General features: G+C 68.9%; 54 protein-coding genes and 1 tRNA gene (2 of these 55 cut by a window edge). 41 read left to right on the forward strand and 14 right to left on the reverse strand.

All coding sequences use genetic code 11. The features are described from left to right. The 13 genes from AAY78_RS08285 to AAY78_RS08345 all read left to right on the forward strand — a co-directional run. Positions 1-977 carry the 3' portion of a Bug family tripartite tricarboxylate transporter substrate binding protein gene (locus AAY78_RS08285; protein WP_046747827.1) on the forward strand. 43 nt of this gene lie to the left of the window's left edge, so only the last 977 of its 1,020 coding nucleotides appear in the window; the start codon falls outside the window, past its left edge; it ends in the stop codon at positions 975-977. Between the two features lies 1 nt (position 978). After that, positions 979-1,548, forward strand: coding sequence for a tripartite tricarboxylate transporter TctB family protein (locus tag AAY78_RS08290; protein WP_218867297.1), 570 nt, complete (start codon positions 979-981; stop codon positions 1,546-1,548). Next, positions 1,548-3,095, forward strand: coding sequence for a tripartite tricarboxylate transporter permease (locus AAY78_RS08295; protein WP_046747828.1), 1,548 nt, complete (start codon positions 1,548-1,550; stop codon positions 3,093-3,095). Before AAY78_RS08290 ends, AAY78_RS08295 begins: the two co-directional genes overlap by 1 nt. A 48-nt stretch (positions 3,096-3,143) precedes the next feature. Then, on the forward strand, positions 3,144-3,941 hold the full coding sequence (locus AAY78_RS08300) for a sulfite exporter TauE/SafE family protein (protein ID WP_046747829.1): 798 nt from the start codon (positions 3,144-3,146) through the stop codon (positions 3,939-3,941). 72 nt (positions 3,942-4,013) lie between these two features. Further along, a complete protein-coding gene (locus tag AAY78_RS08305) occupies positions 4,014-4,310 on the forward strand; it encodes a hypothetical protein (RefSeq protein WP_046747830.1) in 297 nt (98 codons plus the stop codon). Next, positions 4,303-5,877 carry a sensor histidine kinase gene (locus AAY78_RS08310; protein ID WP_082108629.1) on the forward strand — a complete coding sequence of 525 codons (1,575 nt, stop codon included), beginning with the start codon at positions 4,303-4,305 and terminating at the stop codon, positions 5,875-5,877. The genes AAY78_RS08305 and AAY78_RS08310 overlap by 8 nt, the downstream gene beginning before the upstream one ends. Position 5,878: 1 nt before the next feature. Then, positions 5,879-6,538, forward strand: a complete 660-nt coding sequence (locus AAY78_RS08315) for a response regulator transcription factor (protein ID WP_046747831.1) — start codon at positions 5,879-5,881, stop codon at positions 6,536-6,538. Beyond that, positions 6,535-8,112: an SLC13 family permease gene (locus tag AAY78_RS08320; RefSeq protein WP_197077680.1), complete on the forward strand. Its 1,578-nt coding sequence runs from the start codon at positions 6,535-6,537 to the stop codon at positions 8,110-8,112. The genes AAY78_RS08315 and AAY78_RS08320 overlap by 4 nt, the downstream gene beginning before the upstream one ends. A 116-nt stretch (positions 8,113-8,228) precedes the next feature. Beyond that, a complete protein-coding gene (locus tag AAY78_RS08325) occupies positions 8,229-9,431 on the forward strand; it encodes a glycerate kinase family protein (protein ID WP_046747832.1) in 1,203 nt (400 codons plus the stop codon). 60 nt (positions 9,432-9,491) lie between these two features. Further along, positions 9,492-9,962: an FAS1-like dehydratase domain-containing protein gene (locus tag AAY78_RS08330; protein WP_046747833.1), complete on the forward strand. Its 471-nt coding sequence runs from the start codon at positions 9,492-9,494 to the stop codon at positions 9,960-9,962. Further along, positions 9,962-10,360 (forward strand): MaoC/PaaZ C-terminal domain-containing protein, encoded by a 399-nt coding sequence (locus tag AAY78_RS08335; protein WP_046747834.1) that lies wholly within the window; start codon positions 9,962-9,964, stop codon positions 10,358-10,360. Before AAY78_RS08330 ends, AAY78_RS08335 begins: the two co-directional genes overlap by 1 nt. A gap of 13 nt (positions 10,361-10,373) precedes the next feature. Beyond that, a complete protein-coding gene (locus AAY78_RS08340; RefSeq protein ID WP_046747835.1) occupies positions 10,374-11,507 on the forward strand; it encodes a UDP-N-acetylmuramate dehydrogenase in 1,134 nt (377 codons plus the stop codon). Positions 11,508-11,554: 47 nt separating this feature from the next. After that, the gene (locus tag AAY78_RS08345) at positions 11,555-11,956 is read left to right on the forward strand and encodes a VOC family protein (RefSeq protein ID WP_046747836.1); all 402 of its coding nucleotides are present in this window, start codon (positions 11,555-11,557) and stop codon (positions 11,954-11,956) included. Here the strand turns inward: AAY78_RS08345 and AAY78_RS08350 are convergent. The 3 genes from AAY78_RS08350 to ald all read right to left on the reverse strand — a co-directional run bounded on the left by AAY78_RS08350 (position 11,914) and on the right by ald (position 14,893). Further along, a complete protein-coding gene (locus AAY78_RS08350) occupies positions 11,914-12,321 on the reverse strand; it encodes a hypothetical protein (RefSeq protein ID WP_156172631.1) in 408 nt (135 codons plus the stop codon). The two genes, AAY78_RS08345 and AAY78_RS08350, sit on opposite strands and share 43 nt — an antisense overlap. 196 nt (positions 12,322-12,517) lie before the next feature. Continuing rightward, positions 12,518-13,717: a pyridoxal phosphate-dependent aminotransferase gene (locus AAY78_RS08355; protein WP_046747838.1), complete on the reverse strand. Its 1,200-nt coding sequence runs from the start codon at positions 13,715-13,717 to the stop codon at positions 12,518-12,520. 81 nt (positions 13,718-13,798) lie between these two features. After that, the gene (gene ald, locus AAY78_RS08360) at positions 13,799-14,893 is read right to left on the reverse strand and encodes an alanine dehydrogenase (RefSeq protein WP_046747839.1); all 1,095 of its coding nucleotides are present in this window, start codon (positions 14,891-14,893) and stop codon (positions 13,799-13,801) included. A 104-nt stretch (positions 14,894-14,997) separates the two neighbouring features. Between ald and AAY78_RS08365 the strand changes: the two genes are divergently transcribed. After that, on the forward strand, positions 14,998-15,516 hold the full coding sequence (locus AAY78_RS08365) for an Lrp/AsnC family transcriptional regulator (RefSeq protein ID WP_082108623.1): 519 nt from the start codon (positions 14,998-15,000) through the stop codon (positions 15,514-15,516). 18 nt (positions 15,517-15,534) lie between these two features. On the opposite strand, the gene AAY78_RS08370 is transcribed toward AAY78_RS08365, so the two are convergent. From AAY78_RS08370 to aceA, 3 genes are all read right to left on the reverse strand, one after another. After that, entirely contained in the window at positions 15,535-15,966 is a 432-nt protein-coding gene (locus tag AAY78_RS08370; protein ID WP_046747841.1) for a hypothetical protein, read from the reverse strand. Positions 15,967-16,056: 90 nt separating this feature from the next. After that, positions 16,057-17,721, reverse strand: coding sequence for a malate synthase A (aceB, locus tag AAY78_RS08375; RefSeq protein ID WP_046747842.1), 1,665 nt, complete (start codon positions 17,719-17,721; stop codon positions 16,057-16,059). 134 nt (positions 17,722-17,855) lie between these two features. Then, positions 17,856-19,181 (reverse strand): isocitrate lyase, encoded by a 1,326-nt coding sequence (gene aceA / locus AAY78_RS08380; protein WP_046747843.1) that lies wholly within the window; start codon positions 19,179-19,181, stop codon positions 17,856-17,858. 133 nt (positions 19,182-19,314) lie between these two features. Here aceA and AAY78_RS08385 point away from each other — a divergent pair, with 133 nt between their 5' ends. From AAY78_RS08385 to AAY78_RS08415, 7 genes are all read left to right on the forward strand, one after another. Then, positions 19,315-20,766: a helix-turn-helix domain-containing protein gene (locus AAY78_RS08385; RefSeq protein WP_046747844.1), complete on the forward strand. Its 1,452-nt coding sequence runs from the start codon at positions 19,315-19,317 to the stop codon at positions 20,764-20,766. A 24-nt stretch (positions 20,767-20,790) separates the two neighbouring features. Beyond that, positions 20,791-21,915 (forward strand): DUF6226 family protein, encoded by a 1,125-nt coding sequence (locus AAY78_RS08390; RefSeq protein ID WP_046747845.1) that lies wholly within the window; start codon positions 20,791-20,793, stop codon positions 21,913-21,915. 145 nt (positions 21,916-22,060) lie between these two features. Further along, positions 22,061-23,164, forward strand: a complete 1,104-nt coding sequence (locus AAY78_RS08395; RefSeq protein WP_046747846.1) for an ABC transporter substrate-binding protein — start codon at positions 22,061-22,063, stop codon at positions 23,162-23,164. After that, a complete protein-coding gene (locus AAY78_RS08400) occupies positions 23,164-23,961 on the forward strand; it encodes an ABC transporter ATP-binding protein (RefSeq protein WP_017201539.1) in 798 nt (265 codons plus the stop codon). The genes AAY78_RS08395 and AAY78_RS08400 overlap by 1 nt, the downstream gene beginning before the upstream one ends. After that, entirely contained in the window at positions 23,954-24,802 is an 849-nt protein-coding gene (locus tag AAY78_RS08405) for an ABC transporter permease (RefSeq protein ID WP_046747847.1), read from the forward strand. Before AAY78_RS08400 ends, AAY78_RS08405 begins: the two co-directional genes overlap by 8 nt. Positions 24,803-24,913: 111 nt before the next feature. Continuing rightward, on the forward strand, positions 24,914-26,293 hold the full coding sequence (locus tag AAY78_RS08410) for an NtaA/DmoA family FMN-dependent monooxygenase (protein ID WP_046747848.1): 1,380 nt from the start codon (positions 24,914-24,916) through the stop codon (positions 26,291-26,293). Then, complete coding sequence (locus tag AAY78_RS08415; RefSeq protein ID WP_046747849.1) at positions 26,286-27,170, forward strand: PfkB family carbohydrate kinase; 885 nt, start codon at positions 26,286-26,288, stop codon at positions 27,168-27,170. The genes AAY78_RS08410 and AAY78_RS08415 overlap by 8 nt, the downstream gene beginning before the upstream one ends. A 2-nt stretch (positions 27,171-27,172) precedes the next feature. Here AAY78_RS08415 and AAY78_RS08420 read toward each other — a convergent pair whose 3' ends face one another. Then, on the reverse strand, positions 27,173-27,778 hold the full coding sequence (locus AAY78_RS08420; RefSeq protein ID WP_046747850.1) for a PadR family transcriptional regulator: 606 nt from the start codon (positions 27,776-27,778) through the stop codon (positions 27,173-27,175). Between the two features lie 103 nt (positions 27,779-27,881). Between AAY78_RS08420 and AAY78_RS08425 the strand changes: the two genes are divergently transcribed. Further along, positions 27,882-28,406 carry a flavin reductase family protein gene (locus tag AAY78_RS08425; protein ID WP_046747851.1) on the forward strand — a complete coding sequence of 175 codons (525 nt, stop codon included), beginning with the start codon at positions 27,882-27,884 and terminating at the stop codon, positions 28,404-28,406. Continuing rightward, positions 28,403-28,792: a riboflavin kinase gene (locus AAY78_RS08430; RefSeq protein ID WP_046747852.1), complete on the forward strand. Its 390-nt coding sequence runs from the start codon at positions 28,403-28,405 to the stop codon at positions 28,790-28,792. Before AAY78_RS08425 ends, AAY78_RS08430 begins: the two co-directional genes overlap by 4 nt. Positions 28,793-28,842: 50 nt before the next feature. Here the strand turns inward: AAY78_RS08430 and AAY78_RS08435 are convergent, their stop codons facing one another. Further along, entirely contained in the window at positions 28,843-30,351 is a 1,509-nt protein-coding gene (locus AAY78_RS08435) for a PucR family transcriptional regulator (RefSeq protein ID WP_046747853.1), read from the reverse strand. A gap of 98 nt (positions 30,352-30,449) precedes the next feature. On the opposite strand from AAY78_RS08435, the gene gabT reads away from it, so the two are divergent. The 7 genes from gabT (at position 30,450) to AAY78_RS08470 (ending at position 39,240) form a co-directional block, all read left to right on the forward strand. After that, the gene (gene gabT, locus AAY78_RS08440) at positions 30,450-31,817 is read left to right on the forward strand and encodes a 4-aminobutyrate--2-oxoglutarate transaminase (RefSeq protein WP_046747854.1); all 1,368 of its coding nucleotides are present in this window, start codon (positions 30,450-30,452) and stop codon (positions 31,815-31,817) included. 107 nt (positions 31,818-31,924) lie between these two features. Next, positions 31,925-33,307 (forward strand): flavin monoamine oxidase family protein, encoded by a 1,383-nt coding sequence (locus tag AAY78_RS08445; RefSeq protein ID WP_046747855.1) that lies wholly within the window; start codon positions 31,925-31,927, stop codon positions 33,305-33,307. Further along, the gene (locus AAY78_RS08450) at positions 33,307-34,191 is read left to right on the forward strand and encodes a universal stress protein (RefSeq protein ID WP_045264684.1); all 885 of its coding nucleotides are present in this window, start codon (positions 33,307-33,309) and stop codon (positions 34,189-34,191) included. The genes AAY78_RS08445 and AAY78_RS08450 overlap by 1 nt, the downstream gene beginning before the upstream one ends. After that, the gene (locus tag AAY78_RS08455) at positions 34,191-35,738 is read left to right on the forward strand and encodes an APC family permease (protein ID WP_046747856.1); all 1,548 of its coding nucleotides are present in this window, start codon (positions 34,191-34,193) and stop codon (positions 35,736-35,738) included. The genes AAY78_RS08450 and AAY78_RS08455 overlap by 1 nt, the downstream gene beginning before the upstream one ends. Positions 35,739-35,760: 22 nt before the next feature. Further along, entirely contained in the window at positions 35,761-37,227 is a 1,467-nt protein-coding gene (locus AAY78_RS08460) for an NAD-dependent succinate-semialdehyde dehydrogenase (protein WP_046747857.1), read from the forward strand. 99 nt (positions 37,228-37,326) lie between these two features. Further along, positions 37,327-38,691, forward strand: coding sequence for an NAD-dependent succinate-semialdehyde dehydrogenase (locus AAY78_RS08465; protein WP_046747858.1), 1,365 nt, complete (start codon positions 37,327-37,329; stop codon positions 38,689-38,691). A 111-nt stretch (positions 38,692-38,802) separates the two neighbouring features. After that, positions 38,803-39,240, forward strand: coding sequence for a pyridoxamine 5'-phosphate oxidase family protein (locus AAY78_RS08470; RefSeq protein ID WP_046747859.1), 438 nt, complete (start codon positions 38,803-38,805; stop codon positions 39,238-39,240). 22 nt (positions 39,241-39,262) lie between these two features. Here the strand turns inward: AAY78_RS08470 and AAY78_RS19905 are convergent, their stop codons facing one another. Then, complete coding sequence (locus AAY78_RS19905) at positions 39,263-39,433, reverse strand: hypothetical protein (protein WP_164734110.1); 171 nt, start codon at positions 39,431-39,433, stop codon at positions 39,263-39,265. Positions 39,434-39,608: 175 nt separating this feature from the next. On the opposite strand from AAY78_RS19905, the gene poxB reads away from it, so the two are divergent. Further along, a complete protein-coding gene (gene poxB / locus AAY78_RS08475) occupies positions 39,609-41,333 on the forward strand; it encodes a ubiquinone-dependent pyruvate dehydrogenase (protein ID WP_046747860.1) in 1,725 nt (574 codons plus the stop codon). Between the two features lie 26 nt (positions 41,334-41,359). On the opposite strand, the gene AAY78_RS08480 is transcribed toward poxB, so the two are convergent. Beyond that, positions 41,360-44,158 carry a hypothetical protein gene (locus AAY78_RS08480; protein ID WP_046747861.1) on the reverse strand — a complete coding sequence of 933 codons (2,799 nt, stop codon included), beginning with the start codon at positions 44,156-44,158 and terminating at the stop codon, positions 41,360-41,362. Between the two features lie 21 nt (positions 44,159-44,179). Beyond that, the gene (locus tag AAY78_RS08485; protein WP_197077681.1) at positions 44,180-46,003 is read right to left on the reverse strand and encodes an HSP90 family protein; all 1,824 of its coding nucleotides are present in this window, start codon (positions 46,001-46,003) and stop codon (positions 44,180-44,182) included. A 195-nt stretch (positions 46,004-46,198) separates the two neighbouring features. On the opposite strand from AAY78_RS08485, the gene AAY78_RS08490 reads away from it, so the two are divergent. The 9 genes from AAY78_RS08490 (at position 46,199) to AAY78_RS08530 (ending at position 51,977) form a co-directional block, all read left to right on the forward strand. Next, a tRNA-Trp gene (locus tag AAY78_RS08490) sits at positions 46,199-46,271 on the forward strand. A gap of 40 nt (positions 46,272-46,311) precedes the next feature. Continuing rightward, a complete protein-coding gene (gene secE, locus AAY78_RS08495) occupies positions 46,312-46,584 on the forward strand; it encodes a preprotein translocase subunit SecE (RefSeq protein WP_021201065.1) in 273 nt (90 codons plus the stop codon). 40 nt (positions 46,585-46,624) lie between these two features. Continuing rightward, positions 46,625-47,662, forward strand: a complete 1,038-nt coding sequence (gene nusG / locus AAY78_RS08500; protein WP_046747863.1) for a transcription termination/antitermination protein NusG — start codon at positions 46,625-46,627, stop codon at positions 47,660-47,662. A gap of 247 nt (positions 47,663-47,909) precedes the next feature. Continuing rightward, positions 47,910-48,341 carry a 50S ribosomal protein L11 gene (rplK, locus tag AAY78_RS08505; RefSeq protein WP_046747864.1) on the forward strand — a complete coding sequence of 144 codons (432 nt, stop codon included), beginning with the start codon at positions 47,910-47,912 and terminating at the stop codon, positions 48,339-48,341. A gap of 11 nt (positions 48,342-48,352) precedes the next feature. Then, positions 48,353-49,042, forward strand: a complete 690-nt coding sequence (rplA, locus tag AAY78_RS08510) for a 50S ribosomal protein L1 (RefSeq protein WP_046747865.1) — start codon at positions 48,353-48,355, stop codon at positions 49,040-49,042. Between the two features lie 172 nt (positions 49,043-49,214). Further along, positions 49,215-50,036: an amino acid ABC transporter substrate-binding protein gene (locus AAY78_RS08515; RefSeq protein ID WP_046747866.1), complete on the forward strand. Its 822-nt coding sequence runs from the start codon at positions 49,215-49,217 to the stop codon at positions 50,034-50,036. A gap of 3 nt (positions 50,037-50,039) precedes the next feature. Beyond that, positions 50,040-50,705 carry an amino acid ABC transporter permease gene (locus AAY78_RS08520; RefSeq protein ID WP_046747867.1) on the forward strand — a complete coding sequence of 222 codons (666 nt, stop codon included), beginning with the start codon at positions 50,040-50,042 and terminating at the stop codon, positions 50,703-50,705. Further along, complete coding sequence (locus AAY78_RS08525) at positions 50,692-51,495, forward strand: amino acid ABC transporter ATP-binding protein (RefSeq protein WP_046747868.1); 804 nt, start codon at positions 50,692-50,694, stop codon at positions 51,493-51,495. The genes AAY78_RS08520 and AAY78_RS08525 overlap by 14 nt, the downstream gene beginning before the upstream one ends. A 125-nt stretch (positions 51,496-51,620) precedes the next feature. Continuing rightward, positions 51,621-51,977 (forward strand): iron chaperone, encoded by a 357-nt coding sequence (locus tag AAY78_RS08530; protein ID WP_046747869.1) that lies wholly within the window; start codon positions 51,621-51,623, stop codon positions 51,975-51,977. Between the two features lie 4 nt (positions 51,978-51,981). Here the strand turns inward: AAY78_RS08530 and AAY78_RS08535 are convergent, their stop codons facing one another. Next, a complete protein-coding gene (locus tag AAY78_RS08535; RefSeq protein ID WP_046747870.1) occupies positions 51,982-52,644 on the reverse strand; it encodes a LysE/ArgO family amino acid transporter in 663 nt (220 codons plus the stop codon). Between the two features lie 70 nt (positions 52,645-52,714). Here AAY78_RS08535 and AAY78_RS08540 point away from each other — a divergent pair, with 70 nt between their 5' ends. Continuing rightward, on the forward strand, positions 52,715-53,659 hold the full coding sequence (locus AAY78_RS08540; protein ID WP_052748702.1) for a LysR family transcriptional regulator ArgP: 945 nt from the start codon (positions 52,715-52,717) through the stop codon (positions 53,657-53,659). Here the strand turns inward: AAY78_RS08540 and AAY78_RS08545 are convergent. After that, the gene (locus tag AAY78_RS08545) at positions 53,598-54,113 is read right to left on the reverse strand and encodes a MarR family winged helix-turn-helix transcriptional regulator (RefSeq protein ID WP_046747872.1); all 516 of its coding nucleotides are present in this window, start codon (positions 54,111-54,113) and stop codon (positions 53,598-53,600) included. The genes AAY78_RS08540 and AAY78_RS08545 overlap by 62 nt on opposite strands. After that, on the reverse strand, positions 54,100-55,661 hold the 3' portion of the coding sequence (locus tag AAY78_RS08550; RefSeq protein WP_046747873.1) for an MDR family MFS transporter. The gene runs 154 nt beyond the window's last position; 1,562 of the gene's 1,716 nt are visible here — the last part of the coding sequence; the start codon falls outside the window, past its right edge; its stop codon occupies positions 54,100-54,102. The genes AAY78_RS08545 and AAY78_RS08550 overlap by 14 nt, the downstream gene beginning before the upstream one ends.

Raw genomic sequence — 55,661 nt, forward strand, 5'->3', positions numbered from 1 at the left:
TGGCCGCACTCACACTCACCTCGTGCGCCGGAGGCAGCGCAGCGACCGACGACGCGGGAGGGGAAGCCGAGGTCGCCGCGATCACCGACGTGTCGATCGTCGTGCCGGCGGACCCCGGTGGTGGATGGGATCAGACCGGACGTGCCCTCTCGCAGGTGCTCACCCAGGACGACCTCGTGACCTCAGCTCCCGTGACCAACGTCGGCGGCGCAGGCGGCACCGTCGGCCTCGCACAGCTCGCGAACGAGAAGGACCCGAACACGCTGATGGTGATGGGGCTGGTCATGGTCGGCGCGGTCGAGACCAACGCCTCGGCGGTGCGGATCGAGGACACCACCCCGATCGCCCGGCTCACCGACGAGCCGCTCGTCGTGGTGGTGCCGGCCGACTCGAAGTACGACACCCTGGAAGACCTCGTGGACGACATCGTCGACAACGGCCAGTCCGTCACGATCACGGGCGGCTCCGCGGGCGGCGCCGACCACATCCTCGCCGGACTCATGCTCGAGGAGGCAGGGCTCGACGGCGCCGAGATCGCGGAGAAGCTCAACTACACTCCGAACTCCGGCGGCGGGGAGGCCGTTCCGCTCCTCATCGGCGGCAAGGTCGCTGCGGGCATCTCGGGGGTGGGCGAGTTCGCCCAGCACGTCGAGAGCGGCGCGCTCAAGGCCCTGGCGGTGTCCAGCGACGAGCCGGTGTCGCAGCTTCCCGATGTGCCGACCATCACAGAAGAGGGCTACGACGTGGTGCTCACCAACTGGCGCGGGGTGATCGCTCCCGGCGGCATCTCCGACGGCGAGAAGGACGAGCTCGTGCGGGTGATCACCGAACTGCACGAGTCCGAAGCCTGGACGGAGCAGCTCGAGACCAAGGGCTGGACCGACGCGTTCCTGGTGGGCGAGGAGTTCGACGAGTTCCTCACGGGGAACATCGAAGAGGTCACCGCGACGCTGAAGAACATCGGTCTGGTGCAGTGACATGACGGTCCCCGCATCGTCGGGGACAGGGGAGCAGGGGGTGCGGGTCGACCACGGCGGTCGGCCCGCACGCCGCTCTCCCTCCGTCCCCGTCGGCGAACTCGTGTTCGCCGGAATCATGGTCGCGCTCGGTGTCTTCGCCGTCGTCGGCATCTTCCTGATCCATGTCCCCGTCGGCATGAAGGCCGGCCCCACGGTCTTCCCGATCTTCGTCTCCGTGATCCTGCTCGCCTCCGCGGTCGCTGTGCTCGTCGGCGTGCTGCGCGGGGAGCGCGGCGGTGCCGAGGAGGCGGAAGACATCGATGAGAGTCTGCCCACCGACTGGGTCACCCTCGCCAAGCTGGCCGGCCTCGTCGTCGCGCACCTGCTCCTGATCGAACCCCTCGGCTGGGCACCCGCTGCAGCCCTGCTGTTCGGCGGGGTGGCGTGGTCGCTCGCCGCCAAGCGGTGGTGGATGGCGTTCCTCGTCGGCATCGTTGTGGCGCTCGTGATCCAGGTCGTCTTCGGCGGTCTGCTCGGTCTGTCGCTGCCGTGGGGACCGGCCCTCGGCTGGCTCGGAAGGATGTTCTGATGGACAGCTGGACTCTGCTCCTGGAGGGCTTCGCGACCGCGCTGCAGCCCGAATACCTCGCGTTCGCCTTCCTCGGAGTCTTCGTGGGCACCGCGGTCGGCGTGCTCCCCGGTATCGGCCCCGCCATGACGGTGGCGCTGCTGCTGCCCCTCACCTACACGCTCGACCCCGCCGCCGCGTTGATCACCTTCGCGGGCATCTACTACGGCGGCATGTACGGCGGCTCGACCACGAGCATCCTCCTGAACACCCCGGGGGAGTCGGCCTCAATCGTCACGGCCATCGAGGGCAACAAGATGGCCAGGATGGGACGCGGTGCCGCCGCCCTCGCCACCGCCGCCATCGGATCGTTCATCGCCGGCACGCTGGCGACCCTCGGGCTGACCCTCCTCGCTCCGCTGCTCGCGCAGTTCGCGGTGAACCTCGGACCCGCCGACTACGTCGCCCTCATCGTGATCGCGTTCATCACGGTCGGTGCGCTGATCGGCAGCTCGATCTCGCGCGGCATGCTCTCGCTCGGCGTCGGCCTGTTCCTCGGGCTCGTCGGCACCGACTGGCTCTCCGGTCAGCAGCGCTACACGCTGGGCCTGCCCGCGCTCTCCGACGGCGTCGACATCGTGTTGGTCGCGGTCGGTCTGTTCGCGGTCGGTGAGACGTTCTACATCGCGGCCCGACTGCGACACGGCGGCATCGACGTGATCCCGGTCACCCGTGGGTGGCGGTCCTGGATGACGAAGTCCGATTGGCGCAGGTCCTGGAGGCCCTGGCTGCGGGGCACCGCGATCGGGTTCCCGATCGGGACGATCCCCGCCGGTGGCGCGGACGTGGCCACGTTCCTGTCCTACGCGACGGAGCGGAAGCTGTCGAAGCACAAGGACGAGTTCGGGCGCGGCGCGATCGAGGGGGTCGCCGGGCCCGAGTCGGCCAACAACGCCGCCGCGGCCGGTGTGCTGGTGCCTCTGCTCACCCTGGGCCTGCCGACCACGGCGACCGCGGCGATCATCCTCACCGCGTTCCAGTCCTACGGCATCCAGCCGGGGCCGCTGCTGTTCGAGAGCCAGTCGAATCTGGTGTGGGCGCTCATCGCGAGCCTCTACATCGGCAATGTCATCCTGATCGTGCTCAACCTTCCGCTCGTGGGAATGTGGGTGAAGCTGCTGCAGATCCCGCGGCCGTACCTGTACGCGGGCATCCTGCTGTTCGCGGTGTTCGGTGCGTATGCGCTGCACAGCTCGCCGTCGGACATCGTGATCCTGCTGATCGTCGGCATCCTCGGTTACTTCATGCGCAGATACGGATACCCCGTCGCGCCGCTCGTGGTCGGGATGATCCTCGGACCGATGGCGGAGGAGCAGCTGCGCAAGGCACTGCAGCTGAGCCAGGGCGACCTGAGCACGCTGGTCATGCAGCCGTTCGCCGCCATCGCCTACGGGGTGCTCGCACTGCTGATCGTCGGAGGCCTGTGGCTGCGACGCCGTCAGCGCCGGTACGAGCAGGCTCTCACCGAGTCGGTCGCCGTGCCGATCAAGGCCGACTCCGAGGTCTGATCCGGGAGCGGATTCGAGCGGACAGGAGGCCGCGAGTAGGCTGATCCGGTGAATGATGCCCAGGCTCCCGCACGAGGGCCTCGTGCCTACACGGCGTTCATCGGGATCGGCCTTCTCGCAGGCCTCCTCTCCGGTCTCTTCGGCGTGGGAGGCGGCACGGTCATCGTCCCGCTGCTGGTGCTCCTGCTGCACTTCGATCAGCGCCTTGCAGCCGGCACCTCGCTCGCTGCGATCGTGCCGACCGCAGGCGTGGGAGTGATCTCGTACGCGACGACCGGATCGGTGGCCTGGATCCCTGCGATCATCCTCGCCGCAGGTGCCGTGGTGGGGGCGCAGATCGGCACACGACTGCTGCCGCGCATCTCGCAGACCGCCCTGCGCTGGGGCTTCGTCGGCTTCCTCGTCGTCGTGATCGTCAGCCTCTTCCTCGTGATCCCGTCGCGCGATGCCGTGTTCGAACTCTCCTGGCTGAGCGGCCTCGCCCTCGTCGGAGTCGGCGTCGGCACCGGTATCCTCGCCGGGCTGATCGGCGTCGGCGGCGGAGTGATCGTCGTCCCCGTGCTGATGCTGGCCTTCGGCACGAGCGACCTGGTCGCCAAGGGCACCTCGCTGCTCATGATGATCCCGACGGCGATCTCGGGCACCGTGGGGAACTTCCGCAACCGCAACGTCGATCTGCTCGCGGCGCTGCTCATCGGCGTCTCCGCCTGCACGACGACAGCTCTCGGCGCGTGGCTGGCCACCATCGTCGACCCCACCCTGGGCAACATGCTGTTCGCGGCATATCTGGTCGTGATCGCGGTGCAGATGGCCATCAAGGCGATCAAGGGTCGTAAGCGCGCCTGAGCCCCGCGTGGATGAAAGGATCTTCATCCACGGCTCATCTGCGCATCATCATCGACGGGCATCATTGGGGACATGACCACCCCACGACGCTTTCTCGCCACCGGCGCGCTGATCGCAATCCCGGTCGCCTTCGCGGTCGGAAGCGTCGTGCTGGCGCAGATGCCGCCGTCACCGCAGATCCCCTCCGAGCCCGTCACGGTGCAGCTGGCACCGCCGGCGCCGAGCGAGGAACCGGCACCCGCACCAGCTCCGGTCGTACCGGCTCCCGCACCTGCCCCACCCCCTGCTCCGGCCCCTGCGCCCGCGCCACCAGCGCCGCCCGCAGGTGACGACGACGATGACGACGACGACGGCGGCGACGATGACTGATGCGCCCACACTGCCCCTCGACCTCGAGGGCGCCGGCTCCGCGGCGCCGCGGAATGCGCGAGCGATCCCCCACGTCTCCGCATCGACCGGTGCGCCGCTGCGCACGCTGCGCCGCCGCACCCTGCCCGCGCGCTGGCGGATCACCCTGTGGATCATCCTCAGCACCGCGATCACGCTGCTCGCGGTCGGCATGATCGGTCGGAGCATCTTCCTCGCGGGTGTCGAGCAGTCGGCCAATGCGGAGATCGAGCAGGAGGCCGCGGAGTTCGCCCGTTTCGCGGAGGACGCCGCGGTCAGCGGCCACACCACCCCGGAGGAACTGGTCAGCGAGTACGTCGCCCGGCAGTCCGTGCACGAGAACGAGGTCGTCGTCGCGTCGGTCGGCGGCGAGGTGATCGCCGTCGCGAACGGACGGGTGGAGGCGACGGATCCTGCCGCGCTCTCCGCCGTGCCAGGGGGAGAAGCGCTCGTGACCGGTCTGCTCGGCCAGTCGGCGTCCTCCGGTGCGATGGAGGCGCCGGATGCGGGGCCCCTGCGCTGGGGGAGGCTGGAATTCACCGCAGGCGACCGCGCCGGTGCCGTCCTGATCGTGCAGTACACGCAGGAAGCGCGATCCCAGGTCGATGCCGGGTTCACCACGATCGCGTGGGTCGCGTTGATCGGCATCGTGCTCAGCTCAGGCGTCGCCTGGCTCGTGGCCGGCCAGATCCTCGCCCCTGTGCGTGAGGTCTACCGCGTCGCCCGCGACATCGGCGAGCACGATCTCTCCGCGCGGGTGCCGGTCGACGGGACGGATGACATCGCCGCCGTGGCCACCACCTTCAACCAGATGCTCGACCGCCTCGAAGCCGTGCACGCCACGCAGCAGCGGTTCGTCGACGACGCCGGGCACGAGCTGCGCACGCCGATCACGATCGTCCGCGGGCAGCTGGAGCTCTTGAGCGAGGAGCCGGAGGAGCGGGCGGCGACCCTGCGACTCGTGAGCGACGAGCTCGATCGGATGAGCCGCATCGTCACCGACCTGCTCGTCCTCGCCCGTGCCGAGCAGCCCGACTTCGTGCGCGTCGCCGACTGCGACGTCGCCGCTCTCACCCTCGACATCGAGGCCAAGGCCCAGAACCTCGGTGATCGCCGCTGGCAGCTCATGGAAGTGGCGGAAGGCACAGCGCCTCTCGACCCGCAGCGGGTCACCCAGGCCGTGCTGCAACTCGCGGCGAACGCGGTGCAGGTCACGGAGCCGGGTGACCGCATCCTGATCGGCTCGCGCTTCGACGGCGAGGGCGGCGAACGCCGACTGCGGCTGTGGGTGCGCGACAGCGGCCCCGGGGTCGCAGCGGCTGACGCCGAGCGCATCTTCGAGCGTTTCGCCCGCGGAGACAGCTCCGGCGCACGCCGCGGTTCGGGCCTCGGACTCGCGATCGTGCGGGCGATCACCGACGGGCACGACGGCTCAGCCTGGGTCGACAGCGTCTTCGGGGAGGGGGCCACTTTCGGCATCGACCTCCCCGCCCCGACCACCGCCCCGACCACCGTGCGGCCACAGTCCGCGTCAGAGAGGAGCGAGTGAGATGCGCAGCATCCTGATCGCCGAAGACGACCCGCACATCACCTCGTTCGTGCGGCGGGGTCTGCGTGCAGCCGGCTACGAGACAGCCGAGGCCGCTGACGGTCACACCGCCCTGCTGATGGCGCGCAGCGGTACGTTCGACCTGGTGCTGCTGGACATCGGGCTCGGGGGCATGGACGGATTCGACGTGCTCGCCAACCTTCGTGGCGAGGGCGTCGCGACGCCGGTGATCATCCTCACCGCCCGCGATTCTGTCATCGACACCGTGCGCGGCCTGGAGAGCGGGGCCAACGACTACGTCACCAAGCCGTTCCAGTTCGCTGAACTCATCGCACGTGTGCGGTTGCGGATCGGCGACGGCGAGGGGAGGACTGCCGGTCCGGTGCTCACTCACGGCGATGTGCGGGTCGATGTGCGGGCCCGTACCGTCACGGTCGACGGAGACATGCGCGAACTCACCTCGCGTGAGTTCGCGCTGCTCGAGGTGTTCCTGCAGAACGCCGGTCAGGTGCTGTCGCGCGACCAGCTGATCGGTCACGTCTGGGGGATGGACTTCGATCCGGCCTCCAATGTGGTCGACGTGTACGTGCGGGCGCTGCGCGGCAAGATCGGCGTCGACCGCATCGAGACCGTGCGCGGGGCGGGATACCGGTTCCGATGAACACTCGTTCCGAGAACTCGTCACCCGTGGGGGAGGCGGTGGTCGAGCGGGCACGCTTTGCGACCATGCCGCCCGAGCGCCGACCGCTGCCCGTCGAACGCCGATCCGTGCGCCGGCGGCTCGGGCGCGCGGGTGCGCTCCGCGTGGTCGCGCTCGGGCTCGTGCTGACGGCCGGGGGCGCGATGCTCCTGGCCGCGCTGACCCGATCGCCGGGGAGCGGCGCGCCCACCCTGCCGATCGCGGTGACGCTCGCGGTCTTCCTGCTCGCCGTATGGGCATGGACCTCGACGCGTCTGGACGACACACTCGTCGCCTTCCTCGCCGCGATCGCCCTCATCGTCACCGGGGTACTGCCGGCACGCGACTTCTTCGCCTCGCTCGGCGACGAGACGATCTGGCTGCTCATCGGGGCGTTCGTGATCGCCTCCGCGGTGGCCACCTCGGGGCTGGCCCTGCGTGGCGCCGCCCACCTGCTGCGATTCGCGCGGGGTCCACGGAGCCTGTTCCACCTCATGACGGTCGCGCTCACGCTCACCGCTTTCGCCGTGCCGGCGACGTCAGGGCGGGCGGCGCTCGCCGTCCCCGTGCATACCGCGGTCGCCACCGCGCTTCCCGAACGCGACAGGGTGATCCGTGCGCTGGCGCTCCTGATGCCGACCGTGGTGCTGCTGTCGGCTGTCGGCTCGCTGCTCGGGGCCGGAGCACACATCGTCACGGACCAGCTGCTGCGCGCCGCAGGGGAGGAGGGCTTCACGTTCTCGAGCTGGCTCTGGCTCGGACTGCCGCTCGCCGTGGTGTCGTCGCACCTGGCGTGCGAGATCATCCTCTGGCGCTTCACTCGGAGCGAAGACCGCACCACACGTCTTCGACTGAGCACTGCGGAGATCGGCCGCTCCGCGTCGACGGCCGTGACCGGGCCGCTCAGCACCCTGGAGCGACGAGCCGCCCTGCTGCTGGGGGCGGTGATCCTGCTCTGGGCCACCGAGCCGCTGCACCGTCAGTCGCCGGCCCTGGTCGCGCTCCTCGGGGCCGTCGCCGCCGTGACGCCGGGGATCGGCTGCCTGACGTTCCCCGCCGCGATCAAGCGCGTGCCGTGGTCGCTGTTGCTGTTCCTCGCGGCCACCCTCGCGCTGGCGTCCGCGCTCACCACCACCGGCGCTGCCGCATGGCTGAGTTCGTCCGCGCTCGCACCGCTGCGTGGACTCGGCGCTGCCGGGGCCGTGGCCTTCGTGCTCGTCGTCATCGCGATCTCGACGGCGGCGCATCTGCTGATCCCCTCGCGGTCGGCCCGTTCCGCGGCGATCATCCCCGTCGTGGTCGCGCTCGCTCCCGCCCTCGGCGTCTCACCGACGGCTGCAGCCTTCGCCTCGACAGCGGCTGCCGGCTTCTGCCACACGCTTCCCAGTTCGGCGAAACCCGTCGCGATGTTCGCTGACCCCGACATCGTCAGCGGTGGTTTCAGTCCGCCGGATCTGCGTCGACTCTCGGTGGTACTGGCTCCCGCGATGTTCGTGCTCGTCGCGGTGTTCGCCCTCTGGGTATGGCCGTCGATGGGGCTGCCTCTGTTGCTCTGACCCGCAGCGTCCCGTTCACCCACCCGCTTCACTCCGCGTGCGCCGCCGGTGCACCGGTGCTCGTCGTGCCCGTACACCGGGCGCTCGTCGCCCGTTCGGGCGCAGAAGGAGGAATCATGTCCATCCACATCCCGCAGCGCATCCTGGTCGCACCCAGCGGATTCAAGGAGAGCCTCAGCGCCGAGGCCGTCGCCGAGGCGATCGCCGCCGGTGTGCGTCGGGTCATCCCCGGCGTGCAGGTGGACGAGTATCCGGTGCCGGACGGCGGGGAGGGCACGGCAGCCGCGCTCGCCGCGGCGACGGGCGGCGAACTCGTCGCCGCCCGGGTTACGGGGCCCGTCGGCGACGCGGTCGACGCGCAGTGGGCGCGGCTCGGAGGGCGCGGCTCGGGAACCGCCGTGGTGGAGATGGCATCCGCCGCGGGGCTGCGACTCGTGCCGCGCGACCGCCGCGACCCCGGTGCGACCACGACCCACGGTGTCGGCGAGCTGATCGCGGCCGCGTTGGACTCGGGTGCCGAGCGGATCGTGGTCGGCTGTGGCGACTCGGGGACGAGCGATGGGGGCGCGGGCGCACTCGAAGCCCTCGGGGCCCGCATCCTCGATCGCGATGGCGCGCCTGTGGCTGCGGGCGGTCGGCACCTCCGGGACGCGGTGCACCTCGATCTGTCGGGCCTCCATCCGCGCATCGGCGAAGTCGAGATCGTGCTGGCGTGCAACATCCACAACGTGCTGTGCGGTCCGCGCGGCGTCGCCAGGGTGTTCGGACCACAGAAGGGGGCGACACCGGAGCAGGTGGAGCAGTTGGCCGAGGCGCTCGACATCTGGGCTGCTCTCCTCGAAGAGCAGAGCCCGTTCGGTGCCGCGATGGATGTGCGCACCGGCGGAGGCACTGGCGCATCGGGCGGTCTCGGGGCCGGGCTGGCCGCAGTGCTCGGCGCCCGCCTCGCTCCGCGCTTCGAGGTGCTGCTGGACAGCGACCTGCTGCCGGAGCCGATCGACGGATTGATGGCCATGGCCGACCTGGTCATCACGGCGGAAGGCGCCATCGACTTCCAGACTCCGCGCGGAAAGGTGCCGGCCGAGATCGCCATGCGCGCCCGCGTCGCCGGCGTCCCCGTGCTCGGAATCGCCGGGTCTCTGGGCGTCGGTGCTCCGGCCGTGCACGACATCGGCATCGACGCGATCGCCTCGATCCTCACCGTGCCGATGCCCCTCGAGCAGGCGGTGGAGCAGGGCGAGGCGCTGCTGCGAGACGCCGCGGAGCGCAGCATGCGGATGGTCCTGCTCGGATCGGCGATGTCGGCACGGGCCGCCTGAAGCGTGGCGGAGCGCCGGCTGCGGGCCTGACGCACAGCGCGGCCTCGGTAGGATCGAGGGGTGGCAGTGAACCAAGATCTGGTCGGCCGGGAGTTCCCGCCGACGGCCCCGTACCTCGTCGGCCGGGAGAAGGTGCGCGAGTTCGCTCGTACCGTCTTCGCCGACGCCCCGCAGCACACCGACGTCGAGGCGGCCCGCGCAGCCGGCTTCTCCGACGTCGTGGCGCCGCCGACGTTCGCGATGGTCATCCAAGACCTCACGCTTCAGCAGCTGCTGGGTCAGGAGGACTCCGGCATCGCGCTCGAGCGCACCATCCACGCAGAGCAGCGCTTCACCTACACGCGCCCGATCGTCGCAGGAGATGAGCTCACCGCCCAGCTGCGTGTCACCGGCATCCGCATGATGGGCGGGAACGCGATGATCACCAGCGAGGCCGAGATCACCGACCCGGCGGGAGCCCACGTCGTGACCGCCACCAGCGTGCTGCTCGTCGGCGCCGAGCCGAGCGCCGAGGAAGAGGGGGCCGCCTGATGGGCTACACCGTCGGAGACGTGGTCGCCGAGCGCACCGTGCACCTCACCCGCGAATCGCTCGTCCGCTACGCGGGAGCATCCGGGGACTTCAACCCCATCCACTACCGCGACGACGTGGCGGCCTCTGTCGGGCTCCCCGGCGTGCTCGCGCACGGCATGCTCACGATGGGCATCGCCTCGTCGGTGGTCGTCGCCGCACTCGCACCGGAGACGCGCATCCTCGATTACGGGGTGCGCTTCACCAAGCCCGTCGTGGTCGACCCGGTCGAGGGCGCCGATGTCACCGTCGTGGCCACCGTCGGCGCTGTCGACGACGAGGTCGCCCGCATCGACCTCAAGGTCACGTTCGGCGACACCACCGTGCTCGTCAAGGCGCAGCTGCGCGTCGCCGTCTGATGAGGACGGTCTGATGCGGGAGATCGAGGCGGTCCGGCTCGCGGAGCTGACCACACTGCGCACGGGCGCGGCGCCGGAGCGGATGTTCGAGGCGACGACGACTTCCGGACTGGTCGACGCTCTGCGCGAGACCTGGGCGCGGGGCGACGAGTGGTTCGTCCTCGGTGGCGGATCCAATCTCTTCGTGGGCGACGAGCCGTTCGAGGGCACGGTCATCCGCGTGCGCACCGAGGGCATCGACGAGCTGCCGTCCCCCCACGCGGGTCGCATCCGTCTGCGTGCGCACGCCGGACACGGCTGGGACGACTTCGTCGCGTACGCCGTCGCGCACGGCTACGCGGGTCTCGAGGCGATGAGCGGGATCCCCGGTACCGTCGGCGCGGCCCCCGTGCAGAACATCGGCGCGTACGGCCAGGAGATCCAGGAGACGCTGGTCGAGGTCGAGCTGATCGACGAAGCGACCGGCGAGGTCTCGACCGTTCCCGCCGCGGAACTCGGGCTGGGCTTCCGCACCTCGGTGCTCAAGCATCACCACGGCAGCGTGCCGCTGCGCCGTGCCGTGATCCTCTCGGTGACCGTCGACCTGCTGGTCGCCGGTGAGCGCGTGGTGCGCGGCGAGCAGCTGCGTCGGGCGCTCGGCCTCACGGACGACACCCCGGTTCCGCTGGGCTGGGTGCGGGAGCGCATCCTGGCGACTCGGGCGTCGAAGGGCATGCTGCTCGATGCGGACGACCCGGACACCCACGGCGTCGGCTCGTTCTTCCAGAACGCGATCGTGACGGCGACCGTGGCCGCAGCGCTGCCGCCGGAATGCCCGCGCTGGCCGGTCGCCCCCGACCTCGACGCCGTGACGGTCATCCCGCTCGCGTCCTACGACGGGCAGGTGCCGCTGTCGAAGCCGGCCGCCGTCTCCGACGTCAAGGTGAGCGCGGCGTGGCTCATCGAGCAGGCAGGCATCCGCAAGGGGTTCAAGCTGCCGCACTCCCGCGCATCCGTGTCGACGAAGCACGCGCTCGCTCTGACCAACCGAGGTGGCGCGACCGCTGGTGAGGTCGCCGAGCTCGCGCGGTTCATCCAGAGCAGGGTGCACGCCGAGTTCGGTCTCGTGCTGCAGCCGGAGCCCGTTCTCGTCGGCGTCGAGCTCTAGAGCGTCGAGGGGTAGGGCACGTCGTCGGTCGCGGCTACACTCGCGGCATGAGCGGACTGATCCCGTACCCGTTGTTCCCCGGCAACGCCGCAGAGGCGCTCGGTCACTATCGATCGGTGTTCGGCGGTGAGCTCCAGCTGCTCGACTATGCCACGGCAGGACGCCACGACGGTCCGGGCGACGCGGTCGCGCACGGACAGCTGAGCGGGCCGGTCGAGGTCGCCGGGGCGGATGCGGGTGCGGATGACGACGCGGTGCAGATGAGCGGCATGTTCCTCTCGCTCCTCGGCACAGCGGATGCCCTGACCCTCACCGACTGGTACGACAAGCTGGCGGCAGACGGACGAGTCATCGACGCGCTGCAGAAGCGTCCGTGGGGAGACTTCGACGGCACGCTCGTCGACCGCTACGGCGTCCGCTGGCTGATCGGCTTCCACCCCGAGGACTGAGGTGTGTCCCTGCCGAAGTAGGGACGAGACGACGGCAGGAAGATCAACACGACCGCCGTGGTGGTGAGGACGAGGGCCGCGAGGCCGACCGGGAACTCCCAGGTCGTGCCCGTTGCCGCAGGGACGTAGAGCGCGAGGGGGAGCGGGAACAGCACGGTCGCGTATCGGGCCCACGACTTTCCTCTTGTGACGAGCACGGTGACGGTCGCGTAGACGACCACCGGTACGAAGGGGAGCACACTGAGCAACGCTCGCCACTCTCCTCCCCAGTACCAGAGGAAGGGGGCGACCAGGAGCGAGGCGAAGAAGATCAGCACGGTCACCGTGATCAGGATGGCGAAGGCCACCCGCAGACTCACAGGCATCCCCTCACCCTCCACTTCGTCGGCCTCCATCCCCATACCTCCAGTATCCCCCCTCACCCCTCGCCCCTCCCCCCTCGCCCCTCACACGCGTCGAGACCCATCGTCGGCGCCGAGACCCACTCCCGCAAGCGACTGCAGGAGTGGGTCTCGGCGAGTGCAATGGGTCTCGACGGGGGTGCCGGGGGCGTGGCGCGACTCAGGCGAACAGACGCTGCAGGCGCTGGACACCCTCGAGCAGCTGGTCGTCGCCGAGTGCGTATGACATGCGGATGTAGCCGGACGGGCCGAAGGCCTCACCGGGCACGACGGCCACCTCGGCCTGGTCGAGGATGAGGTCGGCGAGCTCGAGCGAGGTGGTCGGCGTCACACCGCCCCAGGTGCGACCGAGCAGACCCTGCACGTCGGGGTACACGTAGAACGCGCCCAGCGGGTTCGGCACCACGAGGCCGTCGATCTTCGACAGCTCGGAGACGATGAGCTGGCGGCGGCGGTCGAAGGCCTGTCGCATCTGCTCGGCCGCGTCCTGCGGACCGGTGAGGGCGGCGATCGCAGCCTTCTGGGCGACGTTGTTCACGTTGCTGGTGAGGTGCGACTGCAGGTTACCCGCGACCTTGATGGCGTCGGCCGGACCGACCATCCAGCCCACGCGCCAGCCGGTCATGGCGTAGGTCTTCGCGACGCCGTTGACCAGGATCGTCTGGCCGGCGACCTCGGGGACGGCTTCGACGATCGAGGTGGCCTTGACGCCCTCGTAGGTGAGGTTCTGGTAGATCTCGTCGCTGATGATCCAGATGCCGTGCTCGAGCGCCCACTCGCCGATGGCTCTGGTCTCCTCGGCGGTGTAGACGGAGCCGGTGGGGTTCGACGGTGAGACGAACACGAGTGCGGTGGTGCGGGCGGTACGAGCGGCCTCGAGCTGCTCGACCGTGACCTTGTACTCCTGGTCGGCGCCGGCGAAGACCTCGACGGGGGTGCCGTCGGCGAGGCGGATGGCCTCGGGGTACGTGGTCCAGTACGGCGCGGGCAGCAGCACCTCGTCGCCCGGGTTCACCACGGCCTGGAAGGCCTGGTAGACCGACTGCTTGCCGCCGTTGGTGACGATGACCTGGCTCGGAGACACCTCGAGGCCCGAGTCGCGGAGGGTCTTCGCCGCGATCGCCTCGCGCAACGCCGGGAGGCCGGGAGCGGGCGTGTACCGGTAGCTCGCCGGGTCGGCCAGAGCTTCGGCCGCCGCATCGACGATGAACTGCGGCGTCGCGAAGTCGGGCTCGCCGGCAGCGTATGAGATGACGTCCTTGCCTTCGGCCTTGAGGGCCTTGGCCTTGGCGTCGACCTTGAGGGTCGCGGACTCGGCGATGGCGGACAGCTTGCGAGAGAGAGGAGCGCGTTCGGTCACGATTACGAGCGTACTCGGGTCGGTGCGGCAGGAGAGGTGTGGGATGCCGCCAAGATCCGGAGTTCTTTCGGGTTCGGAAGGTCAGTCGGTCGTGAGTCCGTGGGCCTGCGCGACGGCCGGGAGCGTGATGCGTCCGCCCTGCACGTTCAGCCCCTTCGCGAGCGCCGCGTCCTCAGCCGCCGCACGCTCCCAGCCCTTGCCTGCGATCGCCGAGACGTAGGGGAGGGTCGCGTTGGTCAGCGCACGGGTCGCCGTCTCCGGCACCGCGCCCGGCATGTTCGCGACGCAGTAGTAGATCGAGTCGTGCACGGCGAACGTGGGGTCGTCGTGGGTGGTCGGGCGCGACCCCTCGAAGCATCCGCCCTGGTCGATCGCGATGTCGACGAGCACCGAGCCCGGCTTCATCGCGGCGACCATGTCGTCGGTCACCAGCTTGGGAGCGGCGGCACCCGGGATCAGCACGGACCCGATCACGAGGTCGGCGCTCTTCAACTCCTCGGCGATGTCGTAGCGGCTCGATGCGCGGGTCTCGAGAGCGCCGCCGTAGCGGTGCTCGAGCTCACGCAGGCGCGGCAGGGAGACGTCGATCACGGTGACCTTCGAGCCGAGTCCGAGTGCGTTCGCCGCGGCGTGCTCGCCCGCGACGCCGCCACCGATGACGACGGTCTTGGCACGCGGCGTGCCGGCGATGCCACCGAGCAGCATTCCGCGTCCGCCCTGCGACCGCAGCAGTGAGTACGAGCCCATGGTGACGGAGAGGCGTCCCGCGATCTCGCTCATCGGCACCAGAAGGGGCAGGCTGCGGTCGGGAAGCTGCACGGTCTCATAGGCCACGGCCGTGGTTCCCGCGTCGACGAGGGCGGTCGTCAGAGCGCGGTCGGCGGCGAGGTGAAGGTAGGTGAAGAGGGTGAGGTCGTCGCGCAGGAAGCCGTACTCCTGAGGGATCGGCTCCTTCACCTTGATGACCAGATCGGCCTCGCCCCACGCGTCGGCTGCGATCGCCACGATGTCGGCACCGGCCGCGCGGTAGTCGTCGTCGGTGATGCGCGAGCCGAGCCCTGCGCCGGACTGCACGAGCACCTGGTGGCCCTCGCGCACCAGGCGGTCGGCGCCGGCGGGGGTGAGGGAGACGCGGTTCTCGTTGTTCTTGACCTCGGTGGGGACGCCGATCTTCATTGATCCTCCAGGGTTCGATGCGGTGCGGCACTCAGGATCGCAGAAACATCGACAGAACAACAGAATCCGTGAAGATGATTCGCTCTGCGCACGGATCCTGAATAATGCTTCGTATGGAGACGACATCGGAGGCCTCGGAGCCGAATACCGTTCGGGCGCCGGCGCTCGATGCGGTCGACGCGAAGATCGTGCAGCTGCTCACGGCGGACGGCCGCATGACCAACGCCGAACTCGCCGGACGACTCGGCGTCGCCCCTTCGACGGCGCACACCCGCCTGCGCGCCCTGGTGGACCGCGGGGTGATCACGGGGTTCCACGCGAGTGTGGACGAGCGGATGCTGGGTGCCGGGCTGCAGGCTGTGATCGGTGTGACCCTGCGGCCGAGCGGACGGAGGGAGAGCATCGTCGAGTTCGCGGATCGCGTGCGGGTGCTGCCCCAGGTCATCCAGGTGTTTTTCCTGGGTGGAGACGACGACTTCCTCTTGCACATCGCCGTCGCGGACTCATCCGAGATGCGCGAGTTCGTGCTGGAGCACCTCTCGGCGCAGAGCAGCGTCGCCTCCACCCGCACGAGCATCGTGTTCGACTATCACCGCAACTCGGTGGCCGCGTCCTTCCGCTGAGGTGCCGGAGCGTTCTCGTCAGGCGCCGTAGGAGGCGGGCAGGGCGCAGTAGTCCGCGAACCGCCGCTTCGGATGTGCCGGGTCGGAGACGTCGACGATCGAGCCGGCCACGGTGTGGGGCGGTTCGTCGCCCGCCAACTGCCACAGCGCGTAGTTCCACATCCCCCTGCTGCGCTCGCCGATCAGGGCGGCTGGACCGGAGACGAGCAGGATGTCGTCGCTCTTCGGTCCCTCCCGGAACGCGGTGACCACGCCGCGGAGCTCGGTCTTGTCGCCCTCTGCGGAGTGTTCGCGCACGACCTGCTGCCCCGACGCCGTCAGAGCGGTGGCGAGTTCGTCGGCTGCCTGTCGCGAGCGCTCGGCATCCGCCCCGGCCACCGCGAGCAGCCGCCGCCCACGCGGATAGAAGTGCAGGAACTCGGTGGCGATGTCTGCCCAGACGTCGGTCATGCCTCCAGGCTACGCCCGCGTGCCCGCCCCGGCTCCGGACGCGGAAGAGTCCCGGGCCGCAGCTGCCGCCCGGGACTCTTCCTCTCGCGCTCAGTCCTCGTCGATCAGGTATCGGCTGTAGGCGCCCAGCGTGAGGAAGGTCGGGAACTCCTCCTGCAGGGCGACCTCGCGGAAGATCTCCGCTGCGTCGTCGTAGCGGTCGCCGTGGCTGCGGGTCGCCTGTGCGAGCACCTGGTCGATCAGCCCCTCGATGTACTCCGCCGTGATGGGGGTGCCGTCCTGCGTGGTGCGGTCCTGGTGGATCCACTGCCACACCTGTGAGCGGCTGATCTCCGCGGTCGCGGCATCCTCCATGAGGTTGTCGATCGCCACAGCGCCGAGCCCGCGCAGCCAGGCCTCCAGGTAGCGGATGGCGACCGACACGTTGTCCCGCACACCCTGGGCGGTGATCGGGCGGCCGATGTGTAGGTCGAGCAGGTCGCGCGCCTCCACGTGCACGTCGTCGCGCTGGCGGTCGACCTGGTTCGGGCGGTCGCCCAGCACGGCGTCGAACTCAGCCTGCGCCGTGGGAATCAGGTCGGGGTGCGCCACCCACGTGCCGTCGAAGCCGTCTCCGGCCTCGCGCTTCTTGTCGGCAGACACCTTCTCGACCGCACGCGCCGTCACCTCGGGGTCGCGGCGGTTCGGGATGAACGCACTCATGCCGCCGATCGCGAAGGCTCCGCGCTTGTGGCACGTCTGCACGAGCAGGTCGGTGTAGGCCCGCATGAACGGCACCGTCATCGTGACCTCGCTGCGGTCGGGGAGCACGAAGCGCGCCCCGCGGCCACGGTAGTTCTTGATGATCGAGAAGATGTAGTCCCAGCGCCCGGCGTTCAGGCCGGCGCAGTGGTCGCGCAGCTCGTACAGGATCTCGTCCATCTCGAACGCGGCAGGCAGCGTCTCGATCAGCACGGTGGCGCGGATGGTGCCGTGCGGGATGCCGATGTACTCCTCGCTGAACGAGAAGACGTCGTCCCACAGCTTCGCCTCCTCGCTCGACTCCAGCTTCGCGATGTAGAAGTACGGGCCTCGCCCGGCCTCGATCAGCGCCTGTGCGTTGTGCAGGAAGTAGAGACCGAAGTCGACCAGCGACCCGGATGCCGAGGTGCGACGGCCCGCCCGGTCGATGAAGGCGACGTGCTTCTCGGGCAGGTGCCAGCCGCGGGGGCGCATCACGATCGTGGGCGTGCGCTCCGCGGTGACGCGGTACTTCTTGCCGGGTCCGGATTCGGAGGCGGGCGCGGTGAAGGAGAGTTCTCCTCGGATCGCGTCCTTGAGGGAGAGCTGACCCTCGATGACGTTCTTCCAGGTGGGACTCGTGGCGTCCTCCTGGTCGGCGAGCCAGACGCGGGCGCCGGAGTTGAGCGCGTTGATGGTCATCTTCGGGTCGGTCGGCCCGGTGATCTCGACGCGGCGGTCCTCGAGGCCGGGGCCGGCGCCGGCGACCCGCCAGTCCCGGTCCTCGCGGATGTGGGCCGTGTCGTCGCGGAACTTCGGGTCGTGCCCGTTGCCGATCTCGAAGCGTCGGCGCATCCGGTCGGCGAGCCGGTCGTGACGGCGGGACGCGAACCGATGGTGCAGCTCGGTGAGGAAGGCGATCGCCTCAGGCGTGAGGATCTCCTCGTAGCGGTCGCGGATGGGGCCGGTGACCTCGATCGCCGGACCCTGCTGGGTCGTCTGGATCGGTGCCGTGGTGGTCGTGGGAGTGGTCATGATGAGTCCTTGTACGTCGGTGTCCTCATCCGCCGAGACCCACGGTGGTCGCCGAGACCCAACGCTGCAGACGATCGCGGCGGTGGGTCTCGACGGCGGGGATGGGTGTCGGCGAGACGGGAACGAAGTGGGGATCAGTGGAACTGCGCGGCTTCGGTGGAGCCGGCGAGGGCGAGGGTCGCGCTGTCGGGGTTGAGCGCGGTGGAGATGACGTCGAAGTAGCCGGTGCCCGCCTCGCGCTGGTGCTTGGTGGCGGTGTAGCCGTCCGCCTCTGCGGCGAACTCGGCCTCCTGCAGCTCGACGTAGGCGCTCATGGCGCGATCCGCGTAGCCGCGGGCGAGGTCGAACATCGAGTAGTTCAGGGCGTGGAATCCGGCCAGCGTGATGAACTGGAACTTGTAGCCCAGATCAGCCAGCTCCTGCTGGAACGTCGCGATCTCGGCGTCCGACAGGTGCTTCTTCCAGTTGAAGCTCGGCGAGCAGTTGTAAGCCAGGAGCTTGCCGGGGAACTGTGCATGGATCGCCGCGGCGAACGAGCGGGCGAGCTCGATGTCGGGCTCTCCCGTCTCGACCCACAACAGGTCGGCGTAGGGGGCGAAGGCGAGGCCGCGGCTGATGACAGACTCCAGACCGGGGCGGATCCGGTAGAACCCCTCGGTGGTGCGCTCGCCGGTGGTGAACTGCTGGTCGCGCTCGTCGACGTCGCTGGTGAGCAGGTCGGCGGCGAGGGCATCGGTGCGGGCGATGATGACGGTCGGGACGCCGGCGACGTCAGCGGCGAGACGGGCCGCGTTCAGGGTGCGGATGTGCTGCTGGGTGGGCACGAGCACCTTGCCACCGAGGTGGCCGCACTTCTTCTCGCTCGCCAGCTGATCCTCCCAGTGGATGCCGGCGGCGCCGGACTGGATGAGCGACTGCGCGAGCTCGTAGGCGTTGAGCGGTCCGCCGAAGCCCGCCTCGGCGTCGGCGACGATCGGGGCCAGCCAATCCTGCGTGGTCTCACCCTCGGCGTGCTCCAGCTGGTCCTGGCGGATGAGCGCGTTGTTGATGCGGCGCACGACCGCCGGCACCGAGTTCGCCGGGTACAGCGACTGGTCCGGGTAGGTCTGACCGGCGAGGTTGCCGTCGGCGGCGACCTGCCAGCCGGAGAGGTAGATGGCCTTGAGGCCGGCCCGCACCTGCTGCACGGCCTGGCCTCCGGTGTAGGCGCCGAGCGCCCTGACGTAGTCCTCGGTGTGCAGGAGGTTCCAGAGGTTGTCGGCCCCGCGGTGAGCGAGCGTGGCCTCTTCGCGAACCGATCCACGGATGCGGATCACATCCTCGGCCGTGTAGGTGCGCTCGACACCGTCCCACCGGGGATCGGTATCCCAGATCTCCTGAAGCTCGGCTGCCGTCTGAACCTGGTCGCCGGCTCGCAGACCGGCGGGGCGGGGCGTCGGGGTGTTGGCGGTGTTCGTCATGGTGTCTCCTCGGTGGATCCGGCTGCGGTGCCGGAGTGGCGTGGTTCCACTGTGAGTGAAGTTCACGAGCTTGGCCGACCGATTCCGGGGAGAAGATCGGTCGAAATTCTGTTTCTGTGACAGAATCGCCCGCATGAGCACCATCGACGCTGCAGAAGAGACCGACGCCCTCACGATCGGCCGCCGCATCCGCCAGCTCCGTACGGCGAAGGGGATGACCCTCGACGACCTCGCCTCCGCCGTCGACCGGGCGCCGAGTCAGATGTCGATGATCGAGACCGGCAAGCGCGAGCCGAAGCTCACGCAGCTGCAGGCGATCGCCCGGGCTCTCGGGGTCACGATCGACGCGCTGCTGGAAGGCGAGCCGCTCGACGAACGCAGCGCGGTCGAGATCGCCCTGGAGCGGGCGATGAAGGGCCAGACGTTCCAGGCCCTGGGCATCGAGCCGTTCCGCATCGCGAAGAGTCTGCCCACGGATGCGCTGAAGGCGCTGCTCGCTCTGCACGGCGAGATCGACAGGCTCAAGGACGAGCGGGCCGCGACGCCCGAAGAAGCTCGCCGGGCGAACGTCGAGCTGCGGCACCTGATGCGGCGGCAGGACAACCACTTCGCCGACCTCGAGACGAAGGCCGCCGAGATCCTCGCCGCGGTCGGTCACCCCGGCGGCCCGCTGACGCAGCGCACCGCATCCGAGATCGCGGCCTACCTGGGCTTCACCCTGCACTACGCGCCCGACCTGCCGCAGACCACCCGCAGCGTCGCCGACCTCGCCAACGGCAGGCTCTACCTCTCCAGCAGTGTGCCGGCGAAGGGCGATGCCCGCACCGCGGTGCTGCAGGCGCTGTCGAGTCGCATCCTCGGGCACTCCGAACCACGCAGCTACGCCGAGTTCCTGCGTCAGCGCGTCGAGACGAACTACCTCACCGGCGCCCTGCTCATCCCGGAGGCGCACGTCGTCCCCGCCTTGAAGGACGCCAAGCAGCGGAGGGCGATCTCGATAGAAGACCTGCGTGACGGATACTCGGTGTCGTACGAGACGGCGGCGCACCGCTTCACGAACCTCGCGACCCGGCACCTCGACATCCCGGTGCACTTCCTCAAGGTGCACGAGTCGGGCACCATCACCAAGGCGTACGAGAACGACGACGTGAACTTCCCGACCGACCGGCTCGGGGCCATCGAGGGGCAGATGTGCTGCCGCCGGTGGACCTCGCGCGTGGTGTTCGATGAAGACGACCGCTTCAACCCGTACTACCAGTACACCGACACCGGCAACGGGACGTATTGGTGCACCGCCCGGGTGGAGTCGTCGAGCGAGGGGCTGCACTCGGTGAGCGTGGGAGTGCGCTTCGACGACACGAAGTGGTTCGTGGGGCGTGACACCTCGCATCGCGGCGTCTCGAAGCATTCGGTCGAGGTGTGCTGCCGTCGGGCTCCCGCCGATCTGGAGGACCGCTGGCGCGAGAACTCGTGGCCCAACGTGAAGACCCCGCGCACGCTGCTGGCGACCCTGCCCACCGGAGCCTTCCCCGGCGTCGACACGACCGACGTGTACGAGTTCCTGGAGGCGCACGCACCGCGGTGAGACCCCGGTCGATACGCTCAGTCGATGAGCAGCGACGTCTTCCCCGGTCCGTTCGGCCCGATGCCCGAGGCAGGGTCCGCCGCGATCATGTGGATGCCGTCGCCGTCGGATGCGCGGAGACCGGTGCGGTTCATCGGCGGCTTCGAGCCGTTCGCCGGGTTCGTACGGAGTCAGGGCGCGGACCCGAATCTCCTGGCCCACGACCTCGCGGCGACGTGGGATTTCGTGGCCGCGCATCATGTGATCCTCGACAGCGCCGACCTGGCCGCTGCGGCGGCGCGTTTCGTGGGCAACGTCATCGCCATGGTGCATCCGGCAGCGACATGGCGGATGGCGGCCGAGCCCGAGATAGGGACGAACACCCTCTCCATCCCGGTCGAGGCGCTCGTGCAGGGGATGGTGCGGCAGTCCGACCAGCGCGAAGCCTTCCTGCGGATGATCGAGTCGTGGGATCAGGACGACCTCGACGACCAGGAGGTGAGGGCGCTGTCCGCCGAGGCGCCCGAGCGCACCGCCGTGCTCCCTGCGAGCGCCTACGTCCGTCCCGCTCTCCCGCTCCTGCTCTTCCGCGACGACCGGGGCGAGGTCATCCGCTACGGACGCCGCTGGTCCGAGGGTGCCCCGCCGGAGGAGGCCTACTCCCGGGAATCGCACCCGGAGCGCTTCGAACCGTTGCTTCTCGTGGTCGAAGCCCTCGTCGAACACCTTCGTGCCGGGTACGAAGTCGAGGTGCGGCGTGAGCGCGATGAGGGAGGTGCCGAAAGCATCGTGCTCGACCCCGCGGTCGGAGCGGCGATCAGCCTCGCTCCGATGCCTCCCGTCGTCCGCGTCGAAACCGGGGCACTCTTCCATGCGATCGTCCCGTCGTGCGTGTGCGACGCCTGCGACGAGACTGCCGAAAGCGCGGCGGACGAGATAGAGCGGATCGTGCTGTCCGTCGCCTCAGGCGGTTTCCGGGAGAAGTACCCCGTCGGGCGACGCGCCTGGCTGTACACGGAGGTGCGGTCCCCCGACGGGGAGCGTCGGGAGACCGCCGCGGGTCCGGCCCCGGAGCTGACCGCGGACGAGCGGGAGCGCGTGACGTCGCTGTTGAGCGGACTCGATGGCGGCTGGTGGCCGGCCTGGCCCCTCCGCTCGACCTCGGTCTGACCTCCGGTCTCCGCTGTCCTCATGGGCGGAGGCATGGTGCGCCCGTCATGCCGTTCGTCAAAACTTAGTTTGATCTTGCTTAGTCAAGATTGACTATGTTACTTTCATCGAGCCATCAACGACGAACGGCCGAGAAGGGACCCTCATGGCTACTTCCCCTGCGGAAACCCGATTCCGCATCACTGCCACCCTGACGTGCGTTCTCGCCGCCACGCTGACGCTCGGAGCATGCTCCGCGCAGACGCCAGGCGGCGATACCGCCCCCACGAGTGCGAACGACAGCGACGCCTGCAAGCGGAATCAGGATGCCGGCACCATCACCTACATCTCCGGTTACGGCTACTCCGCCAGCGCCGGTCAGCTCGATGTGTTCCTCGCCGAGGAGCTGGGCTACTTCGACGATCTGTGCCTCGATGTCGAGATCAACGCCTCAGGGGCGAACGGTCAGCAGCTCGTGGCTTCCGGGCAGGCGCAGTTCACCGCGCTCGGCTCCGCGTCCGATGTGATGCTGGCGGCCGCCAACAGCAAGAACCTCACGGCGGTCGCCACCTATGGCACCACCCCGCCGTTCTCCATCTTCGGCAACGAGAAGCTCGAGAGCCTCACGGACCTCGAGGGCGGATCGCTCGGGTACTTCATCAACCTGACACCGATCGCCTCGGCCATGCTCGACGAAGCCGGGGTCGACGTCTCGAAGGTCGAGATGGTGAAGATGACCAACTACGACCCGACCGTCGTGGTGCGCGAGCAGGTCGACGCGATCGTCGGCTACGCCTCGAACCAGCCCCAGTCGCTCAAGGCACAGGGCATGCCGTTCAGCGAGTTCCTCCCCTCCGACCTCGGCGTCGAGGGCACGTACAACGTGATGGAGGTCAACTCCCGGTTCCTCGATGAGCACCGCGAGGTCGCCGCCGACTTCATGCGCGCGAGCCTCAAGGCGCTCCAGTACTGCCTCGACGAATCCGATGCGTGCATCGACAAGCTGGCGAAGCTGGCCGAGGACAACGGGCAGGGAGCCGCGTTCCCGCGCGAGCAGCTCGCCCGCACGTGGGAGGTGGAGTCCGCCTGGGTGCGCGAGAGTGCCGGCGGCAACCCCGGCGTGCAGAACGAGTCCATGTGGGAGCCCGAGTACGCCCTCGTGAAGAAGTACGGCGACGTCAAGGAGCTGCCCGCGATCGCCGACATGATGGACGCCGACCTGGTCGCCGACCTCTACGACGGTGACACCCTGATCTGGCAGGAGAAGTGATGACGGTCGCACACGGCGCCGGCGTCGAGGTCAGGAACGTCTCGAAGTCCTTCGGCGTCGACGGCGCGAAGGTCACCGTGCTCGATGACGTGAGTCTCACGATCGGGATGGGCGAGTTCGTCTCGGTGATCGGGCCCAGCGGTTGCGGGAAGTCCACGCTGCTCAAGGTGGTCGCCGGGCTCCTCGACGCCGACTCCGGCACCGTCACGATCGACGGCGAGAGCGTCAGGGCGGCCTCGCGTGACAAGAAGATCGGACTCGTGCCGCAGTCTCCGGCGCTGCTGCCGTGGAAGACGGTGCGCGAGAACGTCGAGCTCCCCGTGCGGATCAACCGCGGGGCCAACGGCGACCGTGCGCTCCGCGACCCGGCCGAGCTGCTGTCGACCTTCGGCCTCGGCCATGCGCTGAAGAAGTACCCGGGGCAGCTCTCCGGGGGTATGCAGCAGCGCGCCGCGATCGCCAGAGCGTTCGTGTTCGACCCGGCGATCATGCTGATGGACGAGCCGTTCTCCGCCCTCGACGAGATGAACCGGGACCTGCAGCGGATCGCTCTGCTGGACTTCTGGCAGTCGAACCGCAAGGCCGTGATGTTCGTCACGCACTCGGTGCCGGAGGCGATCATGCTCTCCGACCGCATCGTGGTCATGGCCGCGCACCCCGGACGCATCGCCCAGGTGATCGACGTGAACCTGCCGCGACCGCGTACCGAAGAGGCCTACGCGACGGACGAGTTCCGCGAACTGGAAGCAGTCGTGCGCGGTGCGCTGCGCGCGCAGACGGAGAAGGCCCATGTCTGAGCTGACGATGAGAGACACCACCGCGACGATCGCGACCGCCCGTCTGAAGGGCCAGCCCCGCCGCGGCGCTCCCTCCTGGCTGCGGTGGGGATCGTGGGGCCCCACCCTGATCACCTTCGTGATCGCCGCGCTGCTCTGGCAGGTCGTGGCCTGGACCAACCCATACGTGCTCCCCACGCTGGAGGCGATCGGTGCGAGCCTCGTCGATGACGCCGGCATGTACTGGTCGAACTTCCTCGTCACGCTGCTCGAGGTGGTGGTCGGTGCCTCCGCCGGCATCCTCGCCGGGTTCCTCCTGGCTGTGGTGATGGCGGAGTTCCAGATCATCGAGCGGGCGGTCATGCCGCTCGTGATCATCGTGATGGTGACCCCCATCGTCGCGATCGCCCCGGCGCTGGTCGTGGCGTTCGGCTTCGGCATGGTGCCGAAGTTCATCGTGACCGGCCTCGTGGTGTTCTTCCCGATGCTCGTGAACTCCCTCGCAGGGCTCCGCGACGTCGACCAGAAGGCCATGGACGTGTTCAAGACGCTGCATGCCTCGCGGTGGGAGATCTTCCGCGAACTGCGCTTCCCCGGCAGCATGCCGTACGTGTTCGCCGGCCTCCGCATCGCCCTGCCGCTCGCCGTGGTCGGCGCCGCGGTCGCCGAGTTCGTCGCGGCGGGGCAGCAGGCCGGCCTCGGCTCGCTCGTCACCACCTCGGCCGCCCAGGCGAACCTCCCCGTCACCTGGGCCAGCATCGCCCTGCTGTGCCTGCTCGGCGTGCTCCTCATCATCGTCCTCGCCCTGGTGCGCAAGCGCGTGCTCTGGTGGAGCGACGGCGAGGTCACGGCCAAGGGCTGACGCGGCGCCCGCCTCCCGGGACGGGATCCCCCACCCGTCCCGGGGTTCCTCCGGCGTGCCCGGAGAACAGCCCAGATCCACCCGAACCACCCACAAGGAAGGCACCCGCACATGACCGATCAGAACACCGTCAAACCGCTGCGTCTCGGCCTCTTCGAGAACGCGCAGGCGAACGACTCCGGCACCGCGACCTGGCGGCACCCCGACAACGGGCGCTACCTGTTCGACAAGCTCGAGTACTGGCGCGACACCGCGCGCATGGTCGAGGACGCCGGGTTCGACTTCCTTTTCCTCGCGGATGCCTGGGGCTGGGCCGACGTCGCGGGTGAACGCCCCGAAATCTGCTCCGTCGAAGGCCTCGATCTGCCCCGGCTCGACCCGGCGATCATCCTTGCCGCACTCATCCCCGAGACCACGCGACTGGGGCTCGTCGCCACCGGATCCACGCTGCTCGAGCCGCCCTATTCCTTCGCGCGCCGCATGGCGACGCTCGACATCCTCTCGGGCGGACGCATCGGCTGGAACGTGGTCACCACGGGCACGGCCGACACCGCGGTGCAGGGCTTCGGTGTGCCGATGGTCGGCCACGACGAGCGCTACCTCATGGCCGACGACTTCATGCAGGTCGTCTACAAGCTGTGGGAGCAGGCGTGGGAGGAAGGCGCCCTGGAGCGCGACAAGGCCGGTCGCTTCGCCGACCCGTCCAAGGTGCACCGCATCGCGCACGACGGTCCCTATTTCCGCTCGCACGGCTACGGCAACACCTCGCGCTCGCCGCAGGGGACGCCGGTGCTGTTCCAGGCCGGGGCATCGCCCGCCGGTCGCGAGTTCGGCGGCAAGCACGGCGAGGCGATCTTCGTCGGCAGCGGTTCGGTCGAACAGCTCAGTGCGCACTCGAGTGCGATCCGCGAGGAGGCCGTCAAGAACGGTCGCGGGGCCGACGAGGTCAAGATCATGTCGGCGTTCGCCGCGGTCGTCGGCAGCACCGAGGAGGAGGCCCGGCGCAAGTACGCCGAGGTCGCCGACGCGCAGAACCCCGATGTCACGGTCGCCTCCTACGCATGGTTCACCGGCCTCGACCTCTCGGCGTACGCGCCGAACACGCCGATGTCGGAGCTCAGCACCGAACTCTCGCAGACGCAGGTCGCCCGCTTCGCGGACAAGACCGTCGGCGATGTGCTGGGGGATTGGCACGCGCACGGCGTCGGAGCCCGCCCCATCGTCGGCACCCCGGAGCAGGTCGCTGACCGGATGATCGAGCTCGCCGACGGCGCCGACCTCGACGGGTTCCTGTTCGCCCCCGTCATCCCGCCGGCCTCGACCGTCGACTTCATCGAGCACGTGCTGCCGATCCTCAAGGAGCGCGGCGCGATCGCGGAGCCCTCGTCCGAGCCGCAGTCGCTGCGCGAGCGCCTGATCGGCACGCCCACGCCGGCGCTCGCCGAGTCGCACACGGGCTCGCAGTACCGGCGGACGATGTCGCGTGTCTGACACCCTCGCCGGCGTCGCCGTGGTGGGGAGCGCGAACCTCGACCTCGTGGTCGAGGTCTCGCGCCCTCCGCTCGTCGGTGAGACGCTCCTTGGCCGTGCCGGTGGCCGCTTCTCGGGCGGCAAGGGCCTGAACCAGGCCGTCGCCTCCGCCCGCAGCGGGGCGTCCACGCGGTTCTGCGGGGTCGTCGGAACGGACGAGGCCGGCGACGTGCTGCAGCGGACGCTGGCGGATGCCGGAGTAGAGGCGGCCCTGCGCCGAAGCGCCGTCGCCCCGACCGGTGTCGCCCATGTGCTGGCCTTCGACGACGGGGACAACAGCATCATCGTGGCGGCCGGCGCGAACGGGGAGCTCGGCGCCGATGACGCGGTCGCCGGGGTCGAGGGCGCCGCGGTCGTCCTCGCTCAGCTGGAGATTCCTCTCGCGAGCGTGGCGGCGGCGCTGCGGGCCGGCCGCGCAGCGGGAGCGCTGACGATCCTGAACGCCGCGCCCGCACACGCGGCGACGATCGGGATGCTCGCCGACGTCGATGTGCTGGTCGTGAACGAGACCGAGTGCGCCGAGCTCGGCGGCATCGACCGGCTGTACGCCGCCGGTGCCGGGCTCGTGGTCCTCACCCGAGGTGCCGGGGGAGTGACGCTGCACCGGGCGGGAGACGACCCGCTGCACGTCGACGCCTTCCGGATCGATCCGGTGGACACGACCGGCGCCGGTGACGCGTTCTGCGGGGCACTGGCAGCTGCGCTCGCTCAGGGGGCTGCCATCCAAGCGGCGCTGATCCGCGCCTGCGCTGCCGGCGCTGTCGTCGCCCAGCACCGCGGCGCGACGACGACTGCTCTCTCGCCCACCTCGATCGCGGCGCTCGTGGCGTCGCGCTGAGGTCAGTCCGAGGCGGCAGCGTCAGCCGTTGCCGCGCTCTCGACCGTCTCGCCGGCGAAGGTGTACTCGCCGTCGCGCAGACGAGCCAGCAGGTCGAGCAGCCACTGCTTCTCCGCAGTGAGACGCGCGGTGGAGAGGTCGAAGATCTCCCGCACGTACTTCGGGGTGGTCTCGGAGCGCAGGGTGTCCTGCACATCGAAGCCGTTCTGCGTGATGATCGCGTCGCTCTTGATGAGGCGGTGCTCGAGGCCGGCGATCACCTCCTGCCGGCTCAGCACGAACATGAACGAGGCCACGGTCATGATCGCCTGCGTGTCGAAGGCCGCCACGTTCCAGAGGTTCTCGCGCAGCATGCGCTGCAGTTCGACCTCGCCGGCCGGAGTGATGCGGTACGTCGTGCGGGCCGGACGCTTCCCCTCGGCTTCGGTGCCGCTCTCGGCGATGTAGCCGTCGACCTCGAGCGCGCGCAGGGCGTTGTAGATCGAGCCCGGCTGGATGTGGGCCCACTCGTCGACGTGCCACGTCATGAGTTCTCGGCGGAGGAAGTACCCGTGCACGGGCTGGAACTGCTTCACGGCACCGAGGACGACGAGGCGGGTGGTCGACATGACCCTCATGCTAACGGCTGGGATCACACATTCCTGTTGTTTGCATGATCAAAGTTGCCTATTATCTGAACTAGTCAAAGTTGACTAACGAAAGGAAGCCGAAATGACGACTGCCGTGACCGACGCGCTGCCGAACGATGCCCTGCCGCGCGATCTCGCCCTCCGCCGAGCCTTCTCCGTGTATCCGACCGGCGTCGTGGCCCTCGCCGCGCACGTGGAGGATCGCGCCGTCGGCATGGCCGTCAACTCCTTCACCTCGATCTCGCTCGAACCTGCGCTGGTCGCGATCAGCGCGGCCCGCACGTCGAAGACCTGGCCGGTGTTGCGTGCGGTTCCCGAGCTCGGCATGAGCGTTCTCGCAGCGCACCACGAGCCCCTCAGCCGGTCGCTCTCCGCGCGAGAGGGCGACCGGTTCGGTGGGCATGAGTGGCGGCGCACGGATGGGGGCGCCGTCCTGATCGCCGACGCGGCCCTGTGGCTCACCTGCCGTCTGCACAGCACCTTCGACGGCGGGGACCACGAGATCGCACTGTACGAGATCGCCGACGTCACGTTGTTCGACGACATCGAACCGCTCGTCTTCCATCAGAGCCGTTACCGCTCCATCGCCGCCCCCGAGAGCGCGTGAGCACTTCGCCGCTCGGGACGATCGTCGGACGGGTCGTCCCCGGCGACGGCCGCGGGCGTGAGCTCGGCTTCCCGACGGCGAACCTCGAACTCGATGGTGCGCGTCTGCCTGAGGACGGGATCTACGCGGCGTGGGTGCGGATCGACGATGATCCGCGGCACCGTGCGGCGAGTGTCAGCGTCGGGACGAACCCGACCTTCGAAGGCGATCGCGGCCGACGCGTCGAGGCGCACCTGCACGATGTGGACCTGGATCTGTACGGCCGACGGCTGGCCGTGACTCTCGTCGCGCGTCTGCGCCCGACCCTGCGCTTCGACGGCGTCGACGCTCTGATCGCGCAGACCGCAGACGACGTGACCCGCTGCCGCACCCTCCTCACCTCCTGACCCCCCGGCACCCGCGTGTCGGCGGCAGTGGGAGAGGTGGGGAGAGGGGGTCAGTCGCGGGCGGTCTGGAGGATGGTCCAGAGCTCGGCGCGGGCGGGGAAGGTGGACAGGTCGACGTCGAGCAGTGCGCCGGCTTGGGCGATGCGGGTGCGCAGGGTGTGTCGGTGCATCCCGAGAGCGTTCGCGGCGGATTCGGCCTTCGCGTCGTGCTCGAGCCAGGTGCGCAGCGAGCGCTCGAGGTCGGCGCCGGTGCGGGCATCGTGCTCGCGCACCGGGGCGAGTCGAGACTCGGCGACCAGGCGGGCCTCGTCGGTCGCGAGGGCGGTGAGGATGCTCGACCCCACGGTGTCGGCGTACCGGGCGGTCCCGTGCGAGCCCTGCTGGCGCAGCGCGGTGAGTGCCTGCGCATGGGCACGGGCGAACGAATCGTAGCCCTCCGAATCGGAGACGCCGATGCGGATGCCGAACCGCGCGGCGACCTCATCGAGCAGCCCTTCGTCGGCGACCGACACGCACATCGTGACGCCGTCCTCCGACTCGGCCAGGAAGAAGGAGGTGCCGTGTTCGGACCGGTGTCGCTCCCACCAGTCGGCCAGGGGTCCCGCAGGGGCGTCGGCCGCGACCGCGACCAGCACGGGCGCGGGTGGCAGGCTTCCCAGCACCCGCCTGGCGAGAGACGGGTCGTCGGCGAGGAGAGAGCCGAGGAGCTGGGTGTGCAGGCGGCGTCGGCTGCGCGCCAGCTGCTCGCTCTGCTCCATCGCGAGTCCCGCCATGGCGATGACCGATGTCACGACCGAGCGTGCTTCGGGGTCGAGCGTCTCGATGGCCAGGGCGATGACGCCGCGCAGGTGTCCGCCGCGGCCCACCGTGAACAGCATGAACGAGTGACCCTCGATGCTGAGCGACTGCCCGGCCTCGAGCCCCCGCGTGAGGATCTCGACCACGCGGGAGCCGAGTTCGTCGAGCACACGCGCCTCGATGGCGTCACGCGGGTGAGCGAACGTGAGGGCTCCGGCGGCGTCGAACATGCCAGACCAGACGTCGAGCCGACGCCCGAGCTCCGCGATCGTCGCGTCGAGGCCGTGCGGACGGAGGGCGGCGAGGGCCAGAGCGCGCTGCGTGTCGAGCGCCCATGACCGTCGTGCATAGGCCTGAGCCGCGATGGCCTCGGAGTGTGCACGTGCGACGGCGATGAACGGGGTGCGATACGGTACGGCGAACAGGGGCATCCCGTGCACAGCGCAGGCCTCGACGAGCTCGTCGGGGATCCCTGAGCGATGCACCTCGGTACCGAATCCCAGGCCGATCACGCCGCGGTCTGCGAGCCGCCCGACATACGTGTCGATGCTCACGGCCTCGTCGAACTGCGTCCCCGTGGTCAGCAGTGCCAGGTCTTCCGAGAGGAACGGGGTCGGGTCGGCGAGGTCGGAGCTGTGAACCCAGCGCAGGGGGCGGTCGAGAGCGCCTTCCGGGATGTCGGCTTCGCGAGGCACCAGCGAGAGCCCGAGGTCACGACGCTGCAGCAGCGCGCGCAGGGTCGGCTGAGCGGTGACGGCCATGACATTCTCCGGAACTTGTACACGCAGGCGAACTGACGCTACAGATTGTACAGACCGGTGAATGCAGCAGTCTCGGTCACCGCCGTACGCTCGCGAACATGGCACTCCTCGACACCGCAGCCCCCGCAGTCCCTCTCGGTGGACCCGACCTCCCGCAGGAGCGTCGCCTGGTCACGGACCTCCCCGGCCCCCGTTCGGCCGAGATCCTCGCGCGCAAGGCGGACGCCGTCGCCGCGGGTGTCGGACACACGGTTCCGATCGCGGCCGTCGCCGCGGGCGGCGGAGTGGTCGTCGACGCCGACGGCAACTCGCTCATCGACCTCGGTTCCGGCATCGCCGTGACCACGGTGGGCAACGCGCACCCCAAGGTCGCTGCGGCCGTCGCCGCTCAGGCCGCGCAGTTCACGCACACCTGCTTCATGATCTCGCCGTACGAGTCCTACGTGGGCGTGGCCGAAGCACTCAACCGCGTCACCCCCGGCGACTTCGCCAAGAAGAGTGCCCTGTTCAACTCGGGCGCCGAAGCGGTCGAGAACGCGATCAAGATCGCCCGCAAGCACACCGGTCGCCAGGCCGTCGTCGCATTCGACCACGGCTACCACGGCCGCACGAACCTGACCATGGCGCTCACCGCCAAGTCGATGCCCTACAAGAGCGGCTTCGGCCCGTTCGCCCCCGAGGTGTACCGCGCGCCGATGTCGTACCCCTTCCGCGACGGACTCGACGGGCGCGAGGCCGCGGCCCGCGTGATCCTCCAGCTCGAGAAGCAGATCGGTGCCGACAACCTGGCCGCGGTCATCATCGAGCCCATCCAGGGCGAGGGTGGCTTCATCGTCCCGGCCGATGGCTTCCTCCCCGCGATCGTCGACTGGTGCCGCGCGAACGGCGTCGTCTTCATCGCCGACGAGGTGCAGACCGGCTTCGCCCGCACCGGTCACATGTTCGCGAGCGAGATCTTCGGCATCGAGCCCGACCTGATCACCACGGCCAAGGGCATCGCCGGCGGCCTCCCGCTCGCCGCCGTCACCGGTCGTTCCGAGATCATGGACGCCTCGCACTCCGGCGGTCTCGGCGGCACCTACGGCGGCAATCCGATCGCCTGTGCCGCGGCCCTCGCCTCGATCGACGTGTTCGAGAACGACGGCGTCATCGAGCGGGCACGCGAGATCGGCACCATCCTCATCGACCGTCTCACCGCGATCCAGCAGAACGACCCGCGCGTCGGAGACATCCGCGGCCACGGCGCCATGATCGCCGCCGAGTTCGTGGATCCCGAGACCAAGGCACCGAACGCCGCTCTCACGGCGGCCGTCGCGAAGGCGTGCATCGCGCAGGGCGTCATCGTCCTCACCTGCGGCACCTACGGCAACGTCATCCGCTTCCTTCCTCCGCTCTCGATCGGCGACGACCTGCTGAACGAAGGACTCGACATCGTGGCCGCAGCCCTGGCTGCAGCCGCCGAATAACATGCAGGCCGCGCTCCCGCGCGGCCTGACCCCCTGTCCGGTCGCGACCCCAATCGGGGGATTTCGGGTCGCGACCGGCACTACTTCCCCCAACGAAGGAGTTGCAGATGTCTGAGATCACCCGCGACGTACTCATCATCGGTGCCGGAGCCGCAGGCCTCACGGCCGCGAACGACCTGCGCAAGGCCGGCCTGTCGGTCGCCGTGCTGGAGGCCCGCGACCGCGTGGGCGGACGCCTGTGGACCGACGTCATCGACGGTGCCATGCTCGAGATCGGCGGCCAGTGGGTCTCGCCCGACCAGGACGCGCTCAAGGACACGATCGAGGAGCTGGGCCTCGAGACCTACAGCCGTTACCGCGAGGGTGACAGCGTCTACGTCGGACCCGACGGGAAGACCCACCGCTTCACGGGGGAGATGTTCCCCGTCTCGCCGGAGACCGAGGCCGTGATCGCCCGCATCACCGGCATCCTCGACGCGCTGGTCGCGGAGATCGACCCCGATCAGCCGTGGGCGCACCCCAAGGCCGAGGAGTGGGACTCCATCACCTGGGATGCCTGGCTGCGTTCGCAGACCGACGACGACGAGGCCGTGCGCAACCTCGCCTTCGCCACGGGCTCCGCGATGCTCACCAAACCCACGCACTCGTTCTCGCTCCTGCAGTCGCTCCTGATGGCCGCGTCCGCCGGTTCCTACTCGAACCTGGTCGACGCCGACTTCATCCTCGACAAGCGCGTCGTGGGCGGTCTCCAGCAGGTGCCGCTGCGCCTTGCCGAGCGTCTGGGCGACGACGTGCTGTTGAACCAGCCCGTCCGCCGCCTCGAGTGGTCGGATGCCGGTGTGGTCGCCGTCACCGACGAGCTCACCGTGCGCGCCCGCCACGCGATCCTCGCGCACGCACCGGTTCTCTACAGCCGCATCTCGTTCGACCCGCCGCTTCCGCGCCGCCAGCACCAGCTGCACCAGCACCTCTCGATGGGCTTCGTCATCAAGGTGCACGCCGTGTACGACCGGCCGTTCTGGCGCGAGCAGGGTCTCAGCGGCACCGCGTTCAGCCCGTACGAACTGTCGCACGAGGCCTACGACAACACCAACCACGGCGATGAGCGTGGCACCCTGGTCGGCTTCGTCTCCGACGCCAACGCCGACGGTGTCTTCGAGCTCTCGGCCGAGGAGCGCAAGGAGCGCATCCTCGAGTCGCTGTCGCACTACTACGGCCCCGAGGCCAAGAACCCGGTCGTCTACTACGAGAGCGACTGGGGCAGCGAGGAGTGGACGCGCGGCGCCTATGCCGCCAGCTTCGACATGGGCGGCCTGCACCGCTACGGCGCGGACCTGCGCAGCGCGGTCGGACCGATCCACTTCGCGTGCAGCGACATGGCAGGCGCCGGGTATCAGCACGTGGACGGTGCGATCCGGATGGGACACCTGGTCGCCTCCAACATCGTCGATGCGAGTCGTGAGGCCGGCGCTGTCGAGAGCAGCAGCTGATGACCGGGTCGGTCGTCGTCGGATACACGGCGACGGACGCGGGAGCGGATGCCGCAGCGCTGGGTGCACGCATCGCCCGCAGCCTGGGAGCGACCCTGCACCTGGTGATCGTGCTGCCCAACGAGGGCACGCGCAGCGCCGCGGTGCCGCCGGAGCGCGCCTACGAGGAGCACATCCGCTCGCAGGCCAAGAAGTGGCTCGGCGACGCCGTCGTCCGGTTGCCGCAGGAGCTGATCCGCAGCGGACACGTCCGCTTCTCCGAGTCCTTCGCCGAGGGGCTCATCGCCGCCGGTGAGGAGTTCGGCGCACGTCTGATCGTGATCGGCGCGGCGGGCGGCGGCATCTTCGGACGCCACCGTCTCGGCAGCGTGGCCTCCGAGCTGCTGCACTCGTCGACCATCCCGGTGGCCCTGGCACCCGTCGGCACGGCGCAGCAGGACGACCACGTCATCCCGCGTGTCACGGTCGCGGTCGGCTCACGGCCGGGCGCGGACGCGCTGCTCGACGAAGCGGTGTCGCTCGCCGGAGACAGCGGTGTCGATCTGCGACTCGTCTCCCTCGTGCCGTTCGACGTGCCACCCGGCCTCGACACGGGAGCCATCCGCACCGTAGGGGACACGCACGGTCGAGAGGTTCTCGCGATGGCGACCGAGCTCCTTCCGGACGGGCGCACCGCCGCGGTCGAGAAGGCCCCAGGCGACACGGTCGAGGATGCGGTCGCGAACCTCTCCTGGCTTCCCGGTGAGGTCATCCTGGTCGGATCGAGCAGGCTGGCACAGCCGCGCCGACTGTTCCTGGGCTCCACGGCGGCGAAGATGCTGCACGTTCTGCCCGTCCCCATGATCGTCGTCCCGCGCACCCGCAACGAAGCAGGAGAACGCTGATGAGCAGCACCCACCGGGCGACGGAGCCCGAATCCGGCGTCACCACCGGGATCTCCACCAAGGGCCTGAGCGCCGGAACGGTCGGCCTGATCGGCGCGGTCGTGATCGGCATCTCGTGCATCGCGCCCGCCTACACGTTCACGGCGGCCGTCGGACCCGTGGCCTCCACCGTCGGGTCCCAGATCCCGGCGATCATCCTCGTCGGGTTCATCCCGATGCTCCTGGTCGCCTTCGGCTACCGCGAGCTCAACAACCGGATGCCCGACTCCGGAACGTCGTTCACCTGGGCGGCCCGCGCCTTCGGTCCCTGGGTCGGCTGGATGGCCGGCTGGGGCCTCGTCGTCGCCACGATCCTCGTGCTGTCCAACCTCGCGGGCATCGCCGTGGACTTCCTCTTCCTGCTGATCTCGCAGATCACGGGCAACCCCGACATCGCCTCCCTCGCGAGCGTCACCTGGATCAACATCGGCGTGTGCCTGCTGTTCATGCTCGGCGCGACGTGGATCTCGTACCGCGACATGCAGACGACGCAGAAGCTGCAGTACTGGCTCGTCAGCTTCCAGATCCTCGTGCTGCTGTTCTTCGCCGGGGCCGCGATCGTGCAGGCGGTGAACGGCAACGGCTTCGACTACCAGCCGTTCGACCTCGGCTGGTTCAACCCGTTCGCGATCTCGTCGTTCAGCGCCGTCGCCGCCGGCCTCTCCCTGTCGATCTTCATATTCTGGGGCTGGGACGTCACCCTCACCATGAACGAGGAGACCAAGGATCCGGAGAAGACCCCGGGGCGTGCCGCCACCGTCACGGTGCTCATGATCGTCTCCCTGTACCTGCTGCTGGCGGTCGCGATGATCATGTTCGCCGGCGTCGGCACCGGAGCGTTGGGCCTCGGCAACGAGGACATCCAGGAGAACGTGTTCTTCCACCTCTCCGGCCCGATCCTCGGCCCGCTCGCGTTCCTCGTGTCGCTCGCGGTGCTGACCAGTTCGGCATCGTCGCTGCAGTCCACGTTCGTGGGTCCCGCGCGCACCCTGCTGGCGATGGGGCACTACGGCGCACTGCCCAAGTCGTTCGCGAAGGTCAGCCCGCGGTTCTTCACCCCGGGGTACGCGACCATCGCCTCCGCCATCGTGGCATCGGCCTTCTACGCCGTGATGCGCATCGTCAGCGAGGACACGCTGTGGGACACCATCCTGACGCTCGGCATGATGATCTGCTTCTACTACGGGATCACCGCATTCGCCTGCGTCTGGTACTTCCGCAAGCAGTGGTTCGACTCGACGCGGAACTTCTTCTTCACGTTCCTGTTCCCGCTGGTCGGTGGCGCGATCCTCGCGGTGCTGTTCTTCACCACGCTGATCGACTCGATGGACCCGGCCTACGGCTCCGGCTCGCAGATCGGCGGGGTCGGCATCGTGTTCATCCTCGGAATGCTGATCATCGTCGTCGGCATCGTCGTCATGATCTGGAACGCGATCAGACGGCCCGCCTTCTTCCGCGGACAGACCCTGGGCATCGACGCACCGCCCAGTCGACGCAAGCGCTCCTAGCCCTCCTCACAGAAAGAGAATCATGAGCACTCAGACCGAACAGGCGCTCCTGGACAGCATCCCCACCGGACTCTTCATCGGGGGCCAGTGGATCGACGGCGAGACCGGCGGCACCTTCGATGTGAAGGACCCCGCGACCGGTTCCGTGATCCGCACCATCGCCGACGCGACGCCCGGCGACGGCATCCGCGCCCTCGACGCCGCAGTCGCCGCGCAGGACGCCTGGGCCGCGACGGCTCCGCGCGTGCGCAGCGAGATCCTCCGCAAGTCCTTCGACCTCGTGCAGGAGCACAAGGAGGATCTGGCCCTTCTCATGACGCTCGAGATGGGCAAGCCTCTCACCGAAGCACGTGGCGAGGTCGGCTACGGCGGGGAGTTCCTGCGCTGGTTCAGCGAGGAGGCCGTGCGCATCAGCGGTCGCTACGGCATCAACCCCGAGGGCACCGGCCACATGGTCGTATCGCAGCGCCCGGTCGGACCGTCGTTCTTCGTGACGCCGTGGAACTTCCCGTTCGCCATGGCCACCCGCAAGATCGCCCCCGCACTCGCAGCGGGCTGCACCGTCGTGATCAAGCCCCCGGCACTCACGCCCCTGACGACCATGTACTTCGTCTCGCTGCTCGAGCAGGCAGGCCTTCCCGCCGGTGTCGTGAACGTCGTGCAGACGTCGAAGTCGAGTGCGCTGTCGGCGCCCATCATCGCCGACCCGCGCCTGCGCAAGCTCTCCTTCACCGGGTCGACCGAGGTGGGCCGCAAGCTCATCGCCCAGGCGGCCGAAGGCGTGCTGCGCGTGTCGATGGAACTGGGCGGCAACGCTCCGTTCGTGGTGTTCGACGACGCCGACCTCGACAAGGCCGTGGACGGTGCGCTGGCCGCGAAGTTCCGCAACATCGGCCAGGCCTGCACGGCCGCGAACCGCTTCATCGTGCACAAGGACGTCGCCGGGGAATTCGCCAAGCGCGTGACCGAGCGCGTCAACGGCATGAAGATCGGCCGCGGCACGGAAGAGGGCGTGGCGATCGGACCGCTCATCGACGAGGACGCCGTGGCCAAGGCCGGCGAGCTCGTGGACGATGCGGTCGAACGCGGTGCGACCCTGCTCGCCGGCGGCAAGGCCGTCGAGGGCACCGGCACGTTCTACGAGCCCACCGTGCTCACCGACGTGGTCGCCGGAAGCGCGATCCTCCGCGAGGAGATCTTCGGACCGGTGCTCGCGATCGCGACCTTCGAGACCGAGGAAGAGGCCGTGCGCCTGGCGAACGACACCGAGTACGGGCTCGTGTCGTACGTGTTCACCGAGAACCTGCAGCGCGGGCAGCGGATGATCGACGGGCTCGAGACCGGCATGATGGGTCTCAACGTGGGAGTGGTCTCGAATGCGGCCGCACCCTTCGGAGGCGTCAAGCAGTCCGGCGTCGGACGCGAGGGCGGCTTCGAGGGCATCCACGAGTACCTGTCCACCAAGTACACGCTGATCCCGGTCTCCTGACCTTCCGGGTGGGTCCCTGAGCTTGTCGAAGGGCCCACCCCACCCGAACGGCCTGGGTCCCTGAGCCTGTCGAAGGGACCCGCACACGAGAGGACAACCATGACCGACTACGCCGTCATCAACCCCGCCACCGGAGAGACGCTGGCGTCCTTCGACACCTTCACCGACGCTCAGATCGAAGAGGCCGTGGCCGCGGCCGACGAAGCCCACCGCGGGTGGTCGCGTTCGTCGACGGTCGCAGAGCGCGCTGCCCTCGTCCGCCGTGCGGCCGAGCTGCACCGCGAGCGCCGCGAGGAGCTCGCGGACATCTTCGTGCGCGAGATGGGCAAGCCCCGCGAGGCCGCGCTCGGTGAGGTAGACTTCGCCGCGGACATCGCCGAGTACTACGCCGACCAGGCGGAGTCGATCATGGCCGACCAGCCGATCGCGATCCTGGGGGAGGGGTCGGCCATCATCCGCCGCTCCTCGCTCGGTCCGCTCGTCGGCATCATGCCGTGGAACTTCCCGGCGTACCAGATCGTGCGCTTCGCCGCGCCCAACCTCGTCGTGGGCAACACGATCCTGCTCAAGCCCGCACCGCAGTGCCCGGAGTCGTCGACCGCGATCGAGAAGATCTACCACGACGCCGGGTTCCCGAAGGGCGCCTACCAGAACGTGCTCGCCACGAACGAGCAGATCGCGACCATGATCGCCGATCCGCGCGTGCAGGGCGTCTCGCTCACCGGTTCCGAGCGCGCAGGCGCCGCGGTCGCCGAGATCGCGGGCCGCAACCTCAAGAAGGTCGCGCTCGAGCTGGGCGGCTCCGACCCCTTCATCGTGCTGTCGACCGACGACCTCGACGCCACCGTCCAGGCCGGCGTCGATGCGCGTCTGGACAACAACGGCCAGGCCTGCAACGGCGCCAAGCGCTTCATCGTCGTCGACGGTCTCTACGACGCGTTCGTGGAGAAGTTCACGGCGGCGATGGCCGCGGTCGAGGCGACCGACCCCATGCGCGACGACACGGTGCTCGGTCCGGTGTCGTCCGAGACCGCGGCGGAGAACCTGCAGAAGCAGATCGATCAGGCCGTCGAGCAGGGCGCCACGCTGCTCACGGGTGGCACCCGCGACGGTGCGTTCTTCGCTCCGACCGTGCTGGCCGACGTGACGCCGGAGATGAACGTCTACCGTGAGGAGCTCTTCGGACCGGCAGCCGTCGTCTACCGCGTGGCGGATGAGGACGCAGCGGTCGAGCTCGCGAACGACACCACGTTCGGGCTCGGCTCGTACGTCTTCACGACGGATGCGGAGCAGGCCGAGCGCGTCGCCGACAAGATCGAGGCGGGCATGGTCTACGTCAACCTCGTGCTGGCGGACAGCCCCGAACTGCCCTTCGGCGGCGTCAAGCGCAGCGGCACCGCCCGTGAGCTGGGACACCTCGCCGCAGACGAGTTCGTCAACAAGAAGCTCATCCGCATCGGCTGAGCGTGCGACGGACGGCCCCTCGCAGAGCGCGAGGGGCCGTCCGCATGCCCGCCTCGTGTTGCGGGACGGACGCCCTGTCGGCGGGGACACCGGGTGAGGGACAATGGCCGCATGAGCGCACACACCGATCCCATCGAGACGCTGACCACCGAACAGAGCTGGGAGCGGCTCCGCACGCAGGAGCTCGGCCGGCTCGTCACCCACGTGGGGGAGACGATCGATATCTTCCCCGTGAACTTCGTGGTCGACGGGGACGGCATCCTGTTCCGCACCGCACCCGGCAGCAAGCTGTTCGAGCTCACGGTGAACACCGATGTGCTGTTCGAGGTCGATGACCACACCGACACGGACGCCTGGAGCGTGATCGTGCGGGGCCACGCGAGTGCGTTGGAATCGGACGCCGACGTGCACAGGGCGGATGCGGCCGGCCTCCGCCCATGGATCCCCACCCTCAAACGCGTCTACGTGCGCATCGACCCGACGTCGGTTTCGGGGCGGGCCTTCCGTCGCAGTGCCGAGCCGGAGCTCGACGGGCCCCAGGAGTACTGACTGACCGTCAGGCCGAGAACCGTCAGGCCGAGAAGAGCTTCAGGTCGGTCGGGGTGAAGTAGTTCTGGGTCACATCGGTGATCCGCACGAGGAACTTCCCCCGCTTCTCGTCGATCGAGACGACCGTCCCGACATTGCCTGTCATCGTCGGTCCAGTGATCTGCACGGTGTCCCCGATGGCGAATTCGTTCATGGGAGTTCCTCTCCTTGCCGTACTGCTCCGGATCGGTACAGCACTCCGGTTCTTCTGATGGTCCGAGGCTAGATCGAGTGCGGTTGTGGAGACAGTGCCAGACGTCGCCATTTCGGGTGACATCTGTCACGGGTCCGGACGAGCCTCGCGCCCCCCCCGGGCGTAGGGTCGAAGCATGGCAAACGTCGCTGAGAACATCGTCAAGACTCTGCACGCCAACGGGATCGACCGTGTCTACGGCATTCCCGGGGACTCGTTGAACGGCTTCACGGACGCGCTCCGCAAGGACGGCACGATCCGCTGGGTGCATGTGCGGCACGAGGAGTCCGCCGCCTTCGCCGCCGCCGCCGATGCCGCCACCACGGGCGAGCTCGCCGTGGTCGCGGGCTCCTGCGGGCCGGGCAACCTGCATCTCATCAACGGCCTGTACGACGCGAACCGCTCCCGCGTCCCCGTGCTCGCGATCGCCGCGCACATCCCCACGACCGAGATCGGCACCGGGTACTTCCAGGAGACGCACCCGCAGGAGCTCTTCCGCGAGTGCAGCGTGTACGTGGAGTATGTCGCCGACCCGAAGCAGATGCCGCGCCTGATGGAGATCGCCATGCGCGCAGCGATCGAGGAGCGCGGTGTCGCCGTCCTCGTGATCCCCGGTGACGTCGCCCTCGCCGACATCGCCGACGACCGCGCCGTCGTGATCGAGCGCGCCCGCCCCGTGGTGGTCCCCAACGGCGCAGAGCTCGAGAAGGCGGCGACGCTGCTGAACGCGGCGAAGAACGTCACGATCCTCGCCGGCGCCGGGGTCGAAGGCGCCCACGACGAGGTGATCGCGCTCGCCGACAAGCTGGGTGCTCCCATCGTCCACGCCCTTCGCGGCAAGGAGTTCATCGAGTACGACAACCCCTTCGACGTCGGGATGACGGGACTGCTCGGTTTCGCGTCCGGCTACCGCGCGATGGAGGCCGCCGACGCGCTGCTGGTGCTCGGCAGCGACTTCCCGTACGAGCAGTTCTACCCTGACGGTGCGAAGACGATCCAGGTCGACATTCGCGGCGCACAGCTCGGCAAACGGCATCCGCTCGATCTGGGACTGGTCGGCGACGTCCGGGCCACGGCCGAGGCGCTGCTGCCGAGGATCGCGCGCAAGGACGATCGCGGTCACCTCGACGACGCGATCGCGCACTACCGCAAGACCCGCAAGAAGCTCGACGAGCTGGCGGTGCCGGCGAAGGGGAAGCGCCCCATCCATCCGCAGTACCTCGCCAGGCTCCTGGACGAGTACGCGACCGATGACGCGATCTTCACCGCCGATGTCGGGTCACCGACCGTGTGGGCGGCGCGCTATCTCTCGATGACCGAGAACCGGCGCCTGATCGGCTCCTTCACCCACGGCTCGATGGCGAACGCGCTGATGCACGGCATCGGTGCGCAGGTCGCCCACCCCGACCGTCAGGTCGTCGCACTCGCGGGCGATGGCGGATTGGCGATGATGCTCGGCGAGCTGCTCACGCTGACGCAGAACAAGCTCCCGGTGAAGACGATCGTGGTCAACAACTCGTCGCTGAACTTCGTCGAGCTCGAGATGAAGGCCGCCGGCTTCGTCACCTACGGCACAGGACTGGACAACCCCAGCTTCGCCGCGATCGCCGAAGCCATGGGCATCTTCGCCCGTCGCGTGGAGCGCAGCGAAGACCTCCCTGATGCCGTGCGCGAGGTGCTGGCTCACGACGGTCCGGCCCTGCTCGACGTGGTTACAGAGCGGCAGGAGTTGTCCATGCCGCCGGCGATCGAGGCCGCGCAGGTCAAGGGCTTCGCGCTCTATGCGATCCGCACCGTGATGTCCGGACGCGGGGACGAGCTTCTCGACCTCGCGAAGGCGAACTGGCGCCAGCTCTTCTGAGCCGGCGCCACGCCGGGATCCGACGCTCAGCTCTCCAGGTGGGCGCGGATCTCGGCGGCCTCGCCGTGCCGCCCGAGCGCCTCGAACACGTTGCCGAGTTCGAGGGCCGCGACCTGCAGCAGCGGCGGGTGGCCGGCCGCGTGATCGATCGCGCTGCGGTACACCGGCACGGCGTCGGCTGAGCGGTCGTTGCCGGCGAGCACCCGCGCGGCGAACAGCTCGGAGCTTCCGGCCGCCCCCAGGTCTCCCAGTGCAGCGAAGCCGTCGGCCGCGGTGAGCGCGGCCGACACGGCCTCGTCGATGCGTCCGAGCTCAGCCAGAGCGCGTGCCCGTGAATCGGTGACATCGGCGAGCAGCCACCCGGCGTCGTGCTGCTGTGCGAGGGCGGCGACCTCGTCGAAGAGAGCGAACGCCCGCTCGTCGCCGCGCCCGCCGTAGGCCTGCCCGAGGCTGTGCAGCACCTCGGTGAGCGCTCCGACGGCGTCCGGCGCGCGTCGGACGGTCTCGGCCGCGGATTCGAGCAGGGCGATCGCATCGTCGTGCTCGTCGAAACGCGCGAGGATCTTCGCCTGCTCGGTCATCGCCATCGCCTGCTCGGCGTGCTCCTCGGCCTGCCCGAACAACTCGGAGGCGTAGCCGTGGGCGCCCACCGACTGGCCGAATTCCCCGGCCGCACTCAATGCGCGGGCGAGCATCGAAGCGGTCATCGCTCGAGAACCGGCGGGGACGTCGGCCTCCTCCTCGCGCTGCAGCACATCTCCGAAGAGCTCGGCGGCCTCCTCCGCATCACCGACCCGCAGCATGGCGCGGGCGAGTCGGAAGTCCAGTCCGGTCGTGTCGCCTCCCGCGTCGCCGCCGAGGCGAGCGGCGAGGCGATAGCGCGAGACGGCCTTCTCCGGCTCGTCGGCGTCCTCCCAGAGCGCGCCGGCGAGCAGATGGGCGTCGCCGAGCGCACGGGTCGCCCCCAGTTCGGCGAGCAGGCGGCAGGACTCGTCGGCGTCGACCGCCCCCTCGGCATACGAGCTGGTGCCACCGCGCACGCGTGCGCGGGTCTGCAGGGCCTGCGCCCGGTGCCCCGTGCTGACGTCGTCCTGGGCGAGGAAGCGGTCCAGCAACGCGCTGCCGGCTTCGAGATCGCCCTTGCTCAGCACGGCCGAGATGGCCACCAGCGTCGTGGTGTTCGTCAGGCGGGTGTCGTCCGCTTCGGCGAATGACCGGGCGGCCACCTCCGCGTGGTCCAGCGCGGCGTCCGGCTCGCCGGACTGCAGGTGCAGGGCCGCGCGGCTGATCGCGAGGTCACCGCGCGTCCACGCGGGAAGCTCGTCCGATGCGCCGATCTCCTCTTCCAGAGCGGCGGTCGTCTCCGGCGTGTTCAGGCCGAATGTCGCGAGTCCGATGCGCTCCTCGAGGTCGGCCTGCGCCTCGTGCCCAGCGGCGCGGAGTGCGGCGATGCGCTCCGGCAGCAGTTGCAGGGCCTCGTCCGCGCGCTCCAGTGCGACCAGGATCCCCAGCCGCATGGACAGCAGCTGGGCGCGCTTGGCGGGATCTTCGACTTCGAGGGCGCGGGGCAGGGCTTCGAGCGTCTCGTGCTCGGCGCCGAACTGCGCGAGCTGCATGGCGCGCTCGAACCAGCCCTCTGCGTCGACCGGGGCGGTGGTGGAAGCAGGGGTGATGAAGGCGTCGGACCGGATCGGCACGTCGTAGCTCTCCTTCGCGAGTCCACGCATCCGCTGCAGGCTGCGGGCGTGGCCCTCGGTACCGTCGCGTTCGTCGAAGCCTCGGCCGATCCGCTCGGCGGCGGCCCACGAGGCGGCAGCCAGGTCGGCCGCGCCCCAGGCGCCGTCGTGCTCGCCGAAGAACGGCACGAGCGCGGGGGAGTCGGCTCCGCGCACCGGGGTGTCGCCGTGCCCGGCTGCCGTGACGCGGTCGAGCGCCACGGCGAGGGCGGCGAGAGCGGCGAAGTGCGCGTCGACGTTCAGGCCGTCGTGCGCGAGCCAGGAGATGTGCTTCTCGACCAGGGCGAGAGCACGTGCCTCGTTCCCGGTGACGGCTGCGAACACGATGTTGTTGGCGACGATGCGCAGGTTGTCCGGGTTGTCCTTGGCGAGGCGGTAGCTGCGCAGGTGGGCTGTCTTCGCCTCCTCGAGACGTCCGGCGCGCAGATAGGGGAGCAGCACGCGGGACAGGGCGTGCTCCGGCTCTTCGCCGCAGGAGAAGCCGCCTTCGATCATCTCCTCGACCAACACGATCGCCTCGGCGTCGCGATCGGTGTCGGCGAAGAATCCGGCGAACTGGCTGCGTCCGCACGCGTCGCAGTGGCTGTGGTCGTCGCGCGGCGTGGCCTCGAGCTGCACGCGGAGCGCCTCGGCCTCGTCCATGCGTCCGGCATCCCAGGCGTCTTCGAAACGAGCCGTGAGCACACCGCTGACGCCGAGACCTGCGGCACGGTAGTGAGACTCCATGTCGTCGAGGACGGCGGCGATCTGCTCCTGGGAGAAAGCCGGAGAGGACCTCAGCGACGAGGCCATCCACTTGAACTGCCACATCAGATCGGCGCCGCCGTTGTCGAGGTCGGCGGGGAAGCGCTGCGGGTCCGCGTCGTGATGAGCGAGGCACCACGCGAACGAGTTCAGCATGACGTCGGTCGCACCGTTCATGTTCGCCGAGGCCGTCTGGCGCATCCTGGCCTCGTACTCGAGCCGCTCGTCGCCGATCTCCACCGCGAGGGCCACTGCCTCGGAGACCAGAGCCTGCTCTGCGGGACCCCAGGGAGTGCGATCGATCTCCTCGATCAGCTGCTGGAAGCGCTTCTTCGGACGTGCCATGGACAGAGCCTTTCGGGAGGGTCAGCGGGCGTCGCCGAAGGGAAGGGTGTCTCCCTCCAGACCGGCCGAGAGCGAGACGAGGTCGGAGAGGGCGCTGGTCATCAGCGCCCGGTCGGCGTCGGCGAGCGGGTGATGCCCGGCCAGGAGAGCCTGGATGTAGAGCAGCTGCACGGTGCGGGCGAAGACCGCCTCATCCTGCACCATCACCAGGGCGCGCACCACCCTGTTCGACCAGTTCAGGCACAGTCGGGCGCGCAGATCCTCCTCCCTGGCGGAGGACAGGGTCTGGTCGATGCGGTCGAGCACGCCGCCCCAGAGCGATCCGGTGATGCCCTTGGTGCGGCCGCGGTCGATCGCCCTGAGCACCTCGGGGTCGGCCACGTAGAGGGCGGCGAGGTCGGGGCGATCGACGGATCGCACGACAACGGAGCAGTCGGACGCCGCGAGCACCGCACCGGCACGGGCTTCCAGGGCCACCGCGGAGTCGCGGTCGTCGAGGGGCGGCGGGTCGAGCCGGTCGAGTTCGCCCGTGACGTCCACCTGCTCGACGGTGACGTGGGGATACAGGTCCGGCAGCATCCGGATGAGGTCGGAATCGTAGAGGTAGCCGCCGTTGACGAGCACCTCGTCTGCGGGAGAGATGCCTGCCACCTGCCGGAACTCGTCCACTGTCTGCGCGTACCTGATGTGCGGGTATCGCTCGACGAGGTCGCCGATGCGCATGGCACCGTGCGTGGTCTCGACGGTCAGCCAGCGCGAGATGAAGTGGGAGAGCTCTTCGTCGTGGCGCACCAGCGACTTGAGCCCGACCTCGTGCACGGCGACGAACTGGGCGAGACGATGCGGTTCGCGCAGCCCCAGCTCCAGCACCCAGCGGCGGATCCCGGCGCCCAGCTGCTCGCGCACGCGCTCGAAGGCGGCGTCCTCGACGAGCGATTCCCTGCTCGCGGTCGGGGCGAGTCCGGTGGAGTCGACCACGGCCCGCACGAAGAAGGCCCAGTCGGGGAGCACGTCGTCGACGCGTTCGGAGAGCAGCATCCGGCCGAGGTACATGCGGGTCGCCTGGCGTGCGCCAGGCGGCGGCGCGAACGGCAGCACGTAGGCGAGGCCCCGGGTGCCCGTCGCCGGCTCGCTGAGCTCGATGACGTCGAGCGGACTCGCACCGAGAAGGTCGCGACCGAATTCGACGGCGGCCTCGGGGTGCTGTGCGGCGTGCAGGAACGGGGCGTCCCTGGTGATGTCGACATCGCCGGCCGCGGTGTCGATCGTGACGCGCACGGGGAGGTACTCGCCGAACGTCGTGGCCAGCTCGCGCACGGCTACGGGACGCAGCAGCTCGTCGGCGTCGAACCGCGGGACGAGATGCACGCTGGTCCCGATCGGCAGCTCCTCGTCGATCTCCGTCACCTGGAACGTGCCGTCCGCGCTCCCCGTCCACTCGACCGAAGCGCCGCCGCGGGCGCTGCGGGAGCGGATGACGATCGTGTCGGCGACCATGAAGCAGCTCAGCAGACCGATGCCGAACTGGCCGAGATAGTCGCTGCGCGGGAGGTCGAAGATGTCGCGCTTGGAGCTGCGTCCGACGGTCGCCAGCAGGTCGGCGACCTCGGCGGACGTCAGCCCCACGCCGTCGTCGCGCAGCACGAACTCGCCGTTCTCCGCGGTCAGCGGAGTGATCCGGATGTGGCCGCCTCCGCCGTCGACCTCGTGGCGGGCGGTGATCGCATCGCGGGCGTTCTGCAGCAGCTCCCGCAGGTACACGCGAGGACTGGAGTAGATGTGCCGGCTGAGCAGATCGACGACTCCGCGCAGATCCACCTGGAACTGCTGCACTTCAGCGCTCACCGGCGCTCCCTCCTCCTGCATACGCTCGCCGAGCCTAACAAGAACACGCCATCGCCATCCCGGTTCGGCGCCGCCGCATCGATGCCGTATGCTTGTGGGGCAGTTGTTCTCTGCATTCTTTCGCCGTGCCTGGGGTCTCCGGGTCGCAGTCGCGGTGGCAGGGTGGGGAGAGCACCCCGAGACCTCCCGGTCTCTAGGGCGGTAGCTCAATTGGCAGAGCAGCGGTCTCCAAAACCGCAGGTTGCAGGTTCGATTCCTGTCCGCCCTGCGCGTCAGCGCAACGCTGACACACGAAAGGTACATTCAGGATGGATCAGGACGAACCGCGCGGCGAGGTCGTCGCGGCCGGCGCCACCCGCGAGAAGAAGGGCAACCCCTTCTCCCGGTTCTTCGGGAGCATCGCCCTGTTCATCCGCCAGGTCATCGCCGAGCTCCGCAAGGTCGTCACCCCGACTCGCAAGGAGCTGTTCAAGTTCACCGGGGTGGTGCTCGTCTTCGTGATCATCGTCATGGGCATCGTCTACGGCTTGGACTTCGCCTTCGGGCTCTTGGCGCACTGGGTGTTCGGAATCCCTGGCTGATGACCCCCGCGGCTCGCGCCGCAGCTATGGAGAAAACAACGTGTCTGAACGATATTCCGACGACGCCGACTGGGCGACCGCCGCTGAGCAGTCCAGCGAGGAAGACGAGGCCCAGGAGGGCAACGTGCTCGCTCAGGAAGAGCTCTCGGTCACCTCGGCTGAGCACGTCGCCGTCCACGTCGAAGACGAGGACGGCGAAGAGGATGACGTGGTTGACACCGACATCGACATCGACGACCCGGAGGCGGACGCCATCGTGAACGACGCTCTCAACCTGGACGAAGCGGCTGAGTCCGAGGCCGCCGCCGAGGTTCTCAACGAATCCGTGGCCGAAGAGGTCGCCGAGCAGGAGGCGGAGGCGGCCGACGAGGTCACCCCGTACGACGGCCCCGACGTGAACGGTGAAGACGACCGTCCAGCGGGCGAGGACGCCGAGTCCGAGGACGACGCGGAGGAGGACCCGTACGAGGCCTTCCGCATGGACCTCCGCATGCTCCCGGGCAAGTGGTACGTCATCCACTCCTACGCCGGTTTCGAGCGCAAGGTGAAGGCCAACATCGAGCAGCGCAAGTCGACGCTCGAGGTCGAGGACGAGATCTACCAGGTCGAGGTCCCGATGGAAGACGTGGTCGAGATCAAGAACGGCCAGCGCAAGATGGTCACCCGCGTGCGCATCCCCGGCTACGTGCTGGTGCGCATGGAGCTCACGGAGGACACCTGGTCCGTCGTCCGCCACACGCCCGGTGTGACCGGCTTCGTGGGCAACGCCCACAACCCGACGCCGCTGCGCTTCGAGGAGGCCTTCAACATGCTGAAGTCGCTCGTCGAGGTCAAGGACGTGCCGACCGCCAAGAACATCGCGTCGAAGGGCGGCGTCGCCGTCGCTCGTCCGCTGCCCGCAGAGGTCGACTTCGAGGTCGGCGAGACCATCACGATCAAGGAGGGCTCGTTCGCGGGTCTTCCCGGTTCGATCAGCGAGATCAAGCCCGAGAGCGGCAAGCTCACGGTGCTCGTCTCCCTCTTCGAGCGCGAGACCCCGGTCGAGCTGTCGTTCGACCAGGTCACCAAGATGATCTGACACCCGTCAGCGAGAACGGCCGTCCCATTCGGGGCGGCCGTTCTGCGTTGGTGCATCCGACCGGGGCAGGGGGGATCCGGTGACGTCCGTCGCTGCGCTCCGGATCAGGTAGACTTGTGTGGTTTGTGCGACAGCCCACATGGGTCCCTGAGCTTGTCGAAGGGCGCGCAGACGACCACGTTCCGGAAACGCCGGATCCGTGGGAGAAGCGGATGCTCCGGTATCCGATTCGATGAAAGGAAAGAGAATGGCACCGAAGAAGAAGGTGACCGGCCTGATCAAGCTTCAGATCAACGCCGGTGCAGCCAACCCGGCGCCGCCGATCGGCCCCGCGCTCGGTCAGCATGGCGTCAACATCATGGAGTTCTGCAAGGCGTACAACGCCGCGACCGAGTCGCAGCGCGGCAACGTCATCCCCGTCGAGATCACCGTCTACGAGGACCGCAGCTTCACCTTCGTCCTGAAGACCCCGCCCGCGGCGGAGCTCATCAAGAAGGCCGCAGGCGTCCCCAAGGGCTCTGCAACCCCGCACACCGTCAAGGTCGCGAAGATCACCAAGGACCAGGTCCGTCAGATCGCCGAGCAGAAGCAGGCCGACCTGAACGCGAACGACATCGAGGCCGCCTCGAAGATCATCGCCGGCACCGCCCGTTCCATGGGCATCACGGTCGAGGGCTGAGGAGAATAATCATGGCTACCAAGTCCAAGGCTTACAAGGCTGCCGCCGAGAAGATCGAGGCAGACCGTTTCTACACCCCGACCGAGGCCGTCGCCCTCGCGAAGGAGACCGGCTCGTCGAAGTTCGACTCGACCGTCGAGGTCGCGCTGAAGCTCGCCGTCGACCCCCGCAAGGCGGACCAGATGGTGCGCGGCACCGTCATCCTGCCCCACGGCACCGGTAAGACCGCCCGCGTCATCGTGTTCGCCACCGGCCCCGCAGCCGAGGCAGCGATCGCCGCAGGTGCAGATGAGGTCGGCGGCGCCGAGCTCATCCAGAAGGTCGCCGACGGTTGGACCAACTTCGACGCCGCCGTCTCCACCCCGGAGCTCATGGGCCAGGTCGGTCGTCTCGGAAAGGTGCTCGGACCCCGTGGTCTGATGCCGAACCCGAAGACCGGCACCGTGACCCCGAACCCGGCCAAGGCCGTCGAGGAGATCAAGGGCGGAAAGATCGAGTTCCGCGTCGACAAGCACGCCAACGTGCACTTCGTCGTCGGCAAGGCCTCCTTCACCGCCGAGCAGCTCGACGAGAACATCGGCGCAGCGCTCGAGGAGATCGTCCGCCTCAAGCCGTCGAGCTCGAAGGGCCGTTACATCCAGAAGGGTGCGGTGTCGACCACGTTCGGCCCCGGCATCCCGCTGGACGTCAACGCCATCTGAGTCTGGCTCTCTGAAACGCCCCCGGGTCCGCCCGGGGGCGTTTCTGCGTCCCGTCGGAACCGCGAAACGCAACGTCATCGGATGCGGGGAACCGACATGCGCCACGTACTGTGGGGGAGTTCCCGTGACGGTCGCGTAAACTCGCACCGCGCTTCTCACCCCAGGAGGGTTCATGTCCCGTCGTCTCATCGCCGTCACCGCACTCGTCGTCGCCGCCGCGGCACTGACCGCCTGCAGCGGGTCCAGCACTCCCGCGAGCACCTCGGGCTCCGGTGGGAGCTCCGCGAGCTCGGAGTACGGCCTCGCGAAGGACGGCGTCCTCACCGTCGGCACGGAGGGCACGTATCGTCCCTTCAGCTTCCACGGCGACAACGGAGCGGGCGACCTGACCGGCTACGACGTGGAGATCATCGAGGCCGTCGCAGACAAGCTCGGCCTCGACGTGAAGTTCGAGGAGACCCAGTGGGATGCGATCTTCGCGGGTCTCGACGCCGGCCGATTCGACGTGATCGCCAACCAGGTCACGATCAACGACGAGCGTGAGGCCAAGTACCTCTTCAGCTCCCCGTACACCGTCTCTCCGGGCGTGATCGTCGTGGCCGAGGACGACGACTCGATCTCGTCCTTCGCCGATCTCAAGGGCAAGACCACCGCGCAGTCCCTCACCAGCAACTGGAACGACCTCGCCACCGAGTCCGGCGCCAAGGTCGAGGGTGTCGAGGGGTGGGCCCAGGCGGTCGAGTTGCTCCGCCAGGGCCGCGTCGACGCGACCATCAACGACAAGCTCACCTTCCTCGACTACGAGACCACCAACAGCCCGACCGGACTGAAGATCGCGGCCGAGACCGATGAGGCGGGCAAGTCGGCGTTCGCGTTCACCAAGGACAAGGAAGCTCTCGTCACGGCCGTCGACGGAGCGCTCGACGAGCTCCGCGCTGACGGCACCCTGGCGGAGATCAGCAAGAAGTACTTCGGCGAAGACGTCTCCCAGTAATCGATGGAGAGTCCCTGGCAGCTGTTCCTCGACTCGCTCGGGCCGATCGCCTGGGCGGGTCTGACAGCGACGGTGCCGCTCGCGCTGGCGTCGTTCTCCCTGGGGCTGATCATCGCCATCGGCATCGCGCTGATGAGGATCTCGGTGAACCCGATCCTCTCGGGCATCGCGCGGTTCTACATCTCGGTGATCCGCGGGACGCCGCTGCTGGTGCAGCTTTTCGTGATCTTCTACGGCATGCCGTCGATCGGGATCACGATCGACCCGTGGCCGAGCGCGATCATCGCGCTGTCGCTCAACGTCGGCGGCTACGGCGCCGAGGTGGTGCGTGCGGCCATCCTCTCGGTCCCGCAGGGGCAGTGGGAGGCGGCGTACACGGTGGGCATGAACCGCACCCGCACGCTCACCCGCATCATCCTGCCGCAGGCCGCGCGCGTGTCCGTCCCGCCGCTGTCGAACACGTTCATCTCGCTCGTGAAGGACACCTCGCTCGCGTCGCTGATCCTCGTGACCGAGCTGTTCAAGGTGGCCCAGCAGATCGCCTCGACGACCTACGAGTTCATGGTGCTCTACCTCGCTGCGGCGCTGGTCTACTGGGTGTTCTGCCTGGTGCTGTCGTTCGGCCAGAGCGCTCTCGAGAGGAGGCTCGACAGCCGTGTCGCGCACTGACAACACTTCGGAGGCACTCCTCACCGCCCGCGGCCTGCGCAAGAGCTTCGGCGACAACGAGGTGCTCCGGGGGATCGACCTGACCCTGCACCGCGGAGAGGTCGTCGTGCTCATCGGGCCCAGCGGTTCCGGCAAGACCACGGTGCTGCGTGCCCTCAACGGTCTCGAGACGCCTGACGCCGGCACGATCGTGGTCGATGGCGGGCCCGAGATCGACTTCGCCCCCGCGGTGAAGCCCTCGCCCCGGGTGCAGAAGCAGAAGCGGTTCGCCCTGCGCGACCGGTCGGCGATGGTGTTCCAGCACCACAACCTGTTCCCTCACCTCACTGTCCTCGAGAACGTCATCGAGGGTCCGTGGCGCGTGCAGGGTCGACCGAAAGCCGAGGTCGTCGCCGAGGCGCTCATCCTCCTCGATCGCGTGGGTCTGGCCGACAAGTCTGACGCCCGGCCGCATCAGCTCTCCGGCGGACAGCAGCAGCGCGTCGGGATCGTGCGGGCGCTCGCGCTCAAGCCCGACCTGCTGCTGTTCGACGAGCCGACGAGCGCGCTGGATCCCGAGCTGGTGGGGGAGGTGCTGCTCGTCATCAAGGAGCTGGCCGACGAGAACTGGACCATGGCCGTGGTCACGCACGAGCTCAGCTTCGCGCGGGAAGCCGCGGATCACGTGCTGTTCATGGACGGCGGCGTCGTCGTCGAACAGGGCCCACCTGCCCAGCTCTTCAGTGCACCCACGCACGAGCGCACGCAGCGGTTCCTCACCCGCATCATGCGTCCTCTCGACGGTGCCTGAACTCCACGGTTCCTGAACTCCACGGTGCCTGAACTCCACGGTGCCTGAACTCCACGGTGCCTGAGCAGAGGCGCTGAGCCCGCGCGACCCTCGCCTCTGAGGTGGATCGGTGAGAGGATGCCCTCGTGGGCACCATCGACGACTATCTCGCGGACCTCGAACCGGCCGATCGGGCCGCTGTCGATCGTGTCTACGCGGTCGCGCGCACGGAGGTGCCGGACGCGGAGCAGGGCAAGGGCTACGGGATGCCGGCGCTCGTGCACCACGGCAAGCCGCTGCTCTCGGTGATGCGGGCCAAGAAGCACATCGGCGTCTACCCGTTCAGCCCCGATGCTGTGGCGGCCGTCGCCGACGCGCTCGGGAACCACCCCGGAGCCAGCGTCGACAAGGGCACCATCCGGTTCCAGCCAGAGCATCCGATCCCGACCGAAGTGCTGGAGACTCTCGTCCGCGCGCGTCTCGCTCAGATCGACGCCTCCTGATCCGTCACGCTCCCAGCACGGGGAGGACGAGACTGATCGCGATCGAGATCATGACGACGGCGATCACGGCGTCGAGGATGCGCCACGACCGTGGGGTGCGCAGCCATCGTCCGAGATAGCGCGCCCCGAAGCCCAACGCGGTGAACCACAGCAGGCTCGCGGCCATCGCCCCGACGGCGAAGAGCCAGCGCTGATCACCGTGGGTGGCCGCGATCGAACCGAGCATCAGCACCGTGTCGAGGTACACGTGCGGATTGAGCCAGGTGAGCGCGAGGGTGGTCAGGATGACCGGTGCCAGCCGCGTGCGGGTCATCGTGGGCGTCGTGCCTCCCGCGGTCGGGGCGCGGAGTGACGCGGAGTCCGCCGCGTCGACGTCGAGCTCCTCGCCGCCCCGCCAGGCCCTCCGCGCGGCGAGTGCTCCGTAGGTGAGCAGGAACAGCGCGCCCGCCCATCGGGCGACCACGACCAGCCAGGGTGCTGCGGAGATCACGAAGCCGAGGCCGGCGACCCCCGCGGCGATCAGTGCTGCATCGGAGAGCGCGCAGATGATCACCACGGCCAGGACGTGCTCGCGACGGATTCCCTGACGCAGCACGAACACGTTCTGCGCGCCGATGGCGACGATGAGGGAGAGGCCGAGTCCGAGGCCGGCGAGAATCGTGAGCATGTGTCCAGCGTAGAAACGGACACACATGAAGAGAAGCGAAGATTCCTACGGAACCATTAGCCTGGCTTATGTGCGTATCGACCCGGAACTCGCGAACACCCTCGCCGCGATCGTCGATGAAGGAACGCTGGACGCGGCTTCGAGGCGTCTGCAGATCACGCCGTCCGCGGTGAGCCAGCGTTTGAAGACCCTCGAGCAGCAGCTCGGCCGCATCCTGGTGGTGCGCACCAAGCCCGCACGCCTGACCGAGGCGGGGGAGGCCGTCGTCCGTCTGGCCAGACAGATCTCCCTGCTGGAGCATGACGCGCTCGCGGGGGTGGGCATCGACGACCCGGACGGCTCTCCACGCATCACGGTGCCTCTCGCGGTGAACGCCGATTCGATGGCGACGTGGTTCCTGGCCCCGCTCGCGCGACTCTCCGCACGGCACGACATCGACTTCGACCTGCATCGCGACGATCAGAACTTCACGGCCCGCCTGCTCGAATCGGGCGCGGTGATGGCGGCCGTCACGAGCGAGGAGACCCCCGTCACCGGCTGCTCCGTGTCACCGCTCGGGGTGCTCGAGTATCGCGCGATGGCCGAGCGGGAGTTCGCCGCTCGGTGGTTCCCCGACGGGGCGACCTCGTCGGCGCTGGCCGGAGCGCCGTTCGTCGACTTCGACCGCAGGGACACCCTGCAACATGAATGGCTCAGGGCGATGTCGGTCGAACAGGCGGGCGTCCCGCGTCATTACGTTCCGGCGTCACACGACTACGCGCTGGCGGTCGCTCTGGGGCTCGGGTGGGGCATGGTGCCGGTGCTGCAGGATTCGGGTGGACTCGTGCCCCTGGGCGGCCCCGTGCTTCGGGTGCAGCTCTACTGGCAGCAGTGGAACCTGCGATCGGAGCTGCTCGACACGATCGCCGCTGAGGTCGCGGACGAGGCTCGACGGGTGCTCGGGGCTCCTTCGCTCAGTCGGCCGCGCTCGTTCGCGGCGTCACCCCGGCCCCGAGGGCGTGCAGCAGCCGGGTGAGGTTCCCGATGTCCGCGAGGCTCCACTCCTGGAGCGTGCGCAGCAGCATGCCCTCCTGCGGAAGTCGGGCTGCGGACAGCCTCTCCGTGCCGAGCGGCGTGAGCTCGAGCAGGGAGGAGCGTCCGTCGGCGGGGTCGGCCGTGCGTTCGATGAGACCGAGGTCCTCCAGCTCACGCACCGTCCGACTCACCTGCCCCTTGTCCATGAGCATCCGCTCGGACAGTGCGGACACGGTGACCTGTTCGCACCGTGCGATCGTGGTGAAGATCTTGTAGGCGCCTGGCAGCAGCCCAGGACTCACACGGTTCGCGTTCTCGGTGATCACGCGGCGGAAGTGCGTGATCAGCTCACCGAACTCCGCCTCGAGGGCGCGGACCGCTTCGGCCCGCGCCTCCGGGGTGTCGGCGTCGTCCGCGGTGTGGGCGGTGCCGGGGGTGTCGTCAGCGTCGGACATCGGACGAGGCGTCTCCATGGTCGTCGGCGCGATGGATGACGCCCACCGCGCCGGTCGTCGGAGCGCCTGAGAGTGCCTCCGCGTCGGCGATCGCGACGTCGGATGCCTCTGCCGCACGGCCGTCGTCCTCCTTCGCGGCATCCGCGTGGGCGCGCTCGGTCGTCGTCATCGTGGTCAGCGGACGGTTCGGCAGGAACAGGATCGCCACAAGGCTGATCACGGCGAGCGGGATGCCGATCAGGAACGCGTGCGAGATCGCCTGCGCGTAGAAATCCTCGATGATCGAGCGCACCGGTTCGGGGAGCAGGCGCACCTCCGGCAGTGTTCCGCTGGACAGCTGGGCTGCGACCTCCGCACCCTTGTCACCCAGTTGAGCGATCGCTGCTCCGATGCGCTCCTTGCCGTCGCTGAACAGACCGGTGAGGCTGTTCGCGAGCACGGCACCCATCACCGAGACGCCGATCGTGCCGCCGAGGCTGCGGAAGAAGGTCACACCGGAGCTCGCGACGCCCATCTCGCTGGGCTTGGCGACGTTCTGCACGATGAGCACGAGGTTCTGCATCGTCATGCCGACGCCGGCGCCCATCACGAACATGTAGATCGAGACGAGGACGAAGTTCGTGTCGTAGTGCAGGGTCGACAGCATCACCGATCCGGCGATCAGCAGCACGGAGCCCAGGATCAGGTAGCCCTTCCACCTGCCGAACCGCGTGACGAGCTGGCCGATGACCATCGACGCGATCAGGAGCCCTGCCATCATCGGGAGGGTCATGAGTCCGGCCTCGGTCGGTGTGGCGCCACGGGACAGCTGCATGTACTGCGCGAGGTACACCGAGGTGCCGAACATCGCGACGCCGATCGAGATCGACGCGAGCACCGAGAGGGTGAAGGTGCGACCGCGGAAGAGCGTGAGCGGGATCAGCGGCTCTCGCACCCGGAGTTCCACGATGATGAAGGCGATGGCCGAGACGATCGCGCCGCCGACCATGAGCACGGTCTCCGTGCTCCACCAGTCGAAGGTCGATCCCGCGTTGGTGATCCAGATGAGGATCAGTGAGACGGCCGCGGAGAGCAGCACGATGCCGACGTAGTCGATCGAGACCTTGCGGGTGCGTTCGGTGCTGATATGGAGCGTCTTCTGCAGGATGATGAGGGCGGCGACCGCGAAAGGCAGGGCGACGAAGAAGTTCCATCGCCAGTTCGCGACATCGGTGATCCATCCGCCGAGCAGCGGGCCGCCCACCGTCGCGACGGCCATCACGGCGCCGAACAGGCCCATGTACCGGCCGCGCTCGCGGGGGCTGATGATGTCGGCCATGATCACCTGGCTGAGGGCCGCGAGTCCGCCGCCGCCGATGCCCTGGATGGCACGGAACGCGATGAGCGTGTTGGTGTCCTGCGCGAAGCCGGCGGCAGCCGTCGCGCCGACGAAGACGACGATGGCGATCTGGATCAGCAGCTTGCGGTTGAAGAGATCCGCGAGCTTGCCCCAGATGGGCGTCGAGATGGCGGTGGTGAGCAGCGTCGCGGTGATGACCCATGTGTAGG

This window comes from Microbacterium sp. Ag1 (assembly GCF_001005635.1).
In the GTDB taxonomy this organism is placed as follows: domain Bacteria; phylum Actinomycetota; class Actinomycetes; order Actinomycetales; family Microbacteriaceae; genus Microbacterium; species Microbacterium oxydans.

What these genes read in the sequence shown, in the direction of transcription:
- AAY78_RS08290 (WP_218867297.1), top strand. Translation starts at nt 979, where the DNA reads ATGACGGTCCCCGCATCGTCGGGGACAGGGGAGCAGGGGGTGCGGGTC.
- AAY78_RS08295 (WP_046747828.1), top strand. Translation starts at nt 1,548, where the DNA reads ATGGACAGCTGGACTCTGCTCCTGGAGGGCTTCGCGACCGCGCTGCAG.
- AAY78_RS08305 (WP_046747830.1), top strand. Translation starts at nt 4,014, where the DNA reads ATGACCACCCCACGACGCTTTCTCGCCACCGGCGCGCTGATCGCAATC.
- AAY78_RS08310 (WP_082108629.1), top strand. Translation starts at nt 4,303, where the DNA reads ATGACTGATGCGCCCACACTGCCCCTCGACCTCGAGGGCGCCGGCTCC.
- AAY78_RS08315 (WP_046747831.1), top strand. Translation starts at nt 5,879, where the DNA reads ATGCGCAGCATCCTGATCGCCGAAGACGACCCGCACATCACCTCGTTC.
- AAY78_RS08320 (WP_197077680.1), top strand. Translation starts at nt 6,535, where the DNA reads ATGAACACTCGTTCCGAGAACTCGTCACCCGTGGGGGAGGCGGTGGTC.
- AAY78_RS08325 (WP_046747832.1), top strand. Translation starts at nt 8,229, where the DNA reads ATGTCCATCCACATCCCGCAGCGCATCCTGGTCGCACCCAGCGGATTC.
- AAY78_RS08335 (WP_046747834.1), top strand. Translation starts at nt 9,962, where the DNA reads ATGGGCTACACCGTCGGAGACGTGGTCGCCGAGCGCACCGTGCACCTC.
- AAY78_RS08340 (WP_046747835.1), top strand. Translation starts at nt 10,374, where the DNA reads ATGCGGGAGATCGAGGCGGTCCGGCTCGCGGAGCTGACCACACTGCGC.
- AAY78_RS08345 (WP_046747836.1), top strand. Translation starts at nt 11,555, where the DNA reads ATGAGCGGACTGATCCCGTACCCGTTGTTCCCCGGCAACGCCGCAGAG.
- AAY78_RS08350 (WP_156172631.1), bottom strand. Translation starts at nt 12,321, where the DNA reads ATGCCTGTGAGTCTGCGGGTGGCCTTCGCCATCCTGATCACGGTGACC.
- ald (WP_046747839.1), bottom strand. Translation starts at nt 14,893, where the DNA reads ATGAAGATCGGCGTCCCCACCGAGGTCAAGAACAACGAGAACCGCGTC.
- AAY78_RS08365 (WP_082108623.1), top strand. Translation starts at nt 14,998, where the DNA reads ATGCTTCGTATGGAGACGACATCGGAGGCCTCGGAGCCGAATACCGTT.
- AAY78_RS08370 (WP_046747841.1), bottom strand. Translation starts at nt 15,966, where the DNA reads ATGACCGACGTCTGGGCAGACATCGCCACCGAGTTCCTGCACTTCTAT.
- aceB (WP_046747842.1), bottom strand. Translation starts at nt 17,721, where the DNA reads ATGACCACTCCCACGACCACCACGGCACCGATCCAGACGACCCAGCAG.
- aceA (WP_046747843.1), bottom strand. Translation starts at nt 19,181, where the DNA reads ATGACGAACACCGCCAACACCCCGACGCCCCGCCCCGCCGGTCTGCGA.
- AAY78_RS08385 (WP_046747844.1), top strand. Translation starts at nt 19,315, where the DNA reads ATGAGCACCATCGACGCTGCAGAAGAGACCGACGCCCTCACGATCGGC.
- AAY78_RS08390 (WP_046747845.1), top strand. Translation starts at nt 20,791, where the DNA reads ATGAGCAGCGACGTCTTCCCCGGTCCGTTCGGCCCGATGCCCGAGGCA.
- AAY78_RS08395 (WP_046747846.1), top strand. Translation starts at nt 22,061, where the DNA reads ATGGCTACTTCCCCTGCGGAAACCCGATTCCGCATCACTGCCACCCTG.
- AAY78_RS08400 (WP_017201539.1), top strand. Translation starts at nt 23,164, where the DNA reads ATGACGGTCGCACACGGCGCCGGCGTCGAGGTCAGGAACGTCTCGAAG.
- AAY78_RS08405 (WP_046747847.1), top strand. Translation starts at nt 23,954, where the DNA reads ATGTCTGAGCTGACGATGAGAGACACCACCGCGACGATCGCGACCGCC.
- AAY78_RS08410 (WP_046747848.1), top strand. Translation starts at nt 24,914, where the DNA reads ATGACCGATCAGAACACCGTCAAACCGCTGCGTCTCGGCCTCTTCGAG.
- AAY78_RS08420 (WP_046747850.1), bottom strand. Translation starts at nt 27,778, where the DNA reads ATGTCGACCACCCGCCTCGTCGTCCTCGGTGCCGTGAAGCAGTTCCAG.
- AAY78_RS08425 (WP_046747851.1), top strand. Translation starts at nt 27,882, where the DNA reads ATGACGACTGCCGTGACCGACGCGCTGCCGAACGATGCCCTGCCGCGC.
- AAY78_RS08435 (WP_046747853.1), bottom strand. Translation starts at nt 30,351, where the DNA reads ATGGCCGTCACCGCTCAGCCGACCCTGCGCGCGCTGCTGCAGCGTCGT.
- gabT (WP_046747854.1), top strand. Translation starts at nt 30,450, where the DNA reads ATGGCACTCCTCGACACCGCAGCCCCCGCAGTCCCTCTCGGTGGACCC.
- AAY78_RS08445 (WP_046747855.1), top strand. Translation starts at nt 31,925, where the DNA reads ATGTCTGAGATCACCCGCGACGTACTCATCATCGGTGCCGGAGCCGCA.
- AAY78_RS08450 (WP_045264684.1), top strand. Translation starts at nt 33,307, where the DNA reads ATGACCGGGTCGGTCGTCGTCGGATACACGGCGACGGACGCGGGAGCG.
- AAY78_RS08455 (WP_046747856.1), top strand. Translation starts at nt 34,191, where the DNA reads ATGAGCAGCACCCACCGGGCGACGGAGCCCGAATCCGGCGTCACCACC.
- AAY78_RS08460 (WP_046747857.1), top strand. Translation starts at nt 35,761, where the DNA reads ATGAGCACTCAGACCGAACAGGCGCTCCTGGACAGCATCCCCACCGGA.
- AAY78_RS08465 (WP_046747858.1), top strand. Translation starts at nt 37,327, where the DNA reads ATGACCGACTACGCCGTCATCAACCCCGCCACCGGAGAGACGCTGGCG.
- AAY78_RS08470 (WP_046747859.1), top strand. Translation starts at nt 38,803, where the DNA reads ATGAGCGCACACACCGATCCCATCGAGACGCTGACCACCGAACAGAGC.
- AAY78_RS19905 (WP_164734110.1), bottom strand. Translation starts at nt 39,433, where the DNA reads ATGAACGAATTCGCCATCGGGGACACCGTGCAGATCACTGGACCGACG.
- poxB (WP_046747860.1), top strand. Translation starts at nt 39,609, where the DNA reads ATGGCAAACGTCGCTGAGAACATCGTCAAGACTCTGCACGCCAACGGG.
- AAY78_RS08480 (WP_046747861.1), bottom strand. Translation starts at nt 44,158, where the DNA reads ATGGCACGTCCGAAGAAGCGCTTCCAGCAGCTGATCGAGGAGATCGAT.
- secE (WP_021201065.1), top strand. Translation starts at nt 46,312, where the DNA reads ATGGATCAGGACGAACCGCGCGGCGAGGTCGTCGCGGCCGGCGCCACC.
- rplK (WP_046747864.1), top strand. Translation starts at nt 47,910, where the DNA reads ATGGCACCGAAGAAGAAGGTGACCGGCCTGATCAAGCTTCAGATCAAC.
- rplA (WP_046747865.1), top strand. Translation starts at nt 48,353, where the DNA reads ATGGCTACCAAGTCCAAGGCTTACAAGGCTGCCGCCGAGAAGATCGAG.
- AAY78_RS08515 (WP_046747866.1), top strand. Translation starts at nt 49,215, where the DNA reads ATGTCCCGTCGTCTCATCGCCGTCACCGCACTCGTCGTCGCCGCCGCG.
- AAY78_RS08520 (WP_046747867.1), top strand. Translation starts at nt 50,040, where the DNA reads ATGGAGAGTCCCTGGCAGCTGTTCCTCGACTCGCTCGGGCCGATCGCC.
- AAY78_RS08535 (WP_046747870.1), bottom strand. Translation starts at nt 52,644, where the DNA reads ATGCTCACGATTCTCGCCGGCCTCGGACTCGGCCTCTCCCTCATCGTC.
- AAY78_RS08545 (WP_046747872.1), bottom strand. Translation starts at nt 54,113, where the DNA reads ATGTCCGACGCTGACGACACCCCCGGCACCGCCCACACCGCGGACGAC.